Origin of the sequence: Cellulomonas fengjieae (genome assembly GCF_018388465.1) — a bacterium.
Classification (GTDB): Bacteria; Actinomycetota; Actinomycetes; order Actinomycetales; family Cellulomonadaceae; genus Cellulomonas; species Cellulomonas fengjieae.
Genome location: NZ_CP074404.1, coordinates 3,656,102 through 3,712,363 on the forward strand (window position 1 = coordinate 3,656,102; position 56,262 = coordinate 3,712,363).

At 74.0% G+C, this 56,262-nt stretch carries 58 protein-coding genes and 1 tRNA gene (2 of these 59 only partly in view); 22 read left to right on the forward strand and 37 right to left on the reverse strand.

From position 1 onward, the window contains the following. A protein-coding gene (locus KG102_RS17015) for an ABC transporter ATP-binding protein (protein WP_208290394.1) crosses the window boundary here: on the forward strand, positions 1-1,362 show its 3' portion. The gene continues 522 nt to the left of window position 1, outside the view; 1,362 of the gene's 1,884 nt are visible here — the last part of the coding sequence; its start codon lies off the left edge, out of view; the stop codon is at positions 1,360-1,362. Between the two features lie 41 nt (positions 1,363-1,403). Further along, complete coding sequence (locus tag KG102_RS17020) at positions 1,404-2,246, forward strand: MBL fold metallo-hydrolase (RefSeq protein WP_208290283.1); 843 nt, start codon at positions 1,404-1,406, stop codon at positions 2,244-2,246. On the opposite strand, the gene KG102_RS17025 is transcribed toward KG102_RS17020, so the two are convergent. From KG102_RS17025 to KG102_RS17045, 5 genes are read right to left on the reverse strand one after another with little or no spacing between them, the layout of a single operon-like run. Then, positions 2,239-2,700, reverse strand: a complete 462-nt coding sequence (locus KG102_RS17025) for an NUDIX domain-containing protein (protein WP_208290393.1) — start codon at positions 2,698-2,700, stop codon at positions 2,239-2,241. The two genes, KG102_RS17020 and KG102_RS17025, sit on opposite strands and share 8 nt — an antisense overlap. Next, positions 2,697-3,839: a hypothetical protein gene (locus tag KG102_RS17030; protein ID WP_208290282.1), complete on the reverse strand. Its 1,143-nt coding sequence runs from the start codon at positions 3,837-3,839 to the stop codon at positions 2,697-2,699. Before KG102_RS17030 ends, KG102_RS17025 begins: the two co-directional genes overlap by 4 nt. A 4-nt stretch (positions 3,840-3,843) precedes the next feature. After that, positions 3,844-4,419, reverse strand: a complete 576-nt coding sequence (gene dcd / locus KG102_RS17035) for a dCTP deaminase (RefSeq protein WP_208213096.1) — start codon at positions 4,417-4,419, stop codon at positions 3,844-3,846. A gap of 30 nt (positions 4,420-4,449) precedes the next feature. Then, entirely contained in the window at positions 4,450-5,097 is a 648-nt protein-coding gene (locus tag KG102_RS17040) for a response regulator (RefSeq protein WP_249667379.1), read from the reverse strand. Then, complete coding sequence (locus KG102_RS17045) at positions 5,094-6,197, reverse strand: sensor histidine kinase (protein ID WP_243885019.1); 1,104 nt, start codon at positions 6,195-6,197, stop codon at positions 5,094-5,096. The genes KG102_RS17040 and KG102_RS17045 overlap by 4 nt, the downstream gene beginning before the upstream one ends. A 134-nt stretch (positions 6,198-6,331) precedes the next feature. On the opposite strand from KG102_RS17045, the gene KG102_RS17050 reads away from it, so the two are divergent. The 6 genes from KG102_RS17050 to KG102_RS17075 all read left to right on the forward strand — a co-directional run bounded on the left by KG102_RS17050 (position 6,332) and on the right by KG102_RS17075 (position 12,841). After that, positions 6,332-6,721, forward strand: a complete 390-nt coding sequence (locus KG102_RS17050; RefSeq protein ID WP_208290280.1) for a DUF6069 family protein — start codon at positions 6,332-6,334, stop codon at positions 6,719-6,721. Between the two features lie 203 nt (positions 6,722-6,924). Beyond that, a complete protein-coding gene (locus tag KG102_RS17055; protein WP_208290279.1) occupies positions 6,925-9,387 on the forward strand; it encodes a GH36-type glycosyl hydrolase domain-containing protein in 2,463 nt (820 codons plus the stop codon). Between the two features lie 28 nt (positions 9,388-9,415). Further along, the gene (locus KG102_RS17060; protein ID WP_208213100.1) at positions 9,416-10,399 is read left to right on the forward strand and encodes an aldose epimerase family protein; all 984 of its coding nucleotides are present in this window, start codon (positions 9,416-9,418) and stop codon (positions 10,397-10,399) included. A gap of 58 nt (positions 10,400-10,457) precedes the next feature. Further along, positions 10,458-10,531: transfer RNA gene (locus KG102_RS17065), tRNA-Gly, on the forward strand. A gap of 526 nt (positions 10,532-11,057) precedes the next feature. Further along, positions 11,058-11,972: an ABC transporter ATP-binding protein gene (locus KG102_RS17070; RefSeq protein WP_208213102.1), complete on the forward strand. Its 915-nt coding sequence runs from the start codon at positions 11,058-11,060 to the stop codon at positions 11,970-11,972. Next, positions 11,969-12,841: an ABC transporter permease subunit gene (locus KG102_RS17075; RefSeq protein ID WP_208213103.1), complete on the forward strand. Its 873-nt coding sequence runs from the start codon at positions 11,969-11,971 to the stop codon at positions 12,839-12,841. The genes KG102_RS17070 and KG102_RS17075 overlap by 4 nt, the downstream gene beginning before the upstream one ends. A 264-nt stretch (positions 12,842-13,105) precedes the next feature. On the opposite strand, the gene KG102_RS17080 is transcribed toward KG102_RS17075, so the two are convergent. Beyond that, on the reverse strand, positions 13,106-13,720 hold the full coding sequence (locus KG102_RS17080) for a GNAT family N-acetyltransferase (protein ID WP_208213104.1): 615 nt from the start codon (positions 13,718-13,720) through the stop codon (positions 13,106-13,108). 72 nt (positions 13,721-13,792) lie between these two features. On the opposite strand from KG102_RS17080, the gene KG102_RS17085 reads away from it, so the two are divergent. Then, positions 13,793-14,032: a hypothetical protein gene (locus tag KG102_RS17085; RefSeq protein WP_208213105.1), complete on the forward strand. Its 240-nt coding sequence runs from the start codon at positions 13,793-13,795 to the stop codon at positions 14,030-14,032. Between the two features lie 18 nt (positions 14,033-14,050). On the opposite strand, the gene KG102_RS17090 is transcribed toward KG102_RS17085, so the two are convergent. Genes KG102_RS17090 through KG102_RS17125 form a run of 8 tightly spaced genes read right to left on the reverse strand, consistent with a single transcriptional unit; the run spans position 14,051 to position 18,003 of the window. Beyond that, positions 14,051-15,163, reverse strand: a complete 1,113-nt coding sequence (locus tag KG102_RS17090; protein WP_208290278.1) for an epoxide hydrolase family protein — start codon at positions 15,161-15,163, stop codon at positions 14,051-14,053. Further along, positions 15,160-15,522, reverse strand: a complete 363-nt coding sequence (locus KG102_RS17095; protein WP_208213107.1) for an AtzH-like domain-containing protein — start codon at positions 15,520-15,522, stop codon at positions 15,160-15,162. Before KG102_RS17095 ends, KG102_RS17090 begins: the two co-directional genes overlap by 4 nt. Before the next feature lie 53 nt (positions 15,523-15,575). Continuing rightward, positions 15,576-16,154, reverse strand: coding sequence for a hypothetical protein (locus KG102_RS17100; RefSeq protein ID WP_208213108.1), 579 nt, complete (start codon positions 16,152-16,154; stop codon positions 15,576-15,578). Then, positions 16,151-16,726, reverse strand: coding sequence for a DUF6286 domain-containing protein (locus tag KG102_RS17105; RefSeq protein ID WP_208213109.1), 576 nt, complete (start codon positions 16,724-16,726; stop codon positions 16,151-16,153). Before KG102_RS17105 ends, KG102_RS17100 begins: the two co-directional genes overlap by 4 nt. Beyond that, positions 16,723-17,082, reverse strand: coding sequence for an Asp23/Gls24 family envelope stress response protein (locus KG102_RS17110; RefSeq protein WP_208213110.1), 360 nt, complete (start codon positions 17,080-17,082; stop codon positions 16,723-16,725). The genes KG102_RS17105 and KG102_RS17110 overlap by 4 nt, the downstream gene beginning before the upstream one ends. Further along, positions 17,075-17,254 (reverse strand): hypothetical protein, encoded by a 180-nt coding sequence (locus tag KG102_RS17115; protein WP_208213111.1) that lies wholly within the window; start codon positions 17,252-17,254, stop codon positions 17,075-17,077. The genes KG102_RS17110 and KG102_RS17115 overlap by 8 nt, the downstream gene beginning before the upstream one ends. Before the next feature lie 9 nt (positions 17,255-17,263). Continuing rightward, complete coding sequence (locus KG102_RS17120; RefSeq protein ID WP_208213112.1) at positions 17,264-17,551, reverse strand: Asp23/Gls24 family envelope stress response protein; 288 nt, start codon at positions 17,549-17,551, stop codon at positions 17,264-17,266. After that, positions 17,548-18,003 carry an Asp23/Gls24 family envelope stress response protein gene (locus KG102_RS17125; protein ID WP_208213113.1) on the reverse strand — a complete coding sequence of 152 codons (456 nt, stop codon included), beginning with the start codon at positions 18,001-18,003 and terminating at the stop codon, positions 17,548-17,550. The genes KG102_RS17120 and KG102_RS17125 overlap by 4 nt, the downstream gene beginning before the upstream one ends. 202 nt (positions 18,004-18,205) lie before the next feature. Between KG102_RS17125 and KG102_RS17130 the strand changes: the two genes are divergently transcribed. Together KG102_RS17130 and KG102_RS17135 are read left to right on the forward strand one after the other, a co-directional pair. Continuing rightward, positions 18,206-20,791, forward strand: coding sequence for a circularly permuted type 2 ATP-grasp protein (locus KG102_RS17130; protein WP_208213114.1), 2,586 nt, complete (start codon positions 18,206-18,208; stop codon positions 20,789-20,791). Next, the gene (locus KG102_RS17135; protein WP_208290277.1) at positions 20,788-21,702 is read left to right on the forward strand and encodes a transglutaminase family protein; all 915 of its coding nucleotides are present in this window, start codon (positions 20,788-20,790) and stop codon (positions 21,700-21,702) included. The genes KG102_RS17130 and KG102_RS17135 overlap by 4 nt, the downstream gene beginning before the upstream one ends. Here KG102_RS17135 and KG102_RS17140 read toward each other — a convergent pair. The 3 genes from KG102_RS17140 to KG102_RS17150 form a co-directional block, all read right to left on the reverse strand. Continuing rightward, the gene (locus KG102_RS17140) at positions 21,699-22,583 is read right to left on the reverse strand and encodes a hypothetical protein (RefSeq protein WP_208213116.1); all 885 of its coding nucleotides are present in this window, start codon (positions 22,581-22,583) and stop codon (positions 21,699-21,701) included. The genes KG102_RS17135 and KG102_RS17140 overlap by 4 nt on opposite strands. A 131-nt stretch (positions 22,584-22,714) precedes the next feature. Then, positions 22,715-23,245: a DinB family protein gene (locus tag KG102_RS17145; protein WP_208290276.1), complete on the reverse strand. Its 531-nt coding sequence runs from the start codon at positions 23,243-23,245 to the stop codon at positions 22,715-22,717. A gap of 205 nt (positions 23,246-23,450) precedes the next feature. Continuing rightward, on the reverse strand, positions 23,451-24,713 hold the full coding sequence (locus tag KG102_RS17150) for a sigma-54-dependent transcriptional regulator family protein (protein ID WP_208290275.1): 1,263 nt from the start codon (positions 24,711-24,713) through the stop codon (positions 23,451-23,453). Between the two features lie 182 nt (positions 24,714-24,895). Between KG102_RS17150 and KG102_RS17155 the strand changes: the two genes are divergently transcribed. Further along, a complete protein-coding gene (locus KG102_RS17155) occupies positions 24,896-25,513 on the forward strand; it encodes a TetR/AcrR family transcriptional regulator (protein WP_208213119.1) in 618 nt (205 codons plus the stop codon). An 88-nt stretch (positions 25,514-25,601) separates the two neighbouring features. Further along, entirely contained in the window at positions 25,602-26,654 is a 1,053-nt protein-coding gene (locus tag KG102_RS17160; RefSeq protein ID WP_249667380.1) for a methyltransferase, read from the forward strand. A 22-nt stretch (positions 26,655-26,676) separates the two neighbouring features. Here the strand turns inward: KG102_RS17160 and KG102_RS17165 are convergent, their stop codons facing one another. Further along, entirely contained in the window at positions 26,677-26,958 is a 282-nt protein-coding gene (locus KG102_RS17165; protein WP_208290274.1) for a hypothetical protein, read from the reverse strand. Positions 26,959-27,005: 47 nt separating this feature from the next. Between KG102_RS17165 and KG102_RS17170 the strand changes: the two genes are divergently transcribed. Beyond that, complete coding sequence (locus KG102_RS17170) at positions 27,006-28,877, forward strand: NHL domain-containing thioredoxin family protein (protein ID WP_208290273.1); 1,872 nt, start codon at positions 27,006-27,008, stop codon at positions 28,875-28,877. Positions 28,878-28,895: 18 nt separating this feature from the next. Here KG102_RS17170 and KG102_RS17175 read toward each other — a convergent pair whose 3' ends face one another. From KG102_RS17175 to KG102_RS17205, 7 genes are all read right to left on the reverse strand, one after another. Then, the gene (locus tag KG102_RS17175; RefSeq protein WP_249667381.1) at positions 28,896-30,323 is read right to left on the reverse strand and encodes a GGDEF domain-containing protein; all 1,428 of its coding nucleotides are present in this window, start codon (positions 30,321-30,323) and stop codon (positions 28,896-28,898) included. Positions 30,324-30,442: 119 nt separating this feature from the next. Next, positions 30,443-31,090, reverse strand: a complete 648-nt coding sequence (locus KG102_RS17180; RefSeq protein ID WP_208290272.1) for a biliverdin-producing heme oxygenase — start codon at positions 31,088-31,090, stop codon at positions 30,443-30,445. A gap of 81 nt (positions 31,091-31,171) precedes the next feature. Next, on the reverse strand, positions 31,172-31,387 hold the full coding sequence (locus KG102_RS17185) for a hypothetical protein (RefSeq protein ID WP_208213123.1): 216 nt from the start codon (positions 31,385-31,387) through the stop codon (positions 31,172-31,174). A gap of 42 nt (positions 31,388-31,429) precedes the next feature. Beyond that, positions 31,430-32,425 carry a chymotrypsin family serine protease gene (locus tag KG102_RS17190; RefSeq protein ID WP_208290271.1) on the reverse strand — a complete coding sequence of 332 codons (996 nt, stop codon included), beginning with the start codon at positions 32,423-32,425 and terminating at the stop codon, positions 31,430-31,432. A 76-nt stretch (positions 32,426-32,501) separates the two neighbouring features. Then, positions 32,502-34,289 (reverse strand): ABC transporter ATP-binding protein, encoded by a 1,788-nt coding sequence (locus KG102_RS17195; protein WP_208290270.1) that lies wholly within the window; start codon positions 34,287-34,289, stop codon positions 32,502-32,504. Beyond that, positions 34,286-36,184 (reverse strand): ABC transporter ATP-binding protein, encoded by a 1,899-nt coding sequence (locus KG102_RS17200; RefSeq protein WP_208290269.1) that lies wholly within the window; start codon positions 36,182-36,184, stop codon positions 34,286-34,288. The genes KG102_RS17195 and KG102_RS17200 overlap by 4 nt, the downstream gene beginning before the upstream one ends. A 58-nt stretch (positions 36,185-36,242) precedes the next feature. Continuing rightward, positions 36,243-36,968 (reverse strand): helix-turn-helix transcriptional regulator, encoded by a 726-nt coding sequence (locus tag KG102_RS17205; protein WP_208290268.1) that lies wholly within the window; start codon positions 36,966-36,968, stop codon positions 36,243-36,245. 64 nt (positions 36,969-37,032) lie between these two features. On the opposite strand from KG102_RS17205, the gene KG102_RS17210 reads away from it, so the two are divergent. The 5 genes from KG102_RS17210 (at position 37,033) to KG102_RS17230 (ending at position 40,693) form a co-directional block, all read left to right on the forward strand. Beyond that, positions 37,033-37,737 carry an alpha/beta fold hydrolase gene (locus tag KG102_RS17210; protein ID WP_208290267.1) on the forward strand — a complete coding sequence of 235 codons (705 nt, stop codon included), beginning with the start codon at positions 37,033-37,035 and terminating at the stop codon, positions 37,735-37,737. Between the two features lie 95 nt (positions 37,738-37,832). Next, positions 37,833-38,669, forward strand: a complete 837-nt coding sequence (locus KG102_RS17215) for a DUF4397 domain-containing protein (protein WP_208290266.1) — start codon at positions 37,833-37,835, stop codon at positions 38,667-38,669. Positions 38,670-38,677: 8 nt separating this feature from the next. After that, complete coding sequence (locus KG102_RS17220) at positions 38,678-39,364, forward strand: class F sortase (protein WP_208290265.1); 687 nt, start codon at positions 38,678-38,680, stop codon at positions 39,362-39,364. A gap of 38 nt (positions 39,365-39,402) precedes the next feature. After that, on the forward strand, positions 39,403-39,999 hold the full coding sequence (locus KG102_RS17225) for an RNA polymerase sigma factor (RefSeq protein WP_249667383.1): 597 nt from the start codon (positions 39,403-39,405) through the stop codon (positions 39,997-39,999). 7 nt (positions 40,000-40,006) lie between these two features. Continuing rightward, entirely contained in the window at positions 40,007-40,693 is a 687-nt protein-coding gene (locus tag KG102_RS17230; RefSeq protein WP_249667384.1) for an anti-sigma factor, read from the forward strand. Between the two features lie 44 nt (positions 40,694-40,737). On the opposite strand, the gene KG102_RS18875 is transcribed toward KG102_RS17230, so the two are convergent. The 6 genes from KG102_RS18875 to KG102_RS17260 all read right to left on the reverse strand — a co-directional run bounded on the left by KG102_RS18875 (position 40,738) and on the right by KG102_RS17260 (position 47,788). After that, positions 40,738-41,043, reverse strand: a complete 306-nt coding sequence (locus tag KG102_RS18875; protein ID WP_243885018.1) for a DUF6458 family protein — start codon at positions 41,041-41,043, stop codon at positions 40,738-40,740. 92 nt (positions 41,044-41,135) lie between these two features. Further along, positions 41,136-43,199: a S9 family peptidase gene (locus tag KG102_RS17240; RefSeq protein WP_208290262.1), complete on the reverse strand. Its 2,064-nt coding sequence runs from the start codon at positions 43,197-43,199 to the stop codon at positions 41,136-41,138. A gap of 81 nt (positions 43,200-43,280) precedes the next feature. Continuing rightward, positions 43,281-44,234, reverse strand: coding sequence for a PDDEXK family nuclease (locus KG102_RS17245; RefSeq protein WP_208290261.1), 954 nt, complete (start codon positions 44,232-44,234; stop codon positions 43,281-43,283). 156 nt (positions 44,235-44,390) lie between these two features. Beyond that, a complete protein-coding gene (locus KG102_RS17250; RefSeq protein ID WP_307802856.1) occupies positions 44,391-46,484 on the reverse strand; it encodes a cytochrome c oxidase assembly protein in 2,094 nt (697 codons plus the stop codon). A gap of 46 nt (positions 46,485-46,530) precedes the next feature. Then, on the reverse strand, positions 46,531-47,133 hold the full coding sequence (locus tag KG102_RS17255) for a copper resistance CopC family protein (RefSeq protein ID WP_208290260.1): 603 nt from the start codon (positions 47,131-47,133) through the stop codon (positions 46,531-46,533). A 25-nt stretch (positions 47,134-47,158) separates the two neighbouring features. Continuing rightward, positions 47,159-47,788, reverse strand: coding sequence for a hypothetical protein (locus tag KG102_RS17260; protein ID WP_208213136.1), 630 nt, complete (start codon positions 47,786-47,788; stop codon positions 47,159-47,161). Positions 47,789-47,943: 155 nt separating this feature from the next. Here KG102_RS17260 and KG102_RS17265 point away from each other — a divergent pair, with 155 nt between their 5' ends. Beyond that, entirely contained in the window at positions 47,944-48,429 is a 486-nt protein-coding gene (locus KG102_RS17265) for a QcrA and Rieske domain-containing protein (RefSeq protein WP_208290259.1), read from the forward strand. Positions 48,430-48,432: 3 nt separating this feature from the next. Then, a complete protein-coding gene (locus KG102_RS17270) occupies positions 48,433-48,843 on the forward strand; it encodes a hypothetical protein (protein ID WP_208213138.1) in 411 nt (136 codons plus the stop codon). A 94-nt stretch (positions 48,844-48,937) separates the two neighbouring features. Here the strand turns inward: KG102_RS17270 and KG102_RS17275 are convergent, their stop codons facing one another. The 5 genes from KG102_RS17275 to hisC form a co-directional block, all read right to left on the reverse strand. After that, positions 48,938-49,591 carry a hypothetical protein gene (locus tag KG102_RS17275; protein WP_208290258.1) on the reverse strand — a complete coding sequence of 218 codons (654 nt, stop codon included), beginning with the start codon at positions 49,589-49,591 and terminating at the stop codon, positions 48,938-48,940. Positions 49,592-49,618: 27 nt separating this feature from the next. Continuing rightward, complete coding sequence (locus KG102_RS17280) at positions 49,619-51,076, reverse strand: dihydrolipoamide acetyltransferase family protein (RefSeq protein WP_208290257.1); 1,458 nt, start codon at positions 51,074-51,076, stop codon at positions 49,619-49,621. 10 nt (positions 51,077-51,086) lie between these two features. Then, the gene (locus KG102_RS17285) at positions 51,087-52,073 is read right to left on the reverse strand and encodes an alpha-ketoacid dehydrogenase subunit beta (RefSeq protein WP_208290256.1); all 987 of its coding nucleotides are present in this window, start codon (positions 52,071-52,073) and stop codon (positions 51,087-51,089) included. Next, positions 52,070-53,215 (reverse strand): pyruvate dehydrogenase (acetyl-transferring) E1 component subunit alpha, encoded by a 1,146-nt coding sequence (pdhA, locus tag KG102_RS17290; RefSeq protein WP_208213142.1) that lies wholly within the window; start codon positions 53,213-53,215, stop codon positions 52,070-52,072. Before pdhA ends, KG102_RS17285 begins: the two co-directional genes overlap by 4 nt. 161 nt (positions 53,216-53,376) lie before the next feature. Beyond that, positions 53,377-54,444 (reverse strand): histidinol-phosphate transaminase, encoded by a 1,068-nt coding sequence (gene hisC, locus KG102_RS17295; RefSeq protein WP_208290255.1) that lies wholly within the window; start codon positions 54,442-54,444, stop codon positions 53,377-53,379. Between the two features lie 41 nt (positions 54,445-54,485). Between hisC and KG102_RS17300 the strand changes: the two genes are divergently transcribed. Beyond that, positions 54,486-54,893, forward strand: coding sequence for a phage holin family protein (locus KG102_RS17300; RefSeq protein WP_208213144.1), 408 nt, complete (start codon positions 54,486-54,488; stop codon positions 54,891-54,893). Here the strand turns inward: KG102_RS17300 and KG102_RS18935 are convergent. Continuing rightward, positions 54,883-56,262 carry the 3' portion of a thioesterase domain-containing protein gene (locus KG102_RS18935; protein ID WP_208290254.1) on the reverse strand. Its footprint extends 132 nt past the window's final position, so the window shows 1,380 of its 1,512 coding nt (coding positions 133-1,512); its start codon lies beyond the right edge, outside the window; it ends in the stop codon at positions 54,883-54,885. The genes KG102_RS17300 and KG102_RS18935 overlap by 11 nt on opposite strands.

The window sequence follows — 56,262 nt, forward strand, 5'->3', positions numbered from 1 at the left end:
TTCAGCATGTCGTGGGAGCTCACCCTGCTCAGCCTGGTGCTGCTGCCCGCGTTCGTCTTCCCGGCCCGCTGGTTCGGCAAGAAGATCGCAGCGATCACGCGCGAGAGCTACGCCCTGAACGCCGACGCCGCGCAGATCATGAACGAGCGGTTCAACGTCGCCGGCGCGCACCTGGTCAAGATCTTCGGGGACCCGCAGCGCGAGTCGCGCGGCTACGCCGAGCAGGTGGACCGCGTCCGCGACATCGGCGTCACCCGGGCCCTGTACTCCACGTGGTTCCGGGTCGGGCTGACCACGCTCGCCAGCGTCGCGGTCGCGATCGTCTACGGCCTCGGTGGGGTCATGGCGATCCGCGGAGAGCTCACGGTCGGTGTCGTCGTCGCGCTCACCGCCTACCTCGGCCGCCTCTACGGGCCGCTGACCGCGATGTCGAACGTGCAGGTCGACGTCATGACCGCACTGGTCAGCTTCGAGCGCGTGCTCGAGGTCCTGGACCTGGAGCCGACGGTCGCGGAGAAGCCGGACGCCGTCGACCTGACCGTGCGGACGGCGCGGCACGGTGCCTCCGTCGAGCTCGACTCCGTGACCTTCCGCTACCCGGGGGCCGACGAGGTCTCGCTGGCCTCCCTCGAGTCCGTCGCCACCCTGCGCCACGAGACCGTCGAGGACACGCTGCACGACGTCAGCTTCACCGTTCCCGCGGGCCACATGGTCGCGCTGGTCGGCCACTCGGGCGCGGGCAAGACGACGATCTCGCAGCTGGTCACCCGCATGTACGACCCCACGCGCGGCGCCGTGCGGATCGCGGGTGCGGACCTGCGGGACGTCACCCAGGCGTCCCTGCGCGCGACGGTCGGCGTGGTCAGCCAGGAGGCGCACCTCTTCCACGACACCATCGCGGGCAACCTGCGCTACGCCCGCCCCGAGGCCACCGACGCGGACATCCAGCGGGCGCTCGAGCAGGCGCACATCGCCGACCTCGTCGCGACCCTGCCCGACGGCATCCACACCGTGGTCGGCGACCGCGGCTACCGGCTGTCCGGCGGCGAGCGTCAGCGCCTGGCCATCGCCCGGATGCTGCTCAAGGCGCCCGACGTCGTGGTCCTCGACGAGGCCACCGCCCACCTCGACTCCGCATCGGAGGCCGCCGTCCAGGCCGCGCTCGACGAGGCCCTGGCTGGCCGCACGAGCATCGTCATCGCCCACCGCCTGTCCACCGTGCGGCAGGCCGACTCGATCGTCGTCCTCGACCACGGCCGGGTGGTGGACCAGGGCACGCACGCCGAGCTGCTGGCCCGCGGCGGGGTGTACGCCGAGCTGTACCGCACGCAGTTCGCGAGCACCTCGACGGTCGCCGCCTGAATGGTCTTGCGGTCGGGGCCCGCGCGGTGAACTCTCGTGGCATGCCCGACTCCCCACGCCGGACCCGCCCGAGCTTCTGGATCTGCGCCACGTGCGCCGTCGAGAGCGCCGAGCGGCTCGACGTGTGCCCGGTCTGTGCCGACGAGCGCCAGTGGGTGCCGGGTGCGGGCCAGCGCTGGACCACTCTGGAGGAGCTCCGCGCCGAGGGCTACCGGGCCTCCCTGACTGCGCTGGAGCCCGACCTCTACGCGCTCACCAGCACGCCGAGCGCGGGCATCGGCCAGCAGTCCAAGCTGCTGGTCACGTCCGGGGGCAGCCTCCTGTGGGACCCGATCGGCTTCCTCGACGACGAGGTCGTCGAGCGGATCCTCGCCCTCGGGCCCGTGCGCGCCATCGCGGCCAGCCACCCGCACATGTACGGCGTGCAGGTCGAGTGGAGCCGCGCGCTCGGCGACCCGCCGGTCTACGTCGCCGAGGCGGACGCCCGGTGGATCAACCGCCCGGACCCGGTGATCCGCACCTGGTCCGGCGAGCTCGAGGTCCTGCCCGGCGTCACGCTGTCGCAGCCCGGCGGCCACTTCCCGGGCAGCGCGGTCGCGCACTGGCCGGCGGGTGCGGACGGCCGGGGCGTCCTGCTCAGCGGCGACACGCTCTTCGCCAACCCGGACCGGCGGAGCGTCGCGTTCATGCGCAGCTACCCCAACCACCTGCCGCTGTCCGGCGCGGTCGCCCGCCGCGTCGCCGACGCCGTGGACGACCTCGCCTTCGACCGCCTCTACGGCAACTTCGCGAACGTCATCGCCTCGGAGGCCAAGGACGTCGTCCGCCGCTCCGCCGCGCGCCACATCGGCTGGGTGAACGGCGACTTCGACCACCTCACCTGAGCGCGTCCTCCAGCCGGTCGACGAAGGCCGCCTGCGCGCCGACCACGAGCCGGCGCGCCTCGTCGGGTGCGAACCAGCCGGCCCGGTCGAGCTCGGGCACCAGCAGCGTGCGCCCGGACCGCGGCGGCCAGTCGATCTCGACCAGGTTGCTCGCGATCGTGCTGACGTCGAGGTCCCCCTCGACCGCCCACGCCGTCACCACCTTGCCGCCGCTCTGCCGCACGTCGCCCAGCGGGATGGGTTCCGACGAGGGCGCCGGCACCCCGAGCTCCTCGGCGAACTCACGCAGCGCGGTCTCGAGCGGCTGCTCGCCCGGTGCTGGCTCGCCCTTGGGGATCGTCCAGGCGCCCTGGTCCTTGCGCGCCCAGAACGGACCGCCCATGTGCCCGAGCAGCACCTCGAGCCCGGCGGACCGCCGGAACACCAGGAGACCGGCGCTCGTGCGCACGCTCAGATGTCCTCGGGGTCGACCAGGAAGTCGGCCTCGTCGGCGATCTCGCCGCCGACCGCGGCGTGCACGGCCCGGGCCACCGCCTGCACCAGAGGGGCCGCGCGGGACCGGGCGACCCGGTGCTCGAAGGACGGCCGCTCGGCCTCGAGCTCCTCGACGAAGGGCGGCTCCCAGTGCACCCGGTACGCCACCACGCCGTCGCGCGCCCACGGCAGGTCGCCCACCAGCGGGGGCAGCAGGGTCTCGGAGCCGGCCTCGACCGAGAGCATCCCGTCGTGCCCGAGCTCCACGAGGATGCCGTAGGACTCGGGCAGCGGCGGCACCGCGAGCATCCGCTCGTCGTACGCAGCCGCCTCCGCCATGAGCCGGCGGCGCTCGGCCTCCTCGCTGACCCCGTGCTCGTCGAGCGACGCCGACAGCCCGCTCCCGCCGGCCTCGGCGACCCAGCCGGGCCGTCCGGACGCGTCCCGTCCGACTCCGGCCTGCGGACCGGTCCACGTGCCCGGCGCCTCGCTGATCCGCGCCCGGGCGTGCACCGACTGGACCACCGCGAGCGCCTCCCCGGGCTCCAGCCAGGAGTCGGACAGCACCGTGAGGTCGATCGCGCTGTCGATGTCGGGGGTGAGCACCGTGCCGCGCACGCCGGTGCGCACCGAGCCGCCCAGGCGACGGGCCGCGGCGACCAGCCACCGCAGGACGCGGTCCTCCTCGCGGACGGGCATGCCGTCGGGGAACGCGCGCTTGAGACCGTCGCGGTCCCCGCCCGGGTACGGCTTGTCGCCTCGTTCGCGCGGGCACACCAGGACGTACGCCAGGGTGCAGGTCGCGGGCAGGCCGAGGCTGACGGCGTCCTGCGTCTCCAGCCGGAACGGGCCGTTCAGGGTGGACAGCCGGGCGAGCCGCAACGTCCGCGGCGGGATGCTCGCGGACCCGACGGCCCGGATGCCGAGCGCCGCGGTCATGGGCCCGATGATTCCGCGCGGCTGCAGCGCGTCCTGCTCCTGCTCCTCCCAGCGCGCGTTCGCGAACCGGCTGATGGCGAGCACCTCGACCTCGTCGACCCCGACGTCCGCGGGCAGCGCCAGGATGTGCCGGTCCCGCAGACCGGGGTCGTCGGCCGTGAGACGGGTCAACCCGGCCACGGGGTCAGACGTCCGTCCGGTGGAAGTTCTGCCACGACCGCGACGCCGTCGGCCCCCGCTGCCCCTGGTACCGCGAGCCGTACTGCGAGGAGCCGTACGGGTGCTCGGACGCCGACGACAGCCGGAAGAAGCACATCTGGCCGATCTTCATGCCGGGCCACAGCAGGATCGGCAGCGTCGCCACGTTCGACAGCTCGAGCGTCACGTGCCCGGAGAACCCGGGGTCGATGAACCCGGCGGTGGAGTGGGTGAGCAGCCCCAGCCTGCCCAGCGACGACTTGCCCTCGAGCCGCGCGGCGATGTCGTCGGGCAGCGTCACGGCCTCGTACGTGGACCCCAGCACGAACTCCCCGGGGTGCAGCACGAAGGACTCCCCAGGCGACACCTCGACCAGGCGCGTCAGGTCGGGCTGGTCGGCCGACGGGTCGATGAACGGGTACTTGTGGTTGTCGAACAGCCGGAAGTACCGGTCGAGCCGCACGTCGATGCTCGACGGCTGCAGCATGTCGGGCTCGTAGGGGTCGAGGGCCACCCGGCTCGACTCGAGCTCGGCCCTGATGTCACGGTCGGAGAGCAGCACGGGGACACGGTAGTCCGGATCGTCCCGCGCTCACGGCAGGTCCGCGTCGCGGACGAGCAACGCCACCTGCGTCCGGTTCTCGAGCCCCAGCTTCAGCAGGATGCTCGACACGTGCGCCTTGACCGTGGCGAGGGAGAGGTACAGCTCGCGGCAGATGTCGGCGTTGCTCGCTCCCCGGCCGATCGCGGCGACGACGTCCCGCTCCCGGTCGGTCAGCCGGTCGAGCGTCGCCCGTGCCGCCGCCCGGGAGCCACCCGTTCGGGCGGTCGAGTCCATGAGCCGACGGGCCACCCGGGGCGAGAGCACCGGCTCGCCCGCCGCCGCGGCCAGCACCGCCTCGACGATCCTGCGCGGCTCGGTGTCCTTGAGCAGGTAGCCGGCCGCGCCCGCGTGCAGCGCGGCCTCGACCTCGTCGGGGGTGTCGAACGTGGTCAGGACGACGACCGCGGGCGGGTCCCGGCGAGCCCGGACCGCACGGGTGGCCGCGATGCCGTCGGTGCCGGGCATGCGCAGGTCCATCAGGACGACGTCGGCGGGGTGCGCGTCGAGGGCGGCGGGGACCCCGGAGCCGTCCGCCACCTGCGCGACGACGCCGATCCCGTGCGCGCCGTCGAGCAGGAGCGCCAGGCTCGAGCGCACCAGCGCGTCGTCGTCGACGACGACCACCCGGACGCTCACGGCTCCCACGGTAGCGACGCCTCCAGCTCGAACCCGTCGTCCCGCGGCTGCGCCCGGACCGTGCCGCCCAGCAGCTCGACCCGCTCGCTGAGCCCCACCAGCCCCGTGCCGGTCCCCGCGCCCAGGCCCCGGCCGCCGGGGCCGTTGACGACGCGCACGCGCACCCGGTCGTCCACGGCGACCTGCACGTCGACCCGAGCGCCCGGCGCGTGCCGGCGCGCGTTGGTGAGCCCCTCCTGGCACGTCCGGTACACGGCCAGGCCGAGCGCGGCCGGCAGGTCGACGTCGGGCAGCTCCAGGGACACCACCGACCCGGCGGCACGCTCCTGCTCGACGAGCGAGGTGAGGTCCGCGAGCCCGGGCACCGGCCGCAGCTCGGCGGGCCCCTGGCGCAGGAGGCCGACCACGGTCCGCAGCTCCTCCAGTGCCTCGCCCGCGTTCGCACGCACCACACCGGCGGCCGCCGACACCTGCTCGGGCGACAGGTCCGTGCGGTACTCCAGGGCTCCCGCCGTCGTCGCCAGGAGCGTCAGCCGGTGCGCGAGCGTGTCGTGCATCTCGCGCGCGATCCGCGTCCGCTCCGCCGACCGGGCCTCCTCGACCCGGCGGGCCTGGTCGTGCTCCGCCGCGCGCGCTCGCGCCCGCCACGCGTCGATCAGCTCGTCGCGGGTCCTGCCGTAGGCGCCCCAGCCGAGCAGCGCGGCGTGCACCGCGACGTCGCACAGCAGCCACCAGCCCAGCGGCAGGCCGACCGAGCGCCACAGGGCCTGCACCGCGTGCCCGACGATGCCCGCGACCGCCACCGGCACCGCGACGCCCAGCCGCTCGCGGCGCGCGACGACGTAGGTCCCGGCGGTCGCCGCGGGCGTCACGGCCGGGCTCAGCGCGGCGAGCGCGCCGAGCAGCAGGCCCGCGAGCAGGGGCCGGGTGCGCAGGGCGGGCAGCAGAGCGACCGCGAGGGCGCCCAGCGCCAGGTCGAGCGCGACGGGCATGCCGTCGACGCGCGCGGCCCACGCGGCCAGCGACGTCAGCACCACCATCCCGGCCAGGAGCGCCAGCAGGACGGGGCGGGGGACGTCTCGGCGGTCGTCGCAGGTCATGCGGCGAGCGTAGGAACGGGGCGGACGGGCCCGCCACCGACCTAAGCAGGGGGCCGGACGCACCTCCGGCCGAGGACGCGGACGACGAGGACCGCCAGGGTCGATCCCGTCCACCTCGACGTCAGGAGAAGCTCATGTCCCGTCCCGTCCCCGTCTGGCTCGTCGCGGTCGCCGCGTCGGCCCTCGCCCTCGCGATCTGGGTGCTGGCCGTCCCCGTGGCGGGCGTCGACCTCGTCGCCGGCACCCCCGCGCAGACCGTCGGAGCCGTCTCCGTGCTCGTCGCGACCCTCGCAGTGACCCTCGCCGCCTGGGCGGTCCGCACCGTGCTCCGCCGACGCAGCCCCAACGCCTGGTGGCTGACCTGCACCATCGTCCTGGTGCTCTCGATGCTCGGCCCCCTGGGCGGTGCGTCCCCGGCAGCGGTGGCCACGCTGGCCGCGCTGCACGTCGGGGTGGGCGCCGTCGTGGCCGTGGGCCTGGACCCGCGGCGCGTCCGCGCCCGTACCCCGTCGATGGCCGCCTGACGGGCTCGGGGTCGACGGGGGGATTTCTCCTCGTCGACCCCTGGCCGTTCCACCACACGATCGAGGCGGCTATGCTCTCGTCCGGGAGTTGCATGGGAGCGCTCTCGCACCGAATCGCGCCGAAGGTCGCGACGCACCTCCCGCACCGCCGCGGAGGAGTCGCAGCAGCAGGCGCCACTGCCGAGCACTCGAGGGGCAAGTCCATGCGGTACGGCCGGTTTGACGACGAGGCACGCGAGTACGTCATCGAGACGCCTCACACGCCCTATCCGTGGATCAACTACCTCGGGTCGGAGCAGTTCTTCTCGCTGATCTCGCACCAGTCGGGCGGGTACTCGTTCTACCGGGACGCCAAGATGCGCCGGCTGACCCGGTACCGCTACAACAACATCCCCGCGGACGCGGGCGGCCGGTACTTCTACGTGAACGACGGTGGCGACGTGTGGACCCCGTCGTGGCTGCCGGTCAAGGCCGACCTCGACCACTTCGAGACGCGGCACGGCATGGGCTACACGCGCATCACGGGCGAGCGCCGCGGGATCAGCGTCGAGACCCTGTTCTTCGTGCCGATCGGCGAGAACGCGGAGATCCAGAAGGTCACGGTCACCAACACGTCCGACGCGGTCAAGACGATCTCGCTCTTCTCATTCGTCGAGTTCTGCCTCTGGAACGCGCAGGACGACCAGACCAACTACCAGCGCAACCTGTCCATCGGCGAGGTCGAGGTCGAGCAGGACGGCCCGTACGGGTCCGCCGTGTTCCACAAGACCGAGTACCGCGAGCGCCGCGACCACTACGCCGTCTACGGCGTGAACGCTCACGCGTCCGGCTTCGACACCGACCGTGACACGTTCGTCGGCGCCTACAACGGCCTCGGCGAGGCGACCGTCCCGCGCTCGGGGAAGTCCGCCGACTCCGTGGCGTCCGGCTGGTACCCCATCGGCTCGCACTCGCATCAGCTCACGCTCGAGCCGGGCGAGTCCCGCGTGCTGACCTACGTGCTCGGCTACATCGAGAACCCGGACGAGCAGAAGTGGGCCGACGACGCCCACCAGGTCATCAACAAGGAGCCCGCGCACGCGCTGCTGGGCCGCTTCGCGACGACCGAGCAGACCGACGCCGCGTTCGAGCAGCTGCGCGCGCACTGGACCGGCCTGCTGTCCACGTACTCGGTCAAGAGCGACGACGAGAAGCTGGACCGGATGGTCAACATCTGGAACCAGTACCAGTGCATGGTCACGTTCAACATGTCGCGCTCGGCGTCGTTCTTCGAGACCGGCATCGGCCGCGGCATGGGCTTCCGGGACTCCAACCAGGACCTGCTCGGCTTCGTGCACCTCATCCCCGAGCGCGCCCGCGAGCGCATCATCGACATCGCGTCCACGCAGTTCGAGGACGGCTCGGCGTACCACCAGTACCAGCCGCTGACCAAGCGCGGGAACAACGACATCGGCTCCGGCTTCAACGACGACCCGCTGTGGCTCATCGCCGGCGTGGCGGCGTACATCAAGGAGACCGGCGACGTCGCGATCCTGGACGAGCCGGTGCCGTTCGACAACGCGCCCGGTTCCGAGGTGCCGCTGTTCGAGCACCTGGTGCGCTCGTTCCAGTTCACGGTCGACAACCGTGGGCCGCACGGCCTGCCGTTGATCGGCCGTGCCGACTGGAACGACTGCCTGAACCTCAACTGCTTCTCCACCACGCCCGGCGAGTCGTTCCAGACCACCGAGAACCAGGCCGGCGGCCACGCCGAGTCGGTGTTCATCGCCGCACAGTTCGTCCTCTACGGCGCGGAGTTCGCCGAGCTGGCGGCGCGCCGGGGCCTGACCGAGGTCGCCTCGCAGGCGCGCAAGGTGGTCGACGAGGTCCGCGCCGCGGTGCTCGAGCACGGCTGGGACGGCGAGTGGTTCCTGCGCGCGTACGACTTCTACGGCAACCCCGTCGGCACCGACGCCAAGCCCGAGGGCAAGATCTGGATCGAGCCGCAGGGCTTCGCCGTCATGGCGGGAATCGGCGTGGACGGGCTGTCGCAGGAGAGCCCCGCGATCAGGGCGCTCGACTCGGTGGGCGAGATGCTGGGCACCCCGCACGGCCTGGTGCTCCAGTACCCCGCGTACACGACGTACCAGATCGAGCTCGGCGAGGTCTCCACCTACCCGCCCGGGTACAAGGAGAACGGTGGCATCTTCTGCCACAACAACCCCTGGGTGATCATCGGCGAGACCGTCGTGGGCCGCGGCGGCAAGGCGTTCGACTACTACAAGCGGATCACGCCGGCGTACCGCGAGGACATCTCCGACGTGCACAAGCTCGAGCCGTACGTGTACGCGCAGATGATCGCGGGCAAGGAGGCGTCGCGTGCCGGTGAGGCCAAGAACTCCTGGCTGACCGGTACGGCCGCCTGGAACTTCGTCGCGGTCTCGCAGTACCTGCTCGGCGTGCGCCCGGACTACGACGGTCTGGTCGTCGACCCGCAGATCGGCCCGGAGGTCCCGTCGTTCACCGTCACGCGCGTCGCCCGCGGCGCCACGTACGAGATCCACGTGACCAACTCCGGCACGCCGGGCGCCCGCGGACGCCTCACGGTCGACGGCACGCCGATCGAGGGCAACCTCGTGCCGTACGCCGCCGAGGGCCAGGTCGTACGGGTCGAGGTCACCGTCTGACCCCCGCGGGGGTCGACGGGGTTCTGTCATGACGACGCTCCAGGAGCGGATGCCGACGGCGGTCGCAGGAGCCGACCCTCGGGTGGTGACGCTGCGCAGCGACCGGTGGGAGCTCGACGTCCTCCCGGAGACCGGCGCCGCGATCGCCGCCGGCCGCGTCCGCACACCGGACGGCGTCTGGCGCGACCTGCTGCGCCCGACGCGCTCGGCGGGCATGGGGGAGCCGGAGAAGTGCGCGAGCTTCCCGATGATCCCGTGGTCGAACCGCGTCAGCGCCGGGGTGCTGCGCTTCGGTGGCCGGTCGTGGCAGCTCCAGCGCAACTGCGCCGACGGCACGGCGATCCACGGCGCCGCACGGCACTCGCCGTGGTCCGTCGTGGAGCGGACCGACGGGCGCGTCGTGCTGGAGCTCGACACCTGCGAGCTGGTCGGCGTGAACTTCCCCTGGAAGTACCGCGCCCGGATCACGTACGCGCTCAGCGGGGACCGGCTCACCGTCGGGACGTCACTGCGCAACACCGACGTCGAGCCGTTCCCGGGCGGGTTCGGCCACCACCCGTACCTGCAGCGCTCGCTGTCCCCCGTCGGGTCCCCCGGGCCGGCGCCCCGCGCGCACCCGGTCCTCGAGGTGCCCGCCCACAAGAGCTACGCGATGGTCCGCGCCCTGCCCTCGGGACCGGCCGGCGCCGTCTCGCCGCGGGCCGACTTCCGCGTGCCGCGGCCGCTGACCTCCGCGTTCGTCGACGACGTCGTGACCGGGTGGGAGCCCGGCGCCCCCGTCCGCATCCACTACCCCGACTCCGGCGTGGGCGTCGACCTGCACGCGGACCCGGTCTTCGCGCACCTCGTGCTGTACGCACCCCGCAAGCGCTCCTACTTCGCCGTCGAACCGGTGACCAACGTCAACGACGGGTTCACGATGCACGAGCAGGGCGTACCGGGCACCGGCGTCTTCGTCCTCGAGCCGGGCGAGGAGCGCTCCGGGGCGTTCACCATGACCGTGCGGACCTGAGTTCGCCGCACGGACCGCTCCGGGTATGCTCTCTTCTCGGACTGGTCCACCGGTCCGCGCGGGTGTAGTTCAGTGGCAGAACTTCAGCTTCCCAAGCTGATAGCGCGAGTTCGATTCTCGTCACCCGCTCCAGCTCTTCCACCCCCGTGCCATGCCCCGCTCCCAGGTGCGCCACGGCGAGGCACAGCACCCTGGCCTGCACCCCCGACGCCGACGGGTTCTCGTCCCCTGAGCTCGAGGATCTGTCGGCGGATCCGGGGCTCGTGGAGCAGCTCGGCCAGAGTGGCGGCGACGTCCTCACGGGGGATCTCGTCATGCGGCTGGGCCGGGCCGAGGGCGACCGTCCCTGTTCCGGAGCTGCGCCGGCGGATCGAGTACTGCCTGACCATCCTCCAGGACGAGGGATCGCTGGCGCCGGGTGACAACGCGCGCCGGGCGAGGTTCCTGTACACGGTGGTCAGCGGCCTCTCGATCGCGCAGGCACTCCCCGCCGAGACCCCGCGCGTGCGGACAGAGATCGAGGTTCTGCGCACAGCCGCCGAGTACGTCCTGAACGCCCGCCCTGAGCGAGCTCGCGAGCTTGACCGTGTTCCGGGAACACGGTGTCGACTGGCGACGCACGCGGGCCCATCCCCCTGCCACGACCTGGAGCACGCACATGATCAAAGCTCACGCCCTGACCAAGCGCTACGGCGCGAAGACTGCCGTCGACAGCATCGACTTCACTGTCCGCCCCGGCCTGGTGACCGGCTTCCTCGGCCCGAACGGCGCGGGGAAGTCCACCACCATGCGGATGATCATGGGCCTCGACCGTCCGTCGAGCGGTTCGGTCACGGTGAACGGCCTGCCGTACGCCCGGCACCGGGCCCCGGTGCGTCAGGTCGGTGCGCTGCTCGACGCCAAGGCCGTGCATCCCGGGCGCAGCGCGCGCAGCCATCTCCTCGCCGTCGCCGCCACACACCGCATCGGCGCGAGGCGCGTCGACGAGGTGATCGGGTACACGGGGCTCGGGCCGGTGGCGGGCAAGCGGGTGGGCGGGTTCTCGCTCGGCATGGGTCAGCGCCTCGGGATCGCCGTGGCACTGCTCGGCGATCCCGCCACGCTCATTCTCGACGAGCCGGTCAACGGGCTGGACCCCGAGGGCGTGGTGTGGGTGCGTCAGCTCGCTCGACGCCTTGCCGCGGAGGGGCGCACCGTGTTCCTCTCCTCGCACCTGATGAGCGAGATGGCACAGACGGCCGACCACATCCTCATCCTCGGACGGGGTCGGATCATCGCCGACGCCCCCGTGGGTGAGATCCTCGGCGGCGTCGAGGGTGAGTCGGTGCAGGTGCGCACCCCGCAGGCCGCACCCCTTGCCCGGCTGCTCGAAGCCGAAGGCGCCACCGTGCCGGCCGCCGAGCTCGACCTGCTGTCCGTGAGAGGCCTCACCGCGCAGCGCATCGCCGAGATCGCGGCCGCCGCGGGGGTCGTGATCTACGGGCTCACTCCCGTGACGCGGTCACTCGAAGACGCCTACATGGCGCTGACCCGGGACGACGTCGAGTACCGCAGCGCGGAGGCGAACCGATGAGCACCACGTCCACGAACCCGGTCCCGACCGCTGTCGGAGACGACCTCAGCTTCGCCGGAGCGGTCCTCTCGGAGTGGGTCAAGCTCCGCACCATCCGCTCCACCTGGTGGTTGTACGCGATCCTGCTCGTCCTCACCGTCGCGCTCGGTGCGCAGATGTCGTCGTCGCTCTCCTTCCAGGGCGTCGACGGCGTCCCGACCCAGGACGCGATCCAGGACCTGGCGGTCTACGCCGTCATGGTCAGCACCGACTTCAGCGCGCTCGTCGTGAGCGTGCTCGGCGTGCTCGTCATCGCCGGCGAGTACGGCACCGGCATGATCCGGTCGACCCTCACCGCCGTCCCGCGACGGCTGACGGCCCTGTTCGCCAAGGCGCTCGTCTTCGTGATCGCGACCACCGTCGTCAGCGCGGTCGCGCTCGCGCTCACCGTTCCGATCTCGGTCGGCCTGCTGTCGGGCAACGGCATGGACGTCCGCCTCGACGACCCGCAGTACTGGCTCTCGCTCCTGGGTGGAGTGGGATACCTCGTGCTGGTCGGTCTCATCGCGTTCTCGATCGGTGCACTCCTGCGCACCACGGCCGGCGGCGTCGCGACGGCGCTCGGCCTCGTCCTGGCGGCGCCGCTCGCGCTGAGCCTCGTCCTCGGCTCGGCCGAACCGGCCTGGGCGGACACCATCGCGACGCTCCTGCCGTCGACCGCGGGCAGCGTGCTCGTCAGCTATCCGACAGAGCAGAGCTGGGTCGACCTCGCCGCACCGGCAGCCAGCGGCTGGATCACCGAACCGTGGCAGGGCGGGCTCGTCCTCGCCGCCTGGGTGGTCGTCCTGCTCACCGGCGCGGCGGTGCTGCTCAGGCGTCGCGACGCCTGAGCGCCACACCGTCGTCCGGTGTGCCCGTTGTTCGCTCGCCTCTCAGTAACCACGGCGACGAGTTACCGCCCCGCAGCTCGGCCAGGCTCGTGAGCCGGCCGATGAGCGAGTACCCCGGGACTCATCGCGCTGCGGTACATCAGCGCCGACGTCCGCGTAGGGCCGGTCCCCACCCTCCTGGGGACCGGCCCTACGACGTCCTCCCCAGCGTGCTCCCCGTCGCGACAGGAGTCAAGCGGCTATTGACGGTCGTCACACGTTCGCTCACGCGAGGTCGAGCGTCAGCGTCCTGCCCCACTCGTGCCGGGCGGCCTCCACGAAGCCGATGCGGTCGTAGAACGCGATCGCGCCCTCGTTGCGGCTGTCCACCCCGAGGTACAGGCCCGGCACCCCCCGCGCGCGCAGGGCGGTCGCAAGCGTCTCGACCAGCCGGCGCCCGAGCCCTTGCCCCTGGACCCGGGGCAGCAGGTCGATGTGCATGTGCGCGGGGAACCGGTCGAACAGTGCCGGGTCGCCGCCCGACGAGTCGTGGATCCGCGCCACGAGCACGTGGTCCTCGGTGCCGTCGTGCGGGTCCTCCCGCAGCGGGTAGCGCGCGCGCAGGGGCGGCCACCAGGCGCGCTCGAGCCAGTGCTCGAACCCCGCCGTGTCGGCCGTCGCGACGATGTATCCCGCCGGTCCGAGCTCGTCCACCACGACGAAGGTGAGCGTCGGGTCCGCGGTCGGGTACGGGCCGAGGTAGACGTGGCCCAGCAGGTCCTCGTCGCGGTACAGGGCCGTCGCGTCGCTGCCCGCATCCCCCGTCAGGAGGCAGATCCGGTAGAGCGCCGGGAGGTCGGACGGGTGGAACGGGCGGATGAGGGGGCGTGCGGCAGGCATGGGATCGACCATCTCATGCGTTCCTCACGATCCAGGTTCCAGGATCGGCTCGGACATGCCGATGTCTACGGGGTGACGCTCATCGCCGAGACCACCCCAGACCTGCTGCACCAGGTGTTCCTCGTCGCCGTCGGCCGGTGCGACGACGACGGGAATCCCCTGGGCCCGCTCTACAGCGTGCTGAGCAGCGCCACCTCCTTCCGCGCGAGCATCGTGGTCCCGACGCCCGAGGAGGCGTTCGCCCTCGCGCGCGAGCAGGTCGCCGCCCAGCCGGACCCCGAGGCGTGGGAGATCGTCAGCCTCCTGCACTGACCAGCGCGGCGGTCCTGATCAGCGCAGCGGCCGGAAGAACGTCCGCAGGTCCTCGACGAGCAGGTCCGGCGCCTCCAGCGCGGCGAAGTGGCCGCCCCGCTCGTGCTCGGTCCAGTGCACCAGCCGGTGCTCGCGCTGGTCGACGTGCCGGATCGCCGGGTCGGTGGGGAACAGCGCGTGCCCGAAGGGGACCACGTCCGGGCCGCGCTCGGGCACGGTCGCCACGCGGTTCTCGTAGTACAGGTGGGCCGACGTCGGCCCCGTGCCGGTGACCCACAGAAGCGTCGCCAGGTCGAGCAGGTGGTCCCGACCCACCGCGTGGGCCGGGTCCGGCACGGCGGGGTCGGTCCAGTCGTGGAACTTGTCCACGATCCACGCCAGCTGGGCGACGGGCGAGTCGGCCAAGGCGTACCCGATGGTGTGCGGCCGGGTGGACTGCAGCGCGGCGTACCCGGTGTCCGTGACCCGGCGGTGCTGCGCCCAGACCAGGCGCTCGGCCTCGGCGGCCGTCAGCGACGCCGGGTCCACCTGCGGGACGTCCAGGTTGCCGTGCACGTGGACCCCGACCACGTGCTGCGGCGCGACCCGACCGAGCTCCGGCGACACGACGGACCCCGTGTCCCCGCCCGCGGCGCCGTACCGGTCGTAGCCGAGCGACGCCATGAGGGCCGCCCAGGCGCGCGCGACCCGGCGATGGTCCCAGCCCTCGCCGGACAGCGGGGCCGACCAGCCGACGCCGGGCAGGTGCGGGACGACCACGTGGAAGGCGTCCGGCCCGGCCGCGGTCAGCGGTCCCAGCAGGTCGACGTACTCGAGCACCGAGCCCGGCCAGCCGTGCGTCAGGACCAGGGGGAGGGCGTCCGGCCGCGCGGACCGGGCGTGCAGCGCGTGGATCGTCTGACCGTCGAGCTGCGTCCGGACCTGGTCCACCGTGTCGAGGCGCGCCTGCACGCGGTGCCAGTCGTACCCGTCGACCCAGTGCCCCACGAGGTCCCGCAGGTAGGCGACGGGCACGCCGCGCGCCCACCCGGCGGACTCGAGCGTCAGCGGCCAGCGCGTCCTGCACAGCCGGTCCCGCAGGTCGCGGAGGTCCTCGTCGGGCACCGCGGCGGCGAACGGCTCCGCCGTCACTCCGACCCGGACTTCTCCGGCCAGTACGCCCACTCCTCGAACAGCTCCGCCCGACCGTCACCGTCGAACCGCAGCACCCACAGGTCGCGGTACTCCTGCGGCTCGCCGCCGCCGTACTGCACCTCGACCCGGACCACGGCGTCGGGCCCCTCGGCGGCGATCACGCTCGCCGTCATGGTGAACGGCGTCGGGTCCACCCAGAACCCCCGGATCGCGTCGAGCCCGACGAGCGGCTCCGCGTACGGGGAGCGCAGGTAGCGGGCACCCTCGGCGAACAACCCCTCCACCGCGGACACGTCCTGCGCCCGCCACGCCTGCTCGTACCGCTCGACCCAGCCCATGACCGCGTCCCGGTCCATCGCCGCCTCCTTCGCTCGCGTGGGGGAAGTCTGCTCCCGACCACCGACAGCGGTCACTGCACGCGCGGCGACGCCTCCCCGCGGCGCAGCACCGACAGCTCGACGCGCGAGCGAAGCTGGTCGGTCGGCAGGACGTGGGCGAGGTCGGCGAGCACCTCGTCGCACGCGGTGACGACCTCGGCGAGGTCGACGTCCGGGTCGACGGTGGCCCGCAGGCGCACCACGCGCTCCCCCCGGTCGGCCAGCACGGCACCTCGGGCGGACCGGATCACCGGGACGTCGGCCAGCACGTCGGCGGCCGTGTCCACGGCCGGCCGCGGGTCCACCACGAGCCGCCCGGCGTGCTCGCCCGGCGGCAGGCGCAGCGACCCCACGGATCGCCGGGGCAGGTGCGCGAGCAGCCACCACAGCCCGATCACCACGAGCGCACCACCGACCAGGCCGGTCAGCAGCGCGGCGTTCGGGTCCCCCGTCACCCGGCCGGTGTCGACCCCGATCCGGCCGGGGACGTCGGGCCACAGCGACTCCAGGAAGCCGGTCCGCCACCCCACGGCCGCCACCCCGAGCGCGACGAGGACGAGGCCCAGGAGCAGGACGACCACCCGGTCGAACGCGAGGATCGCACGACTCATCGCCCGTCACCCCCCACGGCCAGACCCGCCGTGACCCGGCCGGCCACCTTGACCGACAGCGGCTGCGCCAGCGGTGCCAGACGCTCGGTCACGGCCGCGCGCACCGCGTCGGCGACGTCGTCGCCCGGGAGCGTGGTGACGGTGACGGTCACGGATCGCCGGGTGGCCGACGCGCGCGCGGACAGCACGCGGTCGACGTCCTCGGCAGCCGACGCGGCGAGCCGGGCGGCGTCGCGCAGGCTGAGGGTGGTGCCGGTCGACGACCTGACATCCAGGCGGGTGCGGACCCGGCGCCCCAGGGCGACCGCGACGAGCCACAGCCCCAGCAGGGCGGCGACGACGCCCACCACGACGACGGCGGTCGTCGGCGTGACGCCGTCCGCGCGGTCCACCAGGGGAGGCAGCCACAGGTCGCCCGAGACGCGCCCGGCGAGGACGAGCGCGTCCCGGAGCACCAGCACCCCGAGCGCCACGAGCGCGACGGCGAGCACGATGCTCACCCAGGCGACCCGCCCGGCGCGGGTCGCCGGCGCAGCGGGCGGGAAACCGCGCGGGGGGTCGACGTGGGTCATTGCACCCTCGCAGCGGGTCGGGCCGACGACGGACGGACGACCTCGCGCACCGCGACGCTGACGTGGGCGAGGTCCTGACCCGCGAGGCGCCTGAGCTCGCGGTGCAGCGCGGCCTGGACGCCGCTGCTGACCTGCGCGGCCGACGCCGGCCACGTGATCGCCACCTCCACCTCGACCCGCGCCCGGGTACCCGCCCGCTGCCAGCGCACGCGCGGGTAGCCGCGGCCGAGCGTGCGCCCGACGTTCCCGGCTGAGTCCTCCTCGGCCGCCACACCCGGGACCTCCAGGGTCACCTGGCGGGCGATGCGGGTCAGGGCGCGGTCGGCGATGGTGAGCCCGCCGCGGGGCTCACCCACGGCCGCGGCCGGCGGCCAGGCCGGGGATGTCGATCCGGCCGTCGACCGCGAGGCCCACGACCACTCCGACCGCCCCGAGCACCAGGGCGAGGACGAACATGCTGAACCCGCCGACGGCGGCGACCAGGGCGAGCAGCAGGCCGGCGAACAGCCCGATGGCGACAGATGACACGGTGGCTCCTCAGATGGTGTCGATGTCCTCGACGTGGACGCGGACGGGCATCGGGGCGATCGCGGAGACCGCCCGCTGGATCCGTGCCGCCGTCCGGGGTACGGGCTCGGCACCGGTGACCACGACGTGCACCTCGGTGCCCTCGTCATCGAGCCGGACCCCGGTGACGCGACGGCCGGGCAGATAGGTGCCGACCTCGCCGAACCGCCCGCCGTGCAACCGCACGACGCCCGGGACGGCGAGCACGGTGGCGGCGACGACCTCGGCGCGGCTCGGCGGCTCGTCGGGCCTCGTCACTGGACCCGGTGCTCCGGCGGGGGAGCCGGCTGGGCGTCTTCCTGCGGCAGGTGGACGTCGTTGACCGTCACGTTCACCTCGACCACGTGCAGACCCGTCATCCGCTCCACCGCACTGATGACGTTGCGACGGATCCCGTCGGCGAGGTCGGCGATCGAGACGCCGTACTCCGCCACCAGGTCGAGGTCCACGGCGGCCTCCGTCTCGCCCACCTCGACCGAGACGCCCTGCGAGTGATTGGTGCGGGCGCCCGGGATGCGCTCCCGCAGGTTGCCGATCGCACGCGCGGCCCCGCCGCCGAGGGAGTGCACGCCGGTGACCTCGCTCGCCGCGATCCCGGCGATCTTGCTGACCACCGTGTCGGCGATCGTGGTGCTGCCCTCGGGCGTGACGAGCGCGCTCTGCCGGGTCCGGGCGGCAGGCGCTGTGACGGTCGTGGACGACTCGCTCATGGTGACCTCTCTCGACGCTGACGTGCACGGTGGATGGCGGTTCTGTGGTGCGTCACGGGCGCTGGATGTGACGTGCGTCACCTCTGCCAGCATGCTCTCCTTCGCGCATCGCCGCACCTCACGGGCTCCGGCGCCGCACGGCACGACCGGACACGCAGGTCAGGCCCACCCGACAGGCCCGACGTGGGAGAGACTGGTCGGTGTGACCGACCTGCTCTCCTCCCCGCGCCCGGTGGGCGAGCCGGGACTCGTCGATCACCGGCCCGACTGGTCGTGGCTCCCCGACCCCGACGACGCCCCCACCGCCTCGGGTCTGGCCCGTGCGCGCGACGAGGCGGAACGGCTGCTCGCCGACCACGGCGTCACGTACGGCGCGGACCAGGAGGACGGCGAGCACCTCTGGCACCTGGACCCGCTGCCCGTCATCGTCGACGAGCCCGAGTGGGCGCGCCTGGACGCGGCGCTGGTCCAGCGGGCCGAGCTGCTCGACGCGATCCTGCAGGACGCCTACGGCCACCGGCTCCTGCTGACCGACAAGCTGCTGCCCCCCACCGTCGTGCTCGGCCACCCGGGATTCGTGCGGGCGGTCGACGGCCTGCGCCTGCCGGGCGGGCGGGAGCTGGTGCTCACCGCGACGGACCTCGTGCGCGACGTGACCGGGGCCTGGTGCGCGGTCGCGGACCGGACGCAGGCGCCGTCGGGCGTCGGGTACGCCATGGAGGACCGACGCGTGGTGTCGCAGGTCCTGTCCGGGGTGTACCGGCAGGCGTCCATCCAGCGCCTGGGGCCGTTCTTCCGCGCGCTGCGCGTCGCCCTGCGCGACGTCGCACCGGGCGACGCGGAGCAGCCGCGCGTCGTCCTGCTGACGTCCGGACCGGGCAGCGAGACCGCGTTCGACCAGGCCTACCTCGCCTCGATGCTCGGCCTCCCGCTGGTCGAGGGCTCGGACCTGCTCGTGCGCGAGGGCCGCGTCTGGATGCGAGGCGTCGAGGGCCTCGAGCCGGTGGACGTCGTGCTGCGCCGCCTCGACGCCGAGTGGTGCGACCCGCTCGACCTGCGCCAGGGCTCGCGCCTCGGCGTGCCGGGGCTCGTGCGGGCCGTGCGCGCCGGCACGGTGAGCGTCGTCAACCCGCTGGGCAGCTCGGTGCTGGAGAACCCGGCCGTGCTGACCTACCTGCCGAGGCTGGCCAACGCGGTGCTCGGGCAGGACCTCGCGCTGGCCTCGGCGCCCACCTGGTGGTGCGGTGAGCCGCGGTCGCTGCAGCACGTGCTGGCCAACCTGGAGCGGCTGGCCGTCCTGCCGACCGTCCGGGGCACCCGCGTCGGGACGATCCTGGGCTGGACGCTGAGCCACCGCGAGCGCGAGCAGCTGGCCGCGCGGATCAGCGCCGAGCCGTGGCTGTGGGTCGGGCAGGAACCGGTGGGCCCGGTCGGGCCGACGGTCGACGGGACGCCCGTGGGCGTCGGCAGCGACCTGCCGTCCGCGGAGGGTATCGGGCCGGCCGACCTCGGGCCCCGCGCCGCGGTGCTGCGGACCTACGCCGTCGCGCACCGCGGCTCGTACACCGTCATGGCCGGCGGGCTGGCGCGCGTCGCCCCGGGCCACGTGGTCTCGTCGGCGCTGGGTGCCGCGGCCAAGGACGTGTGGGTGCTGTCCAGCCAGCCCGACGCGCCCGTCGAGCCGTGGGTGCCGTCCGACGAGTCGTCGGCGGGCGAGTCCCCCACGCCGCGCCGCCCCGCGACCGGCATCTCGCCACGCACCGCCGAGAACCTCTACTGGATGGGCCGCTACGCCGAGCGGGCCGAGGACGCCAGCCGCGTGCTGCGCGTCGTCGTCGACCGCTGGGACGACTTCCACCAGCGCCCGGCCTCCGCGGGCGGCCGTGCGCTCGACGTGCTCATCGCCTCGCTGACCCCCACGGAGCAGTCGCCGCCGTCGTTCCGGGACCTGGTGCTCGACCCGCAGACCGCCGGGACGGTCGCGCGGTCGGTCCGCCGCCTGGCCACCTCCGCCGCCGCGGTGCGCGACCAGCTCTCCACCGACACGTTCGGCCCCCTCGCCCGGATCGAGCGCGCGCTGCGCGACGAGCGGAACAAGACCCGCGGCCGCGTGCCGGACCGGGATCTGCTCGACCTCGGCGTGGCCGGCGGCAACACGGTGACGGCAGGCCTGCGTCCCGCGCTCGACAAGGTGCTCGAGGGCCTGCTCGCGATCGCCGGGATCGCCGCCGAGGGCCTGGTGCGGGACGTCGGCTGGCAGTTCCTGGACGCGGGTCGCCGCATCGAGCGCGCTCAGCACCTGGTGGAGACGCTGCTCGCCACCGTCGTGCAGCGCCGACCCGCGGACGTCGAGTCGGTCGTGCGCGAGTCCGTGCTGCTGGCGCACGAGTCGCTGATCACGTACCGCCGGCGCAACCAGACCGGCGCGGGCGTCGCCGAGATGCTCGACCTGCTGCTGCTCGACGGCAGCAACCCCCGCTCGCTGGCCTACCAGCTGGACCGGCTGCGTGAGTCGCTGGCCCTCGTCCCGCTCGCCGGCCGCGCGCCCGACCAGCGCGACCACCTGCTGTCCGACGTCGCCGACCTGCTCGCCGAGGTGGACCCGGTGGCCATCGCCGGCGCGGTCACCGAGGACGGGCGACGCGCTCGCCTGGAGGAGACCCTGGAGTCGATGCGGTGGCGCCTGCAGGCGGCGGCCGACGAGATCGAGCGCGTGCACTTCGTCCGGCTGGCTCCGAGCCAGGCGCTCGAGGACCCCTGGGACGCCCGGGACGGTGGTGGCGAGTGAGCCGCACCTACGACCTGGTCCACCGCACCACGTACTCGTACGCGCACACGGTCACCGACTCCTACGGCCGCACCACGATGACGCCCCGGGACGTGCCCGGCCAGGCGTGCGTGGCGTCCACGATCGAGATCGAGCCGGCCCCGGCGGACACGGCCGCGCACGTCGACTACTTCGGCAACCGCACCACGTACTTCGGGGTCACGACACCGCACACCCGGCTGGTCGTGACCGCGCGCTCCACCGTCGAGGTCACCCGGCCCGCACCCGACCCCGCGGCGCTGCCGACGGTCTCCTGGCAGGAGGTCGCACGCCGGGTCGCCGCCGGGGAGGTCGGCCGGCTCGACCCGGGCCTGGTCGACCTGCGTGAGGCGCTGCTGCCGTCGCCGCACGTCACCTTCGTCGACGAGGTCCGCACGTGGGCCGCCCCGACGTTCGAGTCCGACCGCCCCGTCGTCGAGGTGCTCGTCGAGCTCGCGCACCGGATCCGCACGGAGCTGGCCTACCGCTCGGGCTCCACCACGGTGCACACCACCCAGGCGCAGCTGCTCGCGCAGAAGGCCGGGGTCTGCCAGGACTTCGCGCACCTGATGATCGCGGCTCTGCGGCTGCACGGGCTGCCCGCGCGGTACTCCAGCGGCTACATCGAGACCCGCCCGCCGGCGGGCCGCGCCAAGCTGCGCGGAGCGGACGCGTCCCACGCCTGGGTGTCCGCCTGGGTGCCGGGCGCGGGCTGGGTCGAGGTCGACCCGACCAACGACCAGCTCGTCGACGAGCGCTACGTGCTGCTCGGCTGGGGTCGCGACTACGACGACGTGCCGCCGCTGCGGGGCGTCATCTTCACCGAGGGGTCCGGCTCGCGGCTCACGGTGTCGGTGGACCTGGTGCCCAGCGGCACCGACCCGTTCATCTAGCGGCGCGCGGTCGCCCGGTCCTGCAGCTCCTCGGGCGGCACGACGAACCCGCCGCTGTCCACCACGGTCCCGCCGACGGCCCGCCACAGGGCCGCCGCGACGCGCGCGACCGACGGCTGGACCCGCGCCCGGGCGATGAGGTGCAGCTGCGACGGCTGCTCGACGTGCAGCTCCTCCGGCTCCGGCGGCTGCCAGCTGACCCGGTACGACCACGGTCCGTAGGCCCGCCAGTCCAGCCGCAGCAGCGCCGCGGGGACCTCCGCCGAGCGGCCGGTGCGGACGGTGATCGCGCCGTCGTACTCGAACGTGGCGGTCACGGAGAACGTCAGCCCGTCCGCCGCCTGCTGCGGCACCTCGGTCGGGCCGACACGCGCCCCGCTCATGGCCGGCCGCACCAGCGGGAGCGCGTCCTGGGCGGACAGCGGCTGCGCCGACCAGAGCGTCAGGTCCACCGCGGCGCCGGGGTCGGGGACCACCACCCGGGCACGGTCGGCGGTGACGACGCTGCCTCCCGCACGCCGCGCCGCCGCCGTCATCCAGGCCAGCGCCAGGTCGGGCGCGTGCGACTCCGCGGGCACCAGCGCGTACAGGTCCACCTGCCCCGCGGGGCCGCCGGGCACCGGTCCTTCCAGCGACGTGGAACCGTCGAGCCGCAGCAGGCCGGGTGCCGGGTCGGCCGCCTCGGCGGCGATGCCGCGGAACCGGGCACCGGTCATCGGCCGGGACCGGGCCGCCGCCTCACCGGCGCTCACCGGTTCCCGCGCCCAGGCGGCGTCCGGGAACCACGCGGCGGCCAGGTCGAGCGGGTCGGTGCCCCCCGGGAGCACGAGGACGTGCAGGCCGTCGAGCTCCCGGGGCAGATCCACGCTGGGCACACTCATGCCGCAGGACCGTACACACCTTGTGAGTCGCGCAGATGTCGTTTCGGCGAGTCGTCCGCACGCGCGTCGTCCACAGGTTCCGGCGTGCTGCACACGGCTGTGGACACAACCTGTGGACAACTCCCGTCGCGTCAGGCGCGGACGTCGTGGAGGTGGTGCACCACGTCGTGCAGGAAGTACTGCCCGAGGGTCAGCACGGTGAACCGGGACCCGTTCGAGCGCCGCCCCGGTCGCTCCCACTGGTCGTCGGCCACCGAGTCGAACCGGTCGGCCGTGGCCCGGGCCGCCTCGGCCAGCTCGTCCGCCACCACCGACGGGTCCTGCAGGTCGTACCTGTCCTCGAGCGCGGTGGCGTCCTGGTCCCAGTTGTCGAACAGCGGGTCGTCCTGCGTCAGCATCAGGTCCAGGCGGGCACCGAAGATCCGGATCCCGTCCCGCACGTGGGCGCCGTACTCGAGCGTCGACCACGTGGTGGGCTCCGGCCGGTCACGGGCGTCGGGGCGCTGGAGGGCCGCCACCCACCGCGGCGTCGCCTCCCGGAGCGTCGCGCCGACGTCGGGGCCCGCCACGTCCACGGCCGTGTGACCGCAGTCCGGGCACTGCTGCGACAGCACCCACGTCCAGTCCTTGGTGTCGGGCGGGATCTGCTCGTTCGTCGTCATCCTGGCACGCTAGACGACACGTCCTCGGCCTCACTGCCAGGAGGCGTCGATCTCCCGCCAGTCGCCTGGCGCCGCCCCGCGCGCCGCGACTGGGCGAAGTTCCCCTCCGATCCTCGCCCAGCCGCCGTCACGTGTACATGCGGACCGTAGGGCGCCACCCGTTGCAGGAGGGTTGCAGCGTTGTCGTTCTGCGGGTGGGACGCCTCTACGCGCGCGGCGGGGCTCCGAGCCTGCGGCCCAGCAGGTCCAGGCGGCCCACGGCGCGCACGTGGACCGGGGAGCCCTTCGGCGCCAGCCAGGCCAGCCGCTCCCACGCCTGCCAGTCCTCGGCACCGGCGTCGGAGGCCAGCCAGCGGCTGACGACCTCCGGCAGGGGGCTCGCCAGCACGGCACCGCGCACGTCGGCCGCGAGCTCGTCGCGGATCCGCTCGACGCCGGGCGCCACGGACCGCGCCAGGACGGGGGCGCAGTAGGCGGTGAGCGCGGCATCCACGTCGCCCGTGTCGAGCATCGCGTGGACCATGTCGACGTCGGTGCGCAGCGGGGCGGTCAGCCGGTACGGGCGCGACTCGCTCAGCAGGGGGCCGACCAGCCGACGCAGGCGGGAGACCTCGGCACGCACGGTGACGTCCGACAGCTCGTGCTCGCTGAGCAGGACGGCGAGCTCGTCGGCGCTCAGGCCTGCGGGGTGCCGCGACAGGAGCAGGAGCAGCTCGGCGTGGCGCAGGCTCAGCCGCACCGTGGCGCCGCCCAGGTGCAGCGTCGGTGCGCCCAGCACGCGCAGGCGTGCGGTGGCCGTGCCGCCGAGCACGACGACCGGGTGCTGCTCGGTCGGTGCCGCCGCGGCGCGCGCGAGCTCCGCCTCGACGGCGGCCACGGTGGCGCGCACGAGGGACATCACCAGGCCGGACGCCACCATGGGGCCGCCCGTCACGTCGAGCACCCCGAGCACCTGGCCGCTCGGTGCGTGCACCGGGACGGCGGAGCAGCTCCACGGGTGGATCTTCACGGCGTAGTGCTCGCTGCCGACCACCTGCACCGGCCGGTTCGTGGTCAGGGCCGTGCCGAGCGCGTTGGTCCCGGCACAGTCCTCGCGCCACACGGCGCCCTCGACGAACCCGACGCCCTCGACCCGGCTGCGCACCTGGGGGTCGCCCTCGACCCAGAGCATCCGGCCGACGTCGTCGGTGAGCGCGGTGACCCACCCGGCATCGGCTCCCGGGCGCACGAGCAGCTCGCGGATCACCGGCATCGCCGCCGCCAGCGCGAGGGCGCGACGGTAGCCGGACAGCGCGTTGCCGGACATGTCCACGGGCGCGTTCTGCACGTCGGGGTCGACGCCGCTGCGCCGGCTACGCCGCCACGACTCGGCGACGAGCGTCCGCACCGCGCGGCTGGGGACCTGGCCGGTGGTGACGAACAGCTCGTGGGCAGCACGCACCCGGGCGGCATCCACGGTCTCGCTCATCCGGCTCCTCCAGATCGGGCCCTGCACTAGCACGCCGGCCAGGGCCTGCGCCAGCGAGTCTACGAACCCCGGGCTCCGGAGACCCCCCAAATCGGACATGTGTTCCGCAGGATCGCGCGGAGGTGACCCTCCACACTCGGCCGTCGGCCCATTTTGATGACACTCCGTGCGATCATGTCACCATGCCCAAGATCATCGGCGGGTCCCTGCACGAGCACCGCGAGCAGACGCGCCAGAAGCTCTTCGGGGCGCTCGCGGCCCTCATGGCCGAGCAGGGGTTCGACGCCATCACCCTCGCGGAGATCGCGAACGCGGCCGGCGTGGGACGGACCGCCGTCTACAACCACTTCCCCGACAAGGAGTCCCTCCTGCTGGGGTTCATCACGCACGAGACCGAGCAGTACGCGACCACGCTGCAGCGCGCGCTGGACGACATCGACGACCCGACCGAGCAGCTGCGGACCTACGTCCGCCAGCAGGCCACCCTGACCCGCGTCTACCACCTGGCCCCCGGCCCCGAGCTGCGCTCGGTCCTGTCCCGCGGCACCCAGCAGCGCGTCCGCGAGCACGTCGTGGTGGTCGAGCAGATCCTGCGCCGGATCCTCGCCGCCGGCATCGAGTCCGGCGCCTTCCCTCCCCAGGACCTGGACGTCACCGTCCCCCTGGTCAACGCGTGCCTGTCCGGCCGCGGCGTGCCTGCCGACGGCCCCGAGCGCGAGCGCGCGATCCTGCAGACCGAGACGTTCGTGCTCCGCGCGGTCGGCGCCACCGCCTCCGTGCCCCAGCTCGCGTCGGCCTGACCCGGTGGCGAAGCGCGCCCGCGGTGGCACTCCCCCCGCCCATCACGGCAGCCACCCGGTCGGTCGGCGGCCCCGGACGCGGCCTCCCGTGCGGCGGTCCACGGACCTCGAGCTGACGTTCCTGCCTGGCCTGGCCGACGTGCTCGCCGACGAGGCGGCCGGGATCCTCATGCTCGATGGCAGCCCGACGCCGGTGCCCGGCCGCGAGGACGCCCTCGACGTGGCGCACTGGGGTCCGCTGGAGGCGGTGCTCGACCTGCGCACGGCCGTCGCGGCCTTCCTCGTCCTGCACTTCGACGTCCCCCGGCCCAAGTCGCTGACCAGCGGCGACCATCTCCAGCGCATCGTCGACGCGATGTACGCCTCGTTACGGGTCGGCAGCTCCTCGAGCTTCCGGTTCGAGGCCGCGGGCAGCGACTCCGCCGTGTTCGGGCGGCTGGCCGACCTGCTCGCCGAGGCCACCGGGCTGCGGTACGACGAGGCCGCCGGGGAGCTCGTCCTGCGTGTGCGCCGGGGCGTGCGGCCCGGACCGTCCGGTGATCCTGGCTGGGACGTCCTGGTCCGCGTCGGGTCCCGCCCGCTGTCCGCGCGGCGCTGGCGCGTCGCCGACTACCCGGGTGCGGTCAACGCGACGATCGCCGCGGCGATGGTGCGGCTCGGCGAGGTGCACCCCCAGGACCGGGTCCTCAACCTCATGTGCGGCTCCGGCACGCTCCTGGTCGAGCGCCTCACCGCGGGTCCCGCAGCCGAGGCGGTCGGTGCGGACGTCGCGGACGACGCCCTGTCCGCGTCGTCGGAGAACCTCGGCGCCGCCGCGCTCGACGCGCGGCTGGTGCGCGCGGACTGCGCCGGCCCCGCTCTCGTCGAAGCGGTCGGCACCGGCTGGGACCTGCTCCTGGCCGACCCGCCGTGGGGCACCCTGCACGGCTCGCACGCGACGAACGCCGAGGTCCACGCGGGGATGCTCTGGGCGGCCCACGACGCCGCGGCTCCCGGTGCCCGGTTCGTCGTCCTCACGCACGAGGTCAAGGTGATGGAGCGCTGCCTGCGGGACGCCGACGCCCTGTGGCGGGTCCGCTCGACGACCCGCGTGTTCGCCAAGGGCCACCACCCGCGCATCTACGTCCTCGACCGCACCTGACCGCAGCCTGCCGACCGCCGGCCTAGACCATGAAGTGGTAGAGGTAGCGGAACGGCGCCGACAGCGTGCGGCCGATGACGCGCCACCCCGAGACCTGCTCGGCGCGCGCGTCGACGATCGTGGCGACGACCCAGCACACGATGCCCAGCGTGAGGCAGACCCCGGCCGACGCCGACGCCCACCCGGCCGGCTCGTCGAAGAAGCCCCAGATCGCGACCGGCGCGGCGAGCACCGCGAAGCCCAGGCCCGCCAGCCCCCACCGCGCGGCGCGCTCGTCGTGCTTCTTCTTCCTCTTCCTGCTCATGACCCTCCGTCGTCCGGTGCCGCCGCGAAGTCGTGTTCACTTGGCGGGTGACCGACGCATCCTCCCGCCTCCCCCGTGTCCGCGCCTCGGAACTTGCCGGGCGTGGCTGGCTGAACACCGGGGGCAAGACCCTCACGCTCGCGGACCTGCGCGGCAAGATCGTCATCCTCGACTTCTGGACGTTCTGCTGCATCAACTGCCTGCACGTCCTGGACGAGCTGCGCGAGCTCGAGGAGCAGCACCGCGACGTCCTGGTCATCGTCGGCGTGCACTCCCCGAAGTTCGTGCACGAGGCCGACCCGGTGGCGCTGGCGGCCGCCGTCGAGCGGTACGAGGTGCACCACCCGGTGCTCGACGACCCCCAGCTGGTCACGTGGTCGGCGTACACGGCACGCGCGTGGCCGACGCTGGTCGTCATCGACCCCGAGGGCTACGTGGTGGCGCAGATGGCCGGCGAGGGCCACCAGCGCAACGTCGAGATCCTGGTCGGCGAGCTGGTCGCGGAGCACGAGGCCAAGGGCACGCTGCACCGCGGCGACGGACCGTACGTCCCGCCCGCGCCGCGCGAGGGCACGCTCCGGTTCCCCGCCAAGGCGGTCGCCCTGCCGGACGGCCACCTGCTGGTCGCGGACGCCGGGCACCACGGGCTGGCCGAGCTCGAGGCCGACGGAGAGACCCTGGTGCGGCGCATCGGCTCGGGCGAGCGCGGGCTGGTCGACGGGGGTCCCGACGAGGCACGGTTCAGCGAGCCCAACGGGTTGTGCCTGGTCCCCGACGAGCTGCGCCCCGTGCTCGGGTACGACGTGCTCGTCGCCGACACGGTCAACCACGCGCTGCGTGGCGTCCGGCTCGCCGACGGCACGGTGACCACCGTGGCCGGCACCGGCGAGCAGTACATGGTCGGCGCCTCGGACAACGTCCGCGCCGACCCCGCGCACGGACCGGTGTCCCCGGCGCGGCGCCAGAAGCTGTCCTCCCCGTGGGACGTCACCTGGTCGCAGCCGCTGGGCGCCTTCGTCGTGGCCATGGCCGGCAACCACACGCTGTGGGTGTTCGACGCGGTGCAGGGCTCGATCCAGCTGCTCGGCGGCACCATGAACGAGGGGCTGCTCGACGGACCGCTCGACGACGCCTGGTTCGCGCAGCCGTCCGGCCTCGCGGTCGCGGCCGACGAGACGATCTGGCTGGCCGACTCCGAGACGTCGGCGCTGCGTCGGGTGGACCCCGTGGACCGCACCGTGCACACCGTCGTCGGTGAGGGGCTGTTCGACTTCGGCCACCGCGACGGGGCCGCCGACCAGGCTCGCCTGCAGCACCCCCTCGGGGTCGCCGTCCTGCCCGACGGCTCGGTGGTGGTCGCCGACACGTACAACGGTGCCGTCCGCCGGTACGCCGACGGCGAGGTGAGCACCCTCGCCACCGGCCTGGCCGAGCCGAGCGGGATCGTCGTGCTCGACGGGCCCACGCTGCTGGTGGTGGAGTCGGCCGCCCACCGGCTCACCCGGATCGCGCTGCCCGCGACCCTGGTGGGCGAGATCCTCGACTCCGGAAGCCACCGCACCCAGCGCCCGGTGACCGAGCTGTCGCCCGGCACGGTCCGGCTCGACGTGGTCTTCACCCCGGCGGCGGGACAGAAGTACGACGACCGGTACGGCCCGTCGACCCGCCTGCAGGTCTCCTCGACCCCTCCCGGGCTGCTGCTGGAGGGCGCCGGCGACGACGTGCCCCTCGACCGCGTGCTGCGCCTCGACCCCTCGGTCCCGGAGGGCGTCCTGCACGTGACCGCGCACGCGGCCAGCTGCGATGCCGACCCCGCCATCGAGTACCCGGCCTGCCACCTCAACGCCCAGGACTGGGGCGTGCCGGTCCGGCTGGTCGAGGGCGCACCGGCCACGCTGACCCTGCCGCTGCACGGCTGAGGGGCGCCGAACGGGGGCTCAGCGCGCCCCGAGGACCGCCACGGCGGCGAGCGCGTCGAGCGAGGTGGCGACGATCTCCCCCGTGGCGGCCGTCGCGGACATGCCGACCTCCACCTGCCACAGCCCGTGGATGACGACGGCCGTCGACGACTCGACGCCCAGCTCGGCGGGGCTGCCCCCGCGCGCGACGGCGGCGGGCGGGTCGTCGGCGCTGCGCCGGGTGAGCACGGCCCACGCCGAACCGCCCAGCGTCTCCGTGGCCGCGGCCGCGAACGCGCACAGGCGTGGGACGACACCGGACTGCGCGGCCACGATCGCGGCGGTACCGGCGACGAGCACCCGTTCCGCGGTCACCGCGGGGTCGGCCGCAGCCGGCGCCGCCGCGCGCAGCGTGCGCGCCCGGGCCCGCTTGGCCTTGTACTGCGCGGTGTCGGCCTGGCGGAACAGGTGCCGCGCGGACACCGACCCCGTGACCGCGGTGGAAGCGATCCCGTAGGAGATGGCGGCGCCGTGGGGCAGGGGGAACTCGGCGATGGTCGCGGCCATGACCTCCGCCACCTCGGCGCGCCGACGGCCGACGGTGACCAGGCAGAACTCGTCGCCGCCGATGCGTGCCGCGGTCGACCCCGGCAGCGCGGCCGACGCCCGGCTCAGGACGTCCGCGACCGAGCGCAGCAGGTCGTCGCCGGTGTCGTGGCCGAGCTCGTCGTTGACCCGCTTGAGGCCGTCGACGTCGCACATGACGATGCAGGTCTCGTAGCCGGAGTCGAGCGCGGCCTCCGCCTCGGCGTCGGCGATGCGGCGGTTGGCCAGGCCCGTCAGGGGGTCGTCCGCGACGAGGTGGCGGACCTGCGCCTCGAGGTCCACACGCGCGATCGCACCGGCGGCGAGCGCCGCGAGCACCTCCGCGCGCGCGACGTCGTCGATCCGGAACGGCGGACCGGGGCGTGAGCGGACGGCATGGATCTGCCCCCAGACGCTGCCGTTGACCACCACCGGCGAGGCCAGCGCACTGACGGAGTCCAGCTCGCGCAGGGTCTCGACCTCCACCGGGTCGCCCGCGTCGGGGTCCCCCGGCGCCGTCGGCTCGTCGTGGACGGTGCGGGCGTGCGCCACCCAGCTGGCGCGGTCGCGGATCAGGGTCCGCAGGGCGGGCCGGTCGTCCGCACGATAGGACGCGCGGACCAGCCACACCACGCGCGGATCGACCGGCGCCGGCTCGATCACGACGGTGCGCAGCGTGTCCTGCTGGATGCGGCCGAACGTGACGTGCCGTGCGCCCAGGACCTCGAGCGCGACCGAGGCGGCGACCTGCGCGACCTCGTCGATCGAGCGGCAGCGGTCCAGGCGGTGGGCTGCCATGGCGAGCGCGCGCACGCCGAGGGTGGCCGCGGCGGACCTGCTGTCCGCGCGCGCACCCTCGGCTGCCGTGCCGCGACGCGTCACGGTGCCATCATCGACCCTCGGTCCGTCCTGGAGCGACGCAGACGGATGAGAGGTGCGTGAGATCACCCGTCTGGGTTGGGGCAACCGGGCGTCCGCCGGCGCACTCGGGTGTATCGGCATCATCGGACGTGCGCGGCGCCGAGCTCGGCGAACACGTCCGCGTTGAGGCGGAACGCGTAGCGCGCCTCCTCGACCACGGCCACGCGCTGCTCGTCGTCGAGGGGGATGGCGTCCAGACGCTCGCGGTAGACGTCCTTGAACGGCTTGAGCTTGTGGATCTGCGGGAAGTCGTAGAACGAGATGCCGTCCGACGTGAAGCCGTAGTGGCGCTGCAGCATGCGCTTGATGATCTGTCCGCCGGACAGGTCACCGAGGTAGCGGGTGTACGCGTGGGCGGCGTACCGGGGCAGCGAGTCCCCGGTCTGCACGAGCCGGTCGACGTAGACCTGCGTGGCGGGCAGGACCCGGATCCGCGTCCGCCAGCCGGGGCCGTACAGGTGCGCGAGGTCCTGCTCGATGGCGGGCACCCGCGTGAGCTCGGCGAAGACCAGGCCGCCGTCGTCCTCGAGCCGGGCGCCGGCAGCCTCGAGCGCGGTGTAGACCGCCAGCTGCTGGGCCGCCAGGTCGGCGTACGCGGCACGGTCCAGGCCGCCGCTCATGAGCTGCTCGACGAACCCGGAGCTCTCGGCCGTCTCGTGCTCGCCGCGCGTCCCCTCCCGCAGAGCGACGGAGAGCGGGACGACCTGCGGAACGGCGATGGCGGTCACGGGACTCCCTGGGTGCTGACGAGATGTCACGAAACCATAGCGGAGGTTAGGTGCGCCTACCCTGCGGTGCGGACGGGGGCGTCAGGCGCTGGCGCGGATGGTGCCGACCACGCGCACCCGCACGTCCACCCCGTCGACGGCCCCGGGCAGGTCCGGGCCGGGTTCGTGGGACATGTTCACCTGGAGCTGGTACCCGTCGGCGGACCGGGCGATGCCGATGCCGCGCACGTCGGAGCGGCCCTTCAACCTGGTGCGCAGGTGCTCTTTCGCTGCCCTGGCCTGCTCGAGGTCCGCCACGTGTCCCGCTTCCCGCCGGCCGACGGCCGCGAGGAGCCGGTCTCAGACCAGCGTGACCCCGAGAGCGTCCAGGACGGCATCGATGGGGTTGATGTACGTCAACCCGGTGCCATTGTCGCCCCCCGACTCCGAGCCTGCAAAGAGCAGTCCCAGCGCGACCCCGTCCTCGCGGTACACGAGGGCCCCGGAGTCGCCTCCGCGGGAGAACGGGCCGCTGCCCGTGGACTCGACCTCGATCTGGTTGTCGAACCGGATCTCCCCGAGCTCCTCGCCGTACCCGACCACCACGTCGTCCAGCTCGATCGCCGTCACGCGCCCACGCGTGACGGACGTGGTGCGGCCGATCTTGGCGACCTCCTCGCCGCCGAGCGCCACGGCCGTGGTGGTGATGCGCCCCACCGGGTAGCGCGGGTCCACCTCCTGGTCGTCCAGCAGCGCGATCGCGCAGTCGACGGTCGCGTCCCGCTCCGCGTCCAGGTCCACCCGGGCGGCGAGCGTGCCGACCCGGTCGCGCGGGGCCTGGCCGCCGTCCGCCGGGCCGGGCTGCACGATCACGTCGCCGACCCTCGCCCGCGGCGACCCGGACAGCACGTGGTAGTTGGACAGCGCGTGGACGACCCCGTCCTTGTGCACGAACGCACCCAGCGTCCCGGCGGTGACGTCCACGTGGGCGATCGAGATCCCGGGGCGCAGCGGGCGCGTGCGGCCGGTCTCGCCCAACGCACGCGCGGTGACGACCGGCGGGCGCGGGCGCACCTTCGACGGGTCGTCGGCCAGCGTCCGGATCCGGCCCGTACGGCGCACGTCGACGTCCTGCCCCACCTCGGCGACGAGCTTGCGCGCGACGCTGCGGACCGAGGGCAGGCCCAGGCGGTATCGGACCGCGAGCACGTACGACCCGTCCGGCTGCGGCGCCAGACCGATGGCCAGCGCCGGCTCCCCACCGGTGACCTCGGACGGCCGCACCAGCTGCGCGGTGAGCTCACGGGCGTAGTCGATCGCCTGCGCCTTGGTCTCGCGTGCCTTGCGGTGGTCCATGGGGCTCCCCTGGGTCGGACGTCCGGAACCCCGGAGCGGTGCAAGTCTGCCGCCCGGCGCCCACACGCGCAGGGCGTCAGCGGTACGCGGCGGCCTGGATCCCGAACAGCTCGGCGTACAGCCCGTCGGCCGCCACGAGGTCCTCGTGCGAGCCCGCCTCGACGACCCGGTGGTCGGCCACGACCAGGATGAGGTCGGCCATGCGCACGGTGGAGAACCGGTGGGAGACCAGCACGGTCACCGCGCCCGTCGTCGCGCCCACCGCCTTCGCGTGCGCCGCGTACCGCTCGTACAGGTCGTGCTCGGCCTGGGCGTCGAGCGCCGAGGTGGGCTCGTCCAGGACCACGAGCAGCGGCTGCTCGCGCATCATCGCGCGGCCGAGCGCGAGCTTCTGCCACTGCCCGCCCGACAGCTGGGCGCCGTCCGCGTGCGTGGTGCCCAGCTGGGTGTCGAGGCCGTCCTCGAGGCGCGCGAGCACGTCGGAGGAGTGCGCGCGCTCCAGCGCCCCCAGCACGGCCTCGTCGGAGTCGATCCGGGGCAGGTCGCCCACGCCGACGTTCTGCCGGGCCAGCAGCTCGAACCGGCAGAAGTCCTGGAAGCCGGCCGCCGTGCGGTCGCGCCAGCCGACCGGGTCCAGGTCGTGCAGGTCGACGCCGTCCACGGTGATCGTCCCCGTGCTCGGGGCGTAGAACCGGCACAGGAGCTTGACCAGCGTGGTCTTGCCGGCGCCGTTCTCGCCCACGATCGCGATGCTGGTGCCGGCGGGCAGCACCAGGTCGACCCCCTCGATGACGGGCGCGTCGGTGCCGGGATAGGTGAACGAGACGCCGTCGAACCGGATGCCGTCGCGCAGCACGTCGGGCGCCGGGACGCCCGCCCCGGCGACGCTCTGTGCGCGGACCACGGACCGCATCCAGGCGAGGTCCGTCATGCTCCGGGCCGCGCGCTGCAGCTGCTGCAGGATGGTGACGGCGGCCGTGACCTGCTGGTTCACCTGCGACGCGAGGGTGATGACGAGGACCACGTCGCCGACGCTGCGGCGACCGGCCACCGCGTCCCGCAGCACCAGCAGCGTCGCGGCGACGTAGGCCACGGCGAACGCCAGCTGTCCGGTCGCGCGCAGGGCGTCGGCGCGCACCTCGCCCGCCCACAGGATCGCGGTCGCGGCGTCCCAGGACCGGGCCAGCCGGGACCGGACCTCCTCGCCCAGCCCGCACGTGCGCAGCTCCTTCGCGGCCGACGCGTCGAGCGACAGGACGAACAGGTGCCGCGCCCGGCGGTTGTCGGTCGCGGCGGCGGCGCGCGCGGCACCCAGGACGTTCTCCGCGCGGCGGCCGAGGGCCAGCGGCGGCAGGGCGGCGAGCGGCAGCAGGAGCAGCCACGGGTTGAGCTGCGCGAGCAGGACCCCGGTGATGACCAGCGCCACGCCCAGCCCGATCGCGGACAGCAGCGCCTGCATCGACCCCCATCCCGACCGGCTGAGCTCGGTACGCAGCACCTGGAGCCGGTCGGCGTACTCCGGGCGCTCGTGGTGCTCGATCCCCGCCGAGTCGTGCGAGAGCGCGATGAGGTCCTGCTCGAGCCGCATGATCGCCGCGTCGCCGAGCTCGAAGTAGTAGATGTGCGCGAAGTGCCCGGCGGTCAGCGCGGCGACGATCGTCACCGCGACCAGCACGGCGGCGAGCGTGGCACGCCGCACGTCCCCCGCCAGCGCGGCATCGGTCAGGGTGGCGAGCGCGGGGGCCGCCAGTGGCAGCGCCACCGACTGCACCACCATCAGCACCGCGGAGAGGGTCAGCTTGCCGGGGCTGATGCTGCCCGCGAGCCGCAGCAGCGCCCAGCTGCCCTGCAGGGTCTGCTTCACGAATCCACCTCGTTCCCGTCGGCGTCCAGTCCCGCCGCGAACCGCTCGGCCTGCAGCCGGAACAGCCGGGCGTAGTGCCCGTCGGCGGCGACGAGCTCGTCGTGCGTGCCCTGCTCGACCACGCGGCCGGCATCGATCACGACGATCCGGTCCGCCCGCCGCACGCTGGAGAACCGGTGCGAGATGAGCACCGACGTGACGCCGCGGGTGAGCTCGACGAACCGGTCGAAGAACTCGGCCTCGGCCCGGACGTCGAGCGCCGAGGTCGGCTCGTCCAGCACCAGGACGCGGGCGCCGGCCTCGAGCGCGTACAGCGAGCGCGCGATGGCGATCCGCTGCCACTGGCCGCCGGACAGGTCCGCACCACCCTCGTAGGCCCGCGACAGCGTCGTGTCGAAGCCGGCCGGGAGCGCGTCGACGACGTCGGCGACGGCCGCCCGCTCGGCCACGCGCCGCAGCACCGCGTCCTGCCGCGGGGCGTGCACGGCGCCGACCGCGATGTTGTCCGCGGCGGACAGCTCGTACCGCACGAAGTCCTGGAAGACCACGCTGACGTGCCGGCGCCACGAGGCGGCGTCGAGGTCCGCCAGGTCGGTGCCGTCCACGGTCAGGCGCCCGGCGGTCGGTTCGTGCAGCCGCGTGAGCAGCTTGACCAGCGTCGTCTTGCCTGCGCCGTTCACGCCGACGATCGCCGTGGACAGTCCCGCGGGCAGCTCCAGGTCGAGGCGGTCGAGCACCAGCCGGCTGCTGCCGGGGTACGCGAACGACACGCCCTCGAACCTCAGCGACGACTCGGGTGCCCCCGCCGGGACCGGCAGGCCGGTGCCCGCGCCGGGGAGCCGGGCCTCCGCCTCCGCCATGCGGTGGTCGAACTCGGCCAGCGCCGTGACGGCCTGCATCCCGTACTGCGTCTGGACGTCCGACTCCGGGTAGTACTCGCCGAGCGCGATGGCGGCGACCACGGACTGGATGCCGAGCGCCAGCGCGGTGAGCGTGATGTCGCCGGCCGAGGCGGACCGGGCGATCGACACGAGGACCGCCGCGCTGATCCCCAGCCCGATCGCCGTGTAGACGAGGTACGGCACCAGGTAGATCTGACGGCGGCGGGCGGCGACCGGGCCGAGCATGCGCTCCGTCGCGTCCGTGTACTCGTCGGTGAACCACCCCGCCAGACCGAAGACCCGCATCTCCTTGGCGGCGTCGGGTCCCATGGCGACCTCGCGCAGGTACGTCGAGCGCCGGCGGAAACCCACGACGTCCTTCCACACCTGCGAGTACCGGCGCAGGCCGCCGCGCTGCCCGTACCGGAACACCATCGTGGCCACGACCACCGCCGCGGCGGCCGGCCAGGAGACGACGACGCCGAGGATCGTGGCGAACCCCGCGAGCTGGACGTACCGGGCGATCAGCGCCAGCAGGCCCGCCGCGGCCGCACCCGGGCTGCGGAAGTCGGCCTCGATCTCGCGCGTGGCCTCGGCGAGCGCATCGAGGGTCGCCTGGTCCTCCATCGGCGCGATGCTGGTGGACCGCAGCGCGATCCGCAGCGCCCGGTCCCGCAGGTCGCCGTCGATGCGTCGCTGCATCCGCACCCCGAGCGCGGTCTGCAGCGGCGCGAGCACCTGCCGCGCGAGGAAGAGGACCGCGGCCAGCACGAAGGTCCGCACCAGGTCGCCCCACGCGGCCGACCCGGTGCCGCCGTCGACTGCCGCGGGTACCTGCCCGACCACCACGCTCGTGGCCAGGACGAACGCCACCGGCAGGAGGCCCAGCACCACGTCGAGCAGCGCGAGACCGAGCACCAGGGCGGGACCCGCCGACGGCAGCAGGCGCAGGATGCCCGCGCGAGGGACCACGGCGCTGCGGTACCAGGACCTGAGCATGGGCACGGCGGGCACGCGGACTCCTTGCCACGAGTGTGGGAGCGCGGCCAACGTAGCGGCTGCGCCGCCCCCGTCACACGGGGTTTTCGTCCGATGCGCGCACCGAGACGGGGCGGGCGTCCGCCGGGGGCGCTCCCACGTCCGCCACGGGGCGCGGGTCGTAGCGGGCCGGCGTCAGGTCCGCCCGCCCGATCCGCGGGAGCCGGAACCACCGCACGGCCTCGCGTGACAGGCACCAGGCGACGAGGTACCAGCGACCCTCCGTGCGGGCCAGCAGCATCGGCTCGACCCGCCGCCGGCTCACCGCGCCCCCGGCGCTGCGGTACTCGATCGCCAGTACGCGGTGCCGCGCGATCGCCTCCTCGACCGCGCGCAGCACCAGGGGCGCAGCCGCGTCGTCGAACCGGTCCGCGCGGTACCAGACGCGCCCGGCGAGCTCGTCGGCGCGGGCCCGGTCCGCCGGGGGCAGCGCGTCGAGCACCTTGCCGCGGGCCGCCTCGGCGTCGGCCCGGAACGGGCTGCCCGGCGGCAGCGCGTGCACCGCGAGCGAGAGGGCGACCGCCTGGGCGGGCGTGAAGTTCACGGGTGGCAGCCCCGCGGACGCGGCGAGCACGTAACCGCCGCCCAGCCCTGCCTGCGCGACGACCGGCAGCCCCGCCTGCTGCAGCGCCGACACGTCGCGCTTGACCGTCCGCGGGGACACCTCGAACAGCCGCGCCAGCCGGGTGCTCGTCGTGCCGGCGCGGCCGACCCGGCGGAGCTCCTCCGCGAGGGCGTACAGGCGGTCGGTCCGGTTCACGGTCCCAGCATGGTGACACAAAGGTGACAGACGGGTGTCACCGCGCCGGGTGGACGGTAGAGCCATGACCACTTCACTGATCCTGATTCCCGGTTTCTGGCTCGGCGCGTGGGCGTGGGACGACGTCGTCGCCGCCCTGCCCGACGGCTTCGACGTCCACGCACTGACCCTGCCCGGCCTGGAGCCCGGCGCCGGCCCGGCCGACCGCGCCGGCATCACGCGCGCGGACCACGTGCGGGCCGTCACCGACCTCGTCGACCAGCTGGAGGGCGACGTCGTGCTGGTCGGTCACAGCGGCGGGGGCGCCCTCGTCGGCGAGGTCGTCGACCGGCGTCCCGACCGGATCCGCCGGGCGATCTACGTGGACTCCGGACCGCTCGAGGAGGGCGCCACGATCGACCCGTCCGCGACCGAGCAGGTTCCCCTGCCGGCCTGGGATGAGCTCGAGGCGCAGGGATCGAGCATCGAGGGCATCGACGAGGCGGCACTCGCCGAGTTCCGGCGGCGGGCGGTGCCCCACCCCGGCGAGGTCGCGCGCGGCGCGGTGCACGTCAGCGACCCGCGCCGCTTCGACGTGCCGGCCACCGTCATCTGCACGAGCCTGCCGTCCGAGGTGCTCAAGACGATGGCGCACGGCGGCCCGCCCTTCCACACGGAGCTGGGTGAGAGCACGGACCTCACGTACGTGGACCTGCCGACCGGGCACTGGCCGATGTTCTCGCGTCCCGCGGACCTGGCGGAGGCCATCGCGACGGCCGCGCGCGGCTGAGTGCATCCAGGGAGGGGTCGGCGGCCGAAGAGGGGATGTCAGCACATCGGCCGCCCGGGCGTCTCGCGTCGGGGCCAGTCCTCGAAGGACCCACCATGCGCGCACGTCTCGTCTCCGGCATCGCCGCCGGAACCCTCGCCCTCGTCGGCCTCGCCGCGGTCCCCGCCTCGGCGGCGCCGTCCTCGCCGAACGCCGCCCTGCTGTCGGTCCTGCACGGCGTCCCCGACCTGACGGTCGACGTCTGGGTCAACGGCGAGCGCACGCTCGACGACTTCACGCCCGGCTCGCTGGCCGGACCGCTGGAGCTGCCCGCCGGGACCTACTCGGTCGCGATCACCGCGGCGGACGCAGCCGACGCCAGCTCCCCGGCCATCGGCCCGGTCGACCTCGCGCTCTCGAACGGCAGCAACTACACGGCCGTCGCCCACCTCGACGCCGCGGGCGCGCCGACCGCGACGCTGTTCACCAACGACATCGCGCCGACGGCGGCGGGCGAGGGCCGGCTGACGGTCCGGCACGTCGCGGCCGCCCCGGCGGTCGACGTGCTCGCCGGCAGCACGCCGGTGATCACCAACCTCACCAACCCGAACGAGCAGGTGCTGAACCTGCCCGCCGGCACGGTACCCGCGAGCATCACGGCGGCAGGCACGACGACACCGGCGCTGCTCGGGCCGGTCGACGTGCCGGTCGTCGAGGGCACCAGCACGATCGTCTACGCCTGGGGCAACGCGACGGCGACGCCGTCGACCCTCGCGGTGGCCACGCAGACCATCGAGGGGCTGCACAGCAGCCCGGCCGGGGTGAACGCCGGTGAGGTCGGGCTCGTGTCCGACGACGGGTCGTCCGCGTGGACGTTCGCGATCGCCGCGCTGCTCGTCGCCGGGCTCGCCGGGTTCGGCGTCGCTCGCCGCGCAGCCACGCAGCGGAGCTGATCCTGCACATGAGCGGCACGCAGAGGCCCGGGTCGGCGTTCGCGCCGGCTCGGGCCTCTGCGCACGCGCTCGCAGTCATCGTGCTGTCCGCCGTGCTGGCCGCGTGCACCACCGCCCCGGCGACCGCCCCGTCGCCATCCCCGACCTCGACGGCTGCCGAGCCCACCGCCGAGCCGACCGCAACCGGCCCGCAGGTCCCCGTCCGCGACGCGACCCTGGGGGCGCAGGAACCCGCACCGGCGGCCCCCGCGCCGGTGCGGCTCGCCGTGCCGGACGTGGGCATCGACATGGCCGTCGACCCCGTCGGGGTGCGGGACGACGGCGAGATGGAGATCCCCGAGGACGCGAACCGGGCCGGCTGGTACCGGTTCGGTCCGGCCCCCGCCGACCCGGCCGGGGCGACCGTCGTGGCCGCGCACGTGGACAGCGTGCAGACCGGGATCGGGCAGTTCGCCCGGCTCCTCGACGTCGCCGTGGGCGCCACGGTGACGGTGACGACCGCCGACGGGGTGGCGCACGAGTACCGGGTGGTCACCGTGGAGAAGGTGCCCAAGGACGGGGCTCCCGTGGACCAGTGGTTCGACCGGTCGGGGGCACCCCGGCTCGTCCTCGTGACCTGCGGCGGCACGTTCCGGCGCGACATCGGGCACTATACGGACAATGTGGTCGTCACAGCCGAGCCGATCGGTGGCTAGCCGTGACACTGGTGCTGCCGATGAGTGAGGAGCCGTCCGTGAGCGCTCTCGGGCCCGGCGCTGCCGGACCTGCCCGCGCCCACCCCGACGGCGAGGGCGTCGAGGAGCTCGGCGCCGCGTTCGCGCAGGGTGACGAGACCGCGATCGCGGAGGCCTACCGCCGCTGGTCGGCGCTCGTGCACACCGTCGCGCTCCGCTCGCTCGGCAGCGTCACCGACGCGGAGGACGTCACGCAGCAGGTGTTCGTCGACGCGTGGCGCAGCCGGCAGCGGTTCGACCCCGAGCGGTCGCGCCTGCCCGCCTGGCTGCTCGGCATCACACGGCACGCGGTCGCCGACGCGCACGAGAGGCGCGCGCGCGACCGGCGGCTGCGGGACAGGTCGGTGGCCGACGCCACGGAGACGCCCACCCCGTCCGTCGACGTCCGCGTCGTGGACCGGGTGGTCGTGGCCGACGAGCTGGACCGGCTCGGCGACCCGCAGCGCACGATCCTGCGGCTCGCGTTCTTCGACGACCTCACGCACGACCAGATCGCCAACCGCCTGGACCTGCCGCTCGGCACGGTGAAGAGCCACGTGCGGCGTAGTCTCGCCCGGCTGCGGACCCGATGGGAGGTGGATGGTGCCGTTCGATGAGTCCCACGTGGACGACGACGTGATCGCGCTCCTCGCCCTCGGCGAGCCTGCCGGGTCGGCGTCGGAGCTCGCGCACCTGCGCGAGTGCCGGCGGTGCACCGACGAGCTGGACGCCCTGGCCGACGTGGCCGAGCTCGCGCGCTCCAGCGCCGCGGACGGCCCCCTGGTCCCGCCCGCACCCGAGGTCTGGGACCGGGTGGCCGCCGAGCTCGGGCTCGGGACACCCCCCGCGGTCGTGGACCTCGACTCCCGGCGCGCACAGCCCCGGGCCTGGCGCTGGGTCGCCGCCGCCGCAGCGGTGGGCGTGGTCGTCGGCGGCGGCGGAGCCTGGTGGGCGGCGTCCCGGGACGAGCCGGTGACCGTGGTCGCGACCGCTGTGCTCGACCCGCTCCCGGGCTGGGACGCCACCGGGTCGGCGGTCGTCGAGACCCGGTCCGACGGCAGCCGTGTGCTGGTCCTGGACCTCGACACCGCGCAGACGTCCGACGACGGCTTCCGCGAGGTCTGGCTGCTCACCCCGGACGTCAGCGGGCTGGTCAGCGTCGGCACCCTGGCCGGCTCCTCCGGCCGGTTCGACCTGCCCGAGGGTCTCGACCTCGACGAGTTCTCGGTGGTCGACGTCTCCGAGGAGCAGTTCGACGGCGACCCCGCGCACTCCGGCGAGTCGATCGTGCGCGGCCCGCTGGAGGCATGAGAAACGCCCCCTCCCGAAGGAGGGGGCGTTCCCGTCGTGCTGCGTCAGACGGCGGGCGGCGCGGCCGGCGGCTGCTGCTGGACCGGCGCCTGCTGCACGGGCGCGGCCTGCGCCGGGGGTGCGGCCTGGGCCGGGGGCGCGTTCGGGGTGGTGCGCTGCTCGACAACGGCCGTGTGCGAGGTGTTGCTCCGCTGGTTGTTGAGCACGATCGCCAGGATCAGCGCGATGACTCCGGCACCCATGCAGATGTAGCCGATCGCCGTCAGGTTGACCCCGTCGATGGCGTCGCTGACGCCGAACGAGAGGATCGCTCCGATGACGATGAGGGCGATTCCGCCTCCGATACCCATGTCGGTCCTTCCGTCGCGCCGTGCGTGGGTCGCCCGGCCTCGACCCGCGAGTCTGGTGCCGACGGGGCGAGCGCGCACGTCGAGAGGGGTAACTACCCCAGGATCTCGGGATAAACGGGTGCGTTCTCACCCGTCCGGCCGAGGACGTGCTCCGCGAGGAACGCCTCGACCACCTGGTACCAGACGATCGCGTGCTGCGGGCTGAGGACCCAGTGGTTCTCGTCCGGGAAGTACAGGAAGCGGTGCGGCGACCTCCCGTCCTCGTCGGCGGGCAGACCGCTCTTGGCCAGCAGCTCGTACCAGAGGCGCAGGCCCTCACCGATGGGGACCCGGTAGTCGCGGTCGCCGTGGATGACCAGCATGGGCGTCACGATCTTGTCGACGAACCGGTGCGGCGAGTTCTCCAGCGCCATCTCGGCGGTCATCTCGCGCTCCCAGTAGTAGGCCGCGTCGGTCGTCGGGCCGAACTGGTCGAGCGCCCACAGGCTGGCGTGCGTGACGACGGCCTGGAACCGGTCGGTGTGCCCCGCCACCCAGTTGGCCATGTACCCGCCGAACGACCCGCCCATCGCCGCGGTACGGGTCTCGTCGATGTCGTCGCGCGCCTCGGCCACGTCGGTGATGGCCATCAGGTCGGTGTACGGCGCCGCGCCCCAGGCCCCCCAGCCCGCCTGGACGAAGTCCTGTCCGTAGCCGGTCGACAGCGCGGGGTCGGGCAGCAGCACGGCGTACCCCCGCGCCACGAGGATCCACGGGTTCCACCGCCACGACCAGGCGTTCCACGAGCCGAGGGGCCCGCCGTGGATCCACAGGAGCAGCGGCGCCTTCTCCTCGGTCCGGGGCAGCGCCAGCCAGGCGCGCACGCGGCGGCCGTCCTGCGTCGTCGTCTCGATCTCGGTGAGCGTGCCGGGTAGCTCCGGCGTCGCGACGGGGCTGATCAGCGGCGTCGTCTCGCCCGTCGTCAGGTCGATCCGCACCGGGTGGGCCGGGGCCTCGTACGACGTGCGCAGCGCGAACGCGACCGACCCGTCCGGGCTGACCGACACGTCGGTGAACGTGGCGTCGTCGCTGGTCAGCCGCGTGACCTCGTCCGACTCCACGTCGATCCGGAACACCGGGCTGCGACCGTCGTCGTCGGCCGTGACCAGCAGACCCGTGCCGTCGGGCAGCCAGACGGGGTGCTGCGGCCACCGGTCCCAGCTCTCGACGAGCGTGCGGGGCTCGCCCCCGGCCAGCGGGACCAGCTGCAGCGTCACCCGGGGTGCCTCGTGCGGCGTCGACAGGGTCTCGCGGCCGAACGCCACCCAACGACCGTCCGGGGAGACCACCGGCGACCAGGCCTCGGCCTCCGGGTCGTCGACGAGCACGCGGTGCTCCCCCGACGCCACGTCGATCGCGACCAGCCGGCCGCGCTGCGCGCCGCGGGCCAGGGGCAGGTTCCAGCCGGTGACCACCGTGCGGCCGTCGGGGCTGATCGCCGCCGACTGCTCCACGAGCGCCGACCCCGCCTCCGGGGTCACGTCCGTCAGGGTGAGCCGGGGGTCCTGCGCCCCGGCGAGCGGCGCGACGACGTCCGCGCCGACCTGCGCGACGAACAGGTGCGGCGACTCCGGGCCGAGGTCGTGGTCCCAGTACCGGACGGGATAGCCGTCGTGCAGGATCGCCTGGACCTTCTTCTCCTTGCGGGCCTTGCGCAGCTTCTCGTCCGTCTCGGCGTCGGTGGCGCTGGGCAGGACGTCCGAGCCGATCAGCAGCACGTCGGCGTCCTTGGCCACGTGCACGGCGCCCAGGCCCGCCGCGCGGTGCGCCACGATGCGCGCCTCCGCTCCGTCGCCGGGCATCAGCCACAGGGCCGGCACGGGCTCGTCGTCGTCGGCCGCCTTGCCGTCCGGGTCGGGCCGGGCACTGGTGAACAGGAGGTCGCCGCCGGGCGTGAACGCCGCGCTCGACTCACCCTTCGCGCTGCGGGTCAGGCGCCGCGCGGGCTTCTCGCCGGTCGGGTCGACCTCCCACAGGGCGGTCACGAACTTCGTCCTCTTGGCGTCGAGCGTCGCGACGCTCGTCACCAGGCGGCTGCCGTCGGGGGACAGCACGAGGCCGCTGAGCCGAGGAAGGGCGACGTACTCGTCGAGGTCATGGAAGGGCGTCGAGGTCATGCGCCCGTCCTATCACCTTCCGCAGCGCTAGCGGGGGGTCGAGAACAACATGGGTCGCGTTCTGACCGGGCGATACGCGGCTCATGTTGTTCTCGACCGACCGAGGGCTGCGCGGACGGCGGCCGGGATCGCGGTGCCGGTGGCGATGTCCGCCGCCGTGAAGCGGAGCACCTGCGCGGAGCCCGCGGTGACCATGTCGTTCTGGCGTCGTCGGTCCTCGAGCAGCGCCGCGGGGGTGTCGTGGAACTCGCGGCCGTCGATCTCCGCGATCAACCAACGGCCGTCCTCGAGCCGCCAACCCAGGTCACCTCGCCCGAGGAACCTGCCGCCCGACGTGCGGATCTCGACCTGCAGCTCGTCCGGCGCGATCCCCGCATCAACGCACTGCAGCCGCGCGAACGTCTCGAGCGGCGACTCGGCACGCGCGTCCACGCGGTCGAACACCTGGCTCACCAGACCCGCACTCCCACGCCGACCTCGCAGTCGACGGCGGAGGTCACCGAGCCCGCCGGGTGTCTGGAACCCCCGTCGCAGGCAGTCGTCGAGGACGGCGACCGCGTTCGCGCGCGGCAGCTCGGGGAGCGCCTGGACGAGTGCCGAGCTCAGGCTCGAGATCCCGTGGCCGGCGAACGTGCCGGCGGCCGGCTCGACCAGCTGTCGGACGCGGATCCCGTCCCGGCTGCGCCCGAACCGACCGTCCGGCAGCGCCACCTCGGGCGAGATGTCCAGGGGCAACCCCGCGACCCCGAGCAGCGCGAGCGCGCACGACCCCACCGCGATCGAGTCCGGACCGTAGGCGAGCAACGCGACCCAAGCGCTGCGACGACGCCGGTGGCCGGCATCCCGGCGGCGATCCCGTCCGGGTGCGACGTCGAACACGCCGTGGGTCACCCGCTGCAGCGCGCCGGCTCTGCCCAGGCGCGCGCGTCGGTCCACGCCCACGCCGCCCGCCGAGAGCTGCGCAGCCGAGAGCAGGTCCTCCTGGCGGGACGCCAGGGTCAGGAGCGATCGGGGAACCGGCTCGGCGACGCGCACGTGCACAGGACAGCCGACCGCCGACGCCGGGCACCGGCGCCCCGGCCGGTCGGCGGGCCGGTGCTGCCGGCGCCGTGGCTGTGGGCGGGTCGGCGCGCGTCGGCGCCGCTTGTCACAGGGTTGTCCACACCTGTGGGAGAAGCCGTGACCGGCTCGTCAGGCGCGCGGGCCGGGGGTCTCGCGCTCGGCCAGCGACGCGAGCATCGCGTTGTAGTCGTCCATCTCCACGTCACCGTCGCGGTCCACCCGCCGGTCGCGGCGCCGGGCGACCCGGTCGTCGTCGCGCGACCAGGCGAGGGCCACGCCGACGGCGAGCGCCAGGGTCGGGATCTCCCCGATGGCCCACGTGATGGCGCCGCCGAGCTGCTGGTCGGCGATCGCCGACGGGCCCCAGGGGCGACCCATGAGCCCGAACCAGTCGGCCACCAGGAGCACGTCACCGGACACCAGCGTCACGCCGAAGAAGGCGTGGAACACCATCGTCGCGAACAGCAGGAGCAGTCGCTGCGGGTACGGCAGCCGGCGCGGGCCGGGGTCGATGCCCACCAGGGCGTTCACGAACAGGTACCCGGCGGCGGTGAAGTGCACGACCATCGCCAGGTGCCCGACCGGGCTGCGCAGCGACCACTCGAACAGCCCGGAGTAGTAGAAGAGCATCATCGACCCGATGAAGTTCACGGCGGCGACGACCGGGTTGGCCAGGAAGTGGCCGACGCGGCTGTCGACGATCGTGAGGATCCACTCGCGTGGGCCGCGGGAGGCGTCCTCGCGCAGCTGCGTCGAGCGGATGGGCAGGGCCCGCAGCGCCAGCGTGATCGGCGCGGACAGCGCGAGGAACACGGGGACGACCATGGCGAGCACCATGTGCTGGACCATGTGCGCGCTGAACAGGACGTGCCCGAACAGCGCGGGCCCACCGTTGGTGGCCCAGAAGAACAGCAGCATGCCGACGGTCCACGACGCCGTCCGCGCCCACGACCACGAGTCGCCCCGCCGCCGCAGCCGCAGCACCCAGCGCCAGTAGACGACCAGGCCGGCGACCGCCGCGAAGGCGAGCACGAGGTCCCAGCGCCACTCCGTGAGCCAGCGCAGCGGCGTCGGCTCGGCCGGCAGCGGGTGCCCGGTGAGCTGGTACGCGGGCGACTGGTCCAGCGGCACCTCCTCGGGGACGGGCGGCGCCGTCTCCCCGAGCGCGACCGCGACACCGGAGACCGCGCCCATCACGGTCAGCTCGACGAGCACGAGCCGCCAGAACAGCCAGTCGCTCGTGCGGTCGGCCAGCCGCGGCACCACGGCTCTGCGGTGGGCCAGCCCGAGCAGCCCGAGGACGACGAACAAGGCCACCTTGGTCAGGAGCAGGACGCCGTACGCGCTGGTCAGGTCGGCCCAGCCGTTGGTGCGCAGCAGGCCGTTGACCAGCCCGGAGACCGCCACGGCGACGAAGCACCAGCCGGCGATCGCCGAGTACCGCGCGACGGAGGCGGACAGGTCGGTGCCGATCCGCCGGACGAGCACGGCGAGCGCCGCGAGCGCCCCGATCCAGACGGCGGCACCCACCAGGTGGACCACCATCGACGACGTCGCGATGTCGTGGCCGGCGGCCCCCGCGGCGTGCCCGAGCTGCGCTTGCTGCCAGAGCGCGACGAGCACGAGCGCGGCGGTCCACGCGGCGCCGGTCGGCGTCGTGACCACCAGGGCCAGCGCGGTGACGACCGCGGCCACGGTGGTGATGAGCAGCAGCGTGCGGCCCAGGTCGATCTGCGTGACGAAGACGCCGAGCTCCGAGCCGAAGGACGGCGAGTCGAGCGGGCGTCCGGCGACGTTCGCGTACGTGAGGACCAGGTGCACGATCGACAGCAGGGTCCAGACGCCGGCGGCGACGCCCGCCAGGACGGTGCTGCGCGGGTAGGCCCGCCCGTCCGCGGTGCCGACACCGACGCGCGCGGTGCGGGTGGACGCGACCGCGGCCCGGCGCGGGAGGACGCACACCGCGAGCACGAGCGCGCCGAGCGTCACCGACGCCGCCAGCTCGTTGAGGACCTCGGTGGCGGGCAGGCCCCAGCGGACGGCCGCGCCGGCGTCGCCGAGCACCGCCGGGAGCGCGGCCCCCGAGAAGGCGACACCGAGCAGTGCGGCGGCGACGGCGGCGAGCACGAGGACGACGACGCGCCACGGCCCGGGGGGTCGACGCGTGTCGTCCCCCGCTCCACCGGCACCCGTACGGCCGGCGCTGGTCACCTGCGCAGTCACCCGACCAGCGTAGGTCGCTGCGGGACCCGGCTCGACATGCCGTCGGTCACTGTGCGGGACGCCGCCTCAGCAGCAGCCACGCCACGACACCGGCCGCGACCACCAGGACGGCGACGCCGCCGACGAGAGTGGTCGCCGAGATCCCCGCGGTCGGCCCCTCGGTGGTCGGCGGCGTCGTCGGCGTCGGGGACGGCGTCATCGGCGTCGTCGGGGACACCGTGGGCGACGGGCTCGTCGTCGGCGCGGGCGTCGCGACGCCGTACGACGTGGCGTCCGCGGCGGTGAACTCGAACTCGCCCTCGACGGGGTGCCCGTCGGCGGACGTGACGCGGTACAGCACGGTGTACTGCCCCGCCGGGAGCTCACCGGTGACGGCCTGGGAGACGGTGTTGCCGACGAGCACGGGCGGGCCGACGTTCACCATGGTGTCGTCGGCCGTGTGCACCATGATCTGCGTCCCGACCGCGAGCACGGGTTCGTTGAACGTCAGCGTCACGGTCTCCGGCACGAACGGGACCGTGGAGCCGGCCGCGGGGTCGGTGCCCTGCAGCACGGTGTGCGCCTGGGCGGGGGGCGCGGCGAGCACCACGGCGAGCAGGGCGAGCAGGGCGAGCAGGACGGCGGGCAGCCGGGCGGGGCGGGTGGGCATGGCGGATCCCTGGGGTCGTGGGTGGTCAGCGCGGGGGCAGCACGGGCGAACGCCACGCAGGTGGGCCACGCAGGGGCACGACGTCCCGCCACCGGGTGGTGACGGGCCCGGGGACCTCGGCCGGCGCCGGCAGCGACGGGCGGGGGACGACGACGACCGGTGCGGGACCGCCGACGAGCGGGCGCAGCCACGCGGCGAGCCACCACAGCGCTCGGTCGGTACCGACGACGACGAGGGCGACGACGAGGGTCGCGACCGCGTGCAGCAGGAGCATCGCGGACACGCCCAGCACGGGCTGCGCGAGCGCCGGGTCGGCCGCGCAGGCGGCCTGCGACGGCATCGCCATGCCCGGATGGTGCTGGTGACCGGCGAGCGTCGCCGCAGGCAGGCACGCCATCGACGTGACCAGGCTGAACACCGAGTGCACCGCGAGCTGACCGACCCCGAGGAGCGCGACCGCCCCGACCGGGCCGACGCGGCGGCCGGTGAGCACCACGGCCGCCGCCAGGACGACCGCGGCGAGGCTCACCACGACGACGAACGGCGGCAGCGACCCGCCCGCGAGCACGTGCGCGAGGGCCGCGAGCGCGACCGTGACGGCCGCGACCACGGCGGCGCGCGCGAGGCGCAGCGGACCGGTCGCAGGCAAGGGCACGCCGACACGCTAACCGTCGTGGCCCGACCCGGGCAGTCGTGCCGAAGCGTTTATGCGGTCGCTCCCGAGCTAACTTGTGCGGCCGGTGGGTGAACCTCGACGCCCCCGGCACCGTGACAGAGGTGTCAGCCACGAGCCGCGACCCGGAGGTACAGATGTCCGCGCCAGCCCTCACCACCCCCCACACCTGCGACGGCTGCCTGGAACGGCGGGAGGTGCTGGTCCGGGCCGGCCTGGTCACCATGGGCGTCGCCGCCGCCGGTGTGCTGGCCGCCTGCGGGGGCCAGGAGGGCCCGGGCGGCGGGTCGTCGGGCGGGTCGTCCTCCGGCGGGTCGTCCTCGGCCGGCGGTGCGCTGGCCCAGGTCGCCGACATCCCCGTGGGCGGCGCGATCTCCGCGACCGGCGCGGACGGCAAGCCGATCCTCCTGCTGCAGCCGGAGGAGGGCACCGTGGTCGCGCTGTCGGCGGTGTGCCCGCACAAGGGCTGCACCGTCGTCCCGGACGGCGAGGAGCTGCTGTGCCCGTGCCACACCTCGGTGTTCGACCTCACCGGCGCGAACGTGTCCGGGCCCGCGGACGAGCCCCTCCCGACCGTCGACGTGCACGTGAGCGAGGGCGCCGTGCTGCCCGGGAAGGCCTGAGCGATGAGCTGGCACACCGGCACCCAGGCGGCCTCCGACGTCCTGCGCGCGCTCCTGTCCGCGTGCGTCATGCTCAACGCGGTCGTGCACCTCGACCTGTGGGCCGACGGGATGAACACCCTCGAGGTCGTCGGCCCGGCGTTCCTGCTCAACGGCGTGGCCGGACTGGTCCTCGGGGTGCTGGTGCTGGTCTGGCGGCACTGGCTGCCGCTGCTCGGCGCTGTCGGGTTCGGGGTCGCGACGCTTGCCGCGTTCCTCATCTCGACCACGCCGGGCGGCTTCTTCGGGGTGCACGAGCAGTGGGTGGGCATCCCGGTGTGGCTGTCGGCGATCTCCGAGATCGCCGCGATCGTGCTCGGCGTCGCGGCCCTCGTCGTAGAACGCCGAGCGGCGGTCCCGGTCCCCAGCCGCTAGTCCCTGTCCTCGTCAGTCCAGGGGCAGCGGTTCGCCGTCCAGGATCATCCGGCCCGGGCTCGACGCCCGGGTGTGCAGTCCGCGCCGCGAGCCGTCAGGCGCCGTCGAGCAGCCGTCGCGCGTACGCGCTCACCACCTGCACCGACGTCCAGCCCTCCGTGCCGACGGCCTGCTCGCGGCCCACGTACGTGCCCCGGCCCCGCTCGGCACCGAGCCAGCACGCCTCGTCGAGGAACACGGCCCGCGCCTGCGCGAACGACCGGGAGGCGAACAGCCTGCTCGTGGTGCCGGCGTCCCGGTACCCCACGACGAACCCGTCCGGGCCGTCGTCGAACGTGATGCACTCCCCGTCGAGCGCCGAGCCGACAGCGCCCACCGCGAAGTCCACGCCGTCGAGCAGGCCGTTGTCGAGGGCGTCGTCGCGCAGGTCGACGAGCTCCGCCGAACCCGGCTGCACGGTCACGCCGGCCGGCACGCGGTCGGACGGCGTCGCCTCGGCGAGCTTCACGAGGATGCGGAAGCGTCGCAGGTCGCGGACCGTCAGGGGCACGCGGTTGCTGTCGAGGAACCGGTAGGAGCCGGGGCTCTCCTCCAGCAGCACCAGGCCGTCGGCCACCAGGGGGCCGGCCGTGTCGACGCGGTAGCGGTGCGCGTCGGGCCTGCCCGCGGACGGCAGCAGGACCGCGCCGCGCTCGTAGCCGACCCGTTCGAGCTCGAGGTCGTCGTGCGCGGTCACGGTCCGGATCATGCCGCGAGTCTCACACGGCGGGGCGGCTCAGCCCCACACCAGCCCGTGCGACGGGTCGTGCAGCACGCGGGCGACGTCGGCCAGCACCTGCGAGCCGAGCGCCCCGTCGACCAGGCGGTGGTCGACGCTCAGGGCCAGCTGTGTGACGTGACGGATCTTGATCTTGCCCTTGTGCACCCAGGGCTGCTCCCGGATGGCGCCGAACGCGAGGATCGCCGCCTCGCCCGGGTTGAGGATCGGCGTGCCGGTGTCGATGCCGAACACCCCGACGTTGGTGATCGTGATCGTGCCGTCGGACATGTCCGCGGGTGACGTCCGACCCGCGCGGGCGGTCGCCGTGAGGTCGGCCAACGCGCTCGCCAGCTCCTTGAGCGAGAGCCGGTGGGCGTCCTTGATGTTGGGCACCACCAGGCCGCGCGGGGTCGACGCCGCGATGCCGAGGTTGATGTAGTGCTTGTAGACGATCTCCTGCGACGCCTCGTCCCAGCTGGCGTTGACGTCCGGGTGCCGGCGCACGGCGAGCATGAGCGCCTTGGCGGCGATGAGCAGCGGCGTCACGCGGACGTCGGCGAACTCCCGGTCGGCGCGCAGCCGCTCGACCAGCTTCATGGTCTTGGTGACGTCCACCGTGTGGAACACGGTGACGTGCGGGGCGGTGAACGCGCTGGCGACCATCGCCTCGGCGGTCCGCTTGCGCACCGACTTCACCGGGACGCGGGTCTGGCGGCCGTCCGCGGAGACCGTGCCGCTGGCGAGCCAGGGTGCGTCGTCGCCGGGGTAGGTGGCCAGCGTGCGGGCCTCGGCCTGGGCCGCGTGTCCGAGCACGTCCTCGCGCGTGACGATCCCCCCGGGGCCGGTCGCCGAGATCGAGTCCAGGTCGACGCCCAGCTCGCGGGCCAGCTTGCGCACGGGCGGCTTGGCCAGCGCGTGCCGGCTCGCGGTGTCGCGGGGCGCGGGCGACGCCTGGGGCGCGGCGGGCGCGGACGTCGAGCCGTCGGTGGTCCGGCCGCGGCGGCCCGTGCTCGCCTCGGCGAGCCCGTAGCCGACGAGCACGGCCTCGCGCGCGGCGGGCTCGGGAGCGGTGGGGCCTGCCGCGCGGGCCGCTGCGATCTCGTCGGAACCGCCCGGCTCGACGCCCGCGTGCCGGTTGCCCCGGCCGCGGTGCCCGTGCTCGATCGCACCCGTCGCCGGGGCCGCGTCCGGTGCCGCGGTGGGCTCCGCGGCCGGGTCCGCTCCCGTGGGGTCGGTGTCGATCTCGATGATCGGGATCCCCACGTCCACCGTGCGTCCCGGCTCCACCAGCAGCCGCGTCACGACGCCCGCCCAGGGGCTCGGCAGGTCGACCAGCGACTTGGCCGTCTCGATCTCGACGATGGTCTGGTTGACCTCGACCGTGTCGCCGACCGCGACGTGCCAGGCGACGATCTCCGCCTCGGTCAGGCCTTCGCCGGCATCCGGGAGGGGGAACTGCTGGAAGATCGGCACGGGTGTCTCCTCAGAAGGCCAGCGAGCGGTCCACCGCGTCGAGCACGCGGTCGAGCCCGGGCAGGTAGTCGTGCTCGATCTTGGCCACCGGGTACGGCATGTGGAACCCGCCGACGCGCAGGACCGGTGCCTCCAGGTGGAAGAAGCACTCCTCGGTGATGCGCGCCGCCACCTCGGCGCCCGTCCCGTACAGGACGGGGGCCTCGTGCACGACGACGCAGCGACCGGTCCGCCGGACCGACGCGGCCACCGTCGCGGTGTCGAGCGGGGACAGGGTCCGCAGGTCGACGACCTCGATGCTGGTGCCCTCGGCGGCGGCCGTCTCGGCGGCCTTGAGGGCCGTCTGGACGGTGGGCCCGTACGCGACGAGCGTGAGGTCGGTGCCGTCGCGCAGCACCTTCGCCGTGTCGAGGGCGGGGTGCGGGGCGTCGACGGCGGCGTCCAGGTCCACCTCGCCCTTCTCCCAGTAGCGACCCTTGGGCTCGAAGAAGAGCACGGGGTCCGGGGAGGTGATCGCCTGCTGGATCATCGTGAAGGCCTCGGCCGGGCTGGACGGGCTGATCACCCGCAGGCCGGCGGTGTGCGCGAACAGGGCCTCGGGCGACTCGCTGTGGTGCTCGACGGCGCCGATGCCACCGCCGTAGGGCACCCGGATGACGACCGGGAGGGTCAGCCGACCGCTCGACCGGTAGTGCATCTTGGCCAGCTGCGTCGTGATCTGGTCGAACGCCGGGAAGATGAACCCGTCGAACTGGATCTCGCACACCGGGCGATAGCCGCGCAGGGCCAGCCCGATCGCGGTGCCGACGATGCCCGACTCGGCCAGCGGGGTGTCGACGACGCGCTCCTGGCCGAAGTCCTTCTGCAGGCCGTCGGTGACGCGGAAGACACCGCCCAGCGCGCCGATGTCCTCGCCCATGAGCAGCACCTTCGGGCTCTGCTCGAGCGCCTTGCGCAACCCGTGGTTGATCGCCTTGGCGAAGGTCATCGTGGTCATCGGTGAGTCCCCTCGCTGTGCTGCCCGGCGTCGAGGAAGGAGGCCTCGTACGCCTCGAACCACGTGCGCTCGGACTCCACCACGGAGTTCGGCGTCGCGTAGACGTGCTCGAACATGGACGCGGCCGACGGGCGGCCCATGGCGCGCACCGCGGTCCGGATGCGCTCACCCAGCGCCTCGCCGTCCGCGGCCAGCGCGTCAAGGAACTCCGGCGACAGCTCGCCGCTGTCCTCCAGGTGCAGCCGGAGCCGGTCGATCGGGTCGCGCTGCCGCCAGTACTCCTCCTCGGCGGCCGAGCGGTACCGGCTCGGGTCGTCGGAGGTCGTGTGCGCACCCATCCGGTAGGTGAACGCCTCGATGAACGTGGGTCCGCCGCCGGAACGCGCTCGCTCGAGCGCCTCGGCGGTCACGGCGTACGTGGCGAGGACGTCGTTGCCGTCGACCCGCACGCTCGGCACCCCGAAGCCGGGACCGCGGTCGGCCAGCGGGACGCGCGACTGCCGGCTGGTGGGCTCGGAGATGGCCCACTGGTTGTTCTGGCAGAAGAAGACCACCGGGGCGTTGTTCACGGCCGCGAACACGAGCGCCTCGTTCACGTCGCCCTGCGACGTGGACCCGTCCCCGAAGTACGTCACGACGGCGGCGTCCCGCGCGGGGTCGCCGGTGCCGACCGCACCGTCGCGCTGGACACCCATCGCGTATCCGGTCGCGTGCAGCGTGTGCGAGCCGATGACCAGCGTGTACAGGTGGAACCCGAACGCCGTCGGGTCCCAGCCACCGTGGTCGATGCCGCGGAACAGCCGCAGCACGTCCGCCATGTCCACGCCACGCGTGTACGCGACGCCGTGCTCGCGGTAGCTGGGGAAGACCTGGTCCTGCGGCGCGAGGGCGCGGCCGGAGCCGATCTGCGCGGCCTCCTGGCCGAGGCACTGCGCGTACAGGGCCAGCTCGCCCTGGCGCTGCAGCGAGGTGGCCTCGGAGTCGAACCGGCGGACGAGCACCATGTCGCGGTACAGCGCGCGCAGGGCGTCGGCGTCGAGGTGCGCGACGCGGGGGTCGTAGTCGGGGTGGGCCGTGCGCCGCCCCGCGGGGGTCAGCAGCTGCACGAGACCGTCGTCGGTCAGGGGGCCGTTCGGGACCACACGGTTCTCCTTCGCGGTGCAGCGGCTGGGGCCGCGGTCGTGCCGAGCCGGCAGCCCGAACCTACGTCAGCGTAGGCTACGGCACCGTAGGTTCCGCCCGAAGGACCCCGACAACCTCCGCCCCACGCACTTGTGGACTGTCTACACCCGGCAGCGACGCCTCAGCGAGCCAGCCACTCCGCCGCGACCTCGAGCAGCAGGTCGGTCGCCTCGGGCTCTCCCACGCTGACCCGCACGCCGTCGCCCTGGAACGGCCGGACGAGCACGCCCCCGCGCGCGCAGCGGTCCGCGAACGCCGTGGCCTGGTCCTCCAGGGGCAGCCAGACGAAGTTCGCCTCGCTGTCCGGGACGGTCCAGCCCTGCGCGCGCAGGCCGGCCAGGAGCCGGGAGCGCTCGGCGACGATCGCCTCCACCCGGGTCATCAGCTCCGGCGTCGCACGCAGCGAGGCGAGCGCGGCGAGCTGGCCGATGTGGGAGACGCCGAACGGCGTGGACGCCGCGCGGATGCCTGACGCGAGCCGGGGACGGGCGACCGCGTACCCGACGCGCAGCCCCGCCAGGCCGAACGCCTTGGAGAACGTCCGCAGGAGCACCACGTTGGAGTGCCGCGCGAAGAGCGCCAGGCCGTCCGCGGCCTGCGGGTCGCGCACGAACTCGACGTAGGCCTCGTCGAGCACCACGAGCACGTCCTTGGGCACCGCGGCCAGGAACGCGTCGAGCTCGTCGGCGCGCACGGCGGGGCCGGTCGGGTTGTTGGGGGTGCACACCAGCACGGCCTTGGTCCGCGGCGTGATCGCCGCGGACATCGCCTCCAGGTCGAGCCGCCCGTCGGCGCCCACCGGCACGCGCACGCCCTGGGCGCCCGCGAGCGTCACCGCGATCGGGTACGCCTCGAACGAGCGCCACGGCAGCACGACCTCGTCGTCCGGCTGGCACACGGCGGTCAGCACGTGGCCGAGCACGGCCACCGAACCGCAGCCGGCCACGACGTTCTCGGGTGTGACGCCGAGCGACGCGGCGATCGCCTCCGTGAGCTCCGTGGCGTACATGTCGGGGTACCGGTTGACGTCCTCGGCGGCGTCGGAGATCGCGAGCACCACCGACGGCAGCGGCGGGTACGGGTTCTCGTTGGACGACAGCTTGAACGCGGCAGCCCCGACCGGGACACGGGCCCCGGGGACGTAGGGGGGCAGGTCTGTCAGGGCCGGACGCAGGGGGACGCGAGTCACGGGGTCAGCATGCCATCGCCGATGAGTGCCATAGTCGACGTATGGGCTTCCTGATTCGCGTCCTCATCAACGGTGTCGCCATCTGGTTCGCGACGCTGGTGCTGCCCGGCCTCGAGGTGGTCGGCGGCGAGACCGACCTGCAGCACATCGGCATCATCCTCGCGGTCGCGCTGGTGTTCGGGATCGTGAACGCGGTGGTCAAGCCGATCGTGGCGCTGATCTCGATCCCGCTGTACATCCTCACGCTGGGGCTGTTCACCATCGTCGTGAACGCCCTCATGCTCATGCTCACCTCGTGGATCACCGAGTCGACCAGCTGGGGCCTGCGGATCGACAACTTCGGCACGGCGTGCTGGGGCGCGATCATCATCTCGGTGGTCAGCTTCGTCCTGTCGATGCTGACGTCGAACGACCGTACGGACAGCCGCTCGCGCGAGATCACCTACTAGGCAGCACCCGCGGCGGCTGGGCCGCGACGACCGCCGGGTCGCGGGTCACCTCGAACTGCCGCGTCACCGCGGTCGTCCCCGAAGGACCGAGCACGTCGCCGGCAGCCGCGTCGAACGAGCGCATCCCGGGGCTGCCCGCCAGCTCCCGGTCGGCCCGAACGGCGGTCTCGACATAGCGGGCCACCGCGTGCGCCTCGTCGACGGACGGCACGGCCGGACCACCGGTCGCGCCCAGGTCCCTGGTGACGATCGTGACCCCGGCAGCCGGCCGGTCCGGGGTGCCGTCCAGCTGCGGGACGAGGTCCTCGGTGTGCCGGTAGTGGCGCACCTGCACACCCGCGGGCGCCGGCTGCGGGATGTCGGGCGCACCCACGGTCACCACCGCACGCACCGAGTACGCGCTGCTGACCGCCGCGGCGACCGACATGGCCACCATCCCGCCCTGGCTGTGCCCCGCGAGCATGACGGGCTCGTCCGGCGCGATCCCGGACACCCGCATGGCCGTGATCACCGCGGCCGTCACATCATCGGGCAGGCCACCGAGCAGCCGCCCGTTGGTCGTCAGGTCCATCGAGTTCGTCGCGTTGAGGTCCCACGTCTCCGTGCCCGGGATCTCCACCACCCACGCCCGTGTGCCGTCCGGATGGGTGAGCCGCTGCACGGAGAGCACGCCCTCCGGCATGCCCAGGGTGCGCAGGGTGGGCTCTCGGTCGTAGCTCAGTGCCACGTTGTCCAGCACGTCCGCCGTCGTGCGCGGCGTCGGCAGCTGCGGTGGATCCACCCGCACGAGCAGGGCGGTCGGTCCGGCGGGTGGCAGCGGCCCGAACAGCGTCCTGGCGCCGCCCGGCACCGGTCGCAGCGTCGGGATCTGCAGTCCGGGCCGCGCCGCGCGGACGAACGCCCCGACGGCCAGGATCTCGAGCTCCGCACGACCGTCGGCCGTGAGCCGTCCCGGCAGGTCCCGGGCGCCCGCGGCGAGGGCGCCGACGACGGCGCGCCCGATCGGGTCGGGCCGGCGCAGCAGGACCGACCGCGAGACGCTGCCCGCGAGGGCCCACCCGCCGACGACCGCCGCGAGACCCGTCCCCGCGGCGCCGACCGCCGCGGCCACCAGCGGCATCTCCCCCAGCGTGCCGGCCACCGCCACGACACCGCAGCGCAGCGCCCGGTGCGCGACCGACTCCGCGTGGGTGTAGAGCTCGACCACCCGCCGCAGCGCCGCGGCCAGCCGCCGCAGGTGCTCGGCCACGCGCCACGGAGCGCCGCGTCCCTCCCGCGCGGCCGCCAGGGCACGCCGCGCCTCCAGGCCGGCCGGGCTCAGGGCGTCGCACGCCTGTGCCGCCCGCAGCAGCGCCCAGGAGGCCTGATC

Coding starts and splice junctions, on each gene's coding strand:
- KG102_RS17145 (WP_208290276.1), bottom strand. CDS start 23,245: ATGACGACGAACGAGCAGATCCCGCCCGACACCAAGGACTGGACGTGG.
- KG102_RS17125 (WP_208213113.1), bottom strand. CDS start 18,003: ATGAGCGAGTCGTCCACGACCGTCACAGCGCCTGCCGCCCGGACCCGG.
- KG102_RS17095 (WP_208213107.1), bottom strand. CDS start 15,522: ATGGACCGGGACGCGGTCATGGGCTGGGTCGAGCGGTACGAGCAGGCG.
- KG102_RS17020 (WP_208290283.1), top strand. CDS start 1,404: ATGCCCGACTCCCCACGCCGGACCCGCCCGAGCTTCTGGATCTGCGCC.
- KG102_RS17285 (WP_208290256.1), bottom strand. CDS start 52,073: ATGACCACGATGACCTTCGCCAAGGCGATCAACCACGGGTTGCGCAAG.
- KG102_RS17255 (WP_208290260.1), bottom strand. CDS start 47,133: ATGCCCACCCGCCCCGCCCGGCTGCCCGCCGTCCTGCTCGCCCTGCTC.
- KG102_RS17060 (WP_208213100.1), top strand. CDS start 9,416: ATGACGACGCTCCAGGAGCGGATGCCGACGGCGGTCGCAGGAGCCGAC.
- KG102_RS17105 (WP_208213109.1), bottom strand. CDS start 16,726: ATGACCCACGTCGACCCCCCGCGCGGTTTCCCGCCCGCTGCGCCGGCG.
- KG102_RS17270 (WP_208213138.1), top strand. CDS start 48,433: ATGAGCTGGCACACCGGCACCCAGGCGGCCTCCGACGTCCTGCGCGCG.
- KG102_RS17080 (WP_208213104.1), bottom strand. CDS start 13,720: ATGCCTGCCGCACGCCCCCTCATCCGCCCGTTCCACCCGTCCGACCTC.
- KG102_RS17150 (WP_208290275.1), bottom strand. CDS start 24,713: ATGAGCGAGACCGTGGATGCCGCCCGGGTGCGTGCTGCCCACGAGCTG.
- KG102_RS17265 (WP_208290259.1), top strand. CDS start 47,944: ATGTCCGCGCCAGCCCTCACCACCCCCCACACCTGCGACGGCTGCCTG.
- KG102_RS17050 (WP_208290280.1), top strand. CDS start 6,332: ATGTCCCGTCCCGTCCCCGTCTGGCTCGTCGCGGTCGCCGCGTCGGCC.
- KG102_RS17100 (WP_208213108.1), bottom strand. CDS start 16,154: ATGAGTCGTGCGATCCTCGCGTTCGACCGGGTGGTCGTCCTGCTCCTG.
- KG102_RS17300 (WP_208213144.1), top strand. CDS start 54,486: ATGGGCTTCCTGATTCGCGTCCTCATCAACGGTGTCGCCATCTGGTTC.
- KG102_RS17045 (WP_243885019.1), bottom strand. CDS start 6,197: ATGACCTGCGACGACCGCCGAGACGTCCCCCGCCCCGTCCTGCTGGCG.
- KG102_RS17155 (WP_208213119.1), top strand. CDS start 24,896: ATGCCCAAGATCATCGGCGGGTCCCTGCACGAGCACCGCGAGCAGACG.
- KG102_RS17215 (WP_208290266.1), top strand. CDS start 37,833: ATGCGCGCACGTCTCGTCTCCGGCATCGCCGCCGGAACCCTCGCCCTC.
- KG102_RS17140 (WP_208213116.1), bottom strand. CDS start 22,583: ATGAGTGTGCCCAGCGTGGATCTGCCCCGGGAGCTCGACGGCCTGCAC.
- KG102_RS18875 (WP_243885018.1), bottom strand. CDS start 41,043: ATGGGTATCGGAGGCGGAATCGCCCTCATCGTCATCGGAGCGATCCTC.
- KG102_RS17210 (WP_208290267.1), top strand. CDS start 37,033: ATGACCACTTCACTGATCCTGATTCCCGGTTTCTGGCTCGGCGCGTGG.
- KG102_RS17165 (WP_208290274.1), bottom strand. CDS start 26,958: ATGAGCAGGAAGAGGAAGAAGAAGCACGACGAGCGCGCCGCGCGGTGG.
- KG102_RS17190 (WP_208290271.1), bottom strand. CDS start 32,425: ATGGACCACCGCAAGGCACGCGAGACCAAGGCGCAGGCGATCGACTAC.
- KG102_RS17275 (WP_208290258.1), bottom strand. CDS start 49,591: ATGATCCGGACCGTGACCGCGCACGACGACCTCGAGCTCGAACGGGTC.
- KG102_RS17240 (WP_208290262.1), bottom strand. CDS start 43,199: ATGACCTCGACGCCCTTCCATGACCTCGACGAGTACGTCGCCCTTCCT.
- KG102_RS17070 (WP_208213102.1), top strand. CDS start 11,058: ATGATCAAAGCTCACGCCCTGACCAAGCGCTACGGCGCGAAGACTGCC.
- KG102_RS17075 (WP_208213103.1), top strand. CDS start 11,969: ATGAGCACCACGTCCACGAACCCGGTCCCGACCGCTGTCGGAGACGAC.
- KG102_RS17220 (WP_208290265.1), top strand. CDS start 38,678: ATGAGCGGCACGCAGAGGCCCGGGTCGGCGTTCGCGCCGGCTCGGGCC.
- KG102_RS17055 (WP_208290279.1), top strand. CDS start 6,925: ATGCGGTACGGCCGGTTTGACGACGAGGCACGCGAGTACGTCATCGAG.